This is a genomic window from Algoriphagus sp. Y33, assembly GCF_014838715.1.
Taxonomy (GTDB): Bacteria; Bacteroidota; Bacteroidia; order Cytophagales; family Cyclobacteriaceae; genus Algoriphagus.
Genome location: NZ_CP061947.1, coordinates 3,170,711 through 3,228,381, shown reverse-complemented (window position 1 = coordinate 3,228,381; position 57,671 = coordinate 3,170,711). Strand labels below are relative to the sequence as shown.

Here is a 57,671-nt window from a genome sequence, read left to right as displayed (position 1 = left end):
TAGCGTCAGCGGGCAATGATCACCGACTTGGAGCAAATGAAGCGCCTCCGGCAATTATCTCCGTATTCTTGGGAGCTACGCTTACTGAGGTTTTGAATGAGCTTGAGAAAAACGGCAACATCAAAATCGAAAAGGGTGATAACATGTACATGAAATTGGGTATCTCTAAGATTCCTGAGATCATCCTTGACAATACAGATAGAAACAGAACTTCTCCTTTTGCTTTCACAGGTAATAAATTTGAATTCCGTGCAGTAGGTTCTCAGGCTAATGTGGCCGGTCCGATGACTGTATTGAACGTGATTGTTGCGGATGTATTGGCTGATATGGCCAAAGACATCGAGAAAGAAATGACTGCCGGCAAAGAGAAGAAAATTGCGATTGTTAATGTATTGAGAAAATACATCAAGGATAGCAAGAAAGTAAGATTTGAAGGCGATGGCTACTCAGAAGAGTGGGCGAAAGAAGCTGAAAAAAGAGGCTTGTCCAACTTGAAATCAACGCCTGGTGCATTGGATGTATATGCAGCCAAAGCTACCAAAGAGCTTTTCGAAAGACATAATGTAATGAACGGTATTGAAGTTCACGCCCGTCATGAAATCATGCTTGAGAATTTTATAAAGAAGATTCAGATCGAAGGACGGGTAATGGGTGATTTGGCATTGAATCATATTATTCCAACAGCCATTCTTTACCAGAACAAGATCATTCAGAATGCCAATGGCTTGAAAGGACTTGGGTTGGACCATACAGCGGCTGTAGAGACAATCAAAGAAGTTTCCAAACATATCGAATCGCTGAAGGCTAACATCACTGCAATGGTAGAGGCACGCAAGAAGCTCAACAAAGAAACAGATATCGTAAAAATGGCTAAAGGATATCAGACTGATGTCAAGGAAGCTTATTTTGATAAAATCCGTTATGCTGTAGATAAATTGGAGCTTTTGGTGGACGATGAGTCATGGCCACTGGTGAAATACAGAGAAATGCTTTTTCTTAGATAAGTTTTTCTATATGTGATAGTGAAAGCCGTTCCGAAAGGGGCGGCTTTTTTTAATTATTTATATTTAGTTTATGTCCATTCTTGTCATTTAGCTAGTAAGGCTTGGCCATAGATTATTTTGTTTATAGTCTGATTAGGCGCACGGCTAATTTTATTTAATATACCCGGCCTTCGATAGGGTAGAGGCTTGTAGTTATGGTTTTTAATAAAGTATAATTATTCTTTTAAAAGATTATAAAAAAAGGGTTAGAAAGAAGGTGGTTATAAAAATTTTATTTTGCTTTTACATTACCTAAATCTCATAAGGGATATCGACGAATACTTTAGATTGAGTCCGTCTCTCCATTACTTAACGAAAAAAATATGTTAAGATCATGAATTTTTAAAAAAAAATGCTTTAATAAGTTTTGATAGAAATATGTTTTTATTAGATTTAATGGAATGTTAAATGCCTTGTACTGTGATATTTGAAAATATTGCTTAAGTGCTTGCATTAATAAGTCTATTATAAAACCTTAATTCAAACAAGTATGAAACAACCTTTACCTATGATTCCGCAAGAGGGTCGGAGGATGACGCTTAGCGTGAAGTTTATATTATTGCAAACTTTAAATCACCTGCTATGAAAAAAATTTTATCAATTGCTTTCGCTTTGGTCATGGTGCTGGGACTTTCGGTCTCGACACAGGCTCAGCAGCGAATATTGAAAGGAGTGGTAACCGCTGCGTCAGATGGCCTCCCCTTGCCTGGTGTAACCATTGTGGACAAAAGTACAAAGGCGGGAACGACTACTAATGTGGATGGAGAATACGCTATTTCCGTAAATGAAAACACGGTCTTGGTATTTTCGTTTATTGGATTTGCTAATCAGGAGTTCACTGTAGGGAACCAGACTGAATTGCTTGTTTCTTTGGAGGATGAAGCATCAGATCTTAGTGAAGTGGTCGTGACCGCATTCGGTATGGAGAGAGACAAGAAAGCATTGGGTTATTCCGTAACACAATTAGGAGGAGATCGATTTACTGAAGCCCGTACCGCAAATGTGGGAAATGCACTTTCCGGGAAAGTAGCAGGAGTCAATGTAACACCTCCCTCAACAGGCGCCGCAGGGTCTAGCCGGGTAGTAATCCGGGGAGGGTCTTCTTTGACAGGAAATGACCAGCCCCTTTACGTGGTGAACGGGATACCTATTGAATCAGGGAATCTTGGAAATGCAGGGATGTGGGGTGGAAATGATTCTGGGGATGGTCTATCTTCAATCAGTCCGGATGATATTGAGAGTATGTCTGTATTGAAGGGAAATGCAGCAGCAGCTCTTTATGGAGCCAGAGCTGCCAATGGTGTTATCTTAATTACTACCAAAAGCGGGACAGCCCGAAAAGGAATTGGGGTATCATATAGCTCCAATATAATGTTTGATAATGTTTGGGACCAGACAGATTTTCAAAGACTATATGGTGCGGGAAGAGATGGACGTGTTTCAAGCTCCAGTGAAGAGGCCTTAGAAGATGCAACCAATGGTTGGGGTGCTAGATACGATGGTTCATCTGTCATCCAATTTGACGGAGTATCCCGACCCTATTCCTTTACGGGCGAGGGCTTGGCTGATTTCTACAAAACTGCCTATACTTTTAACAATTCTATTGCTTTTGATGGAGGCAATGAAATGGGGAATTATCGCTTCTCATTTTCAGATTTGGATAATAAGGATATTATGCCAAATGCAGGTTTCAAACGTAGGGTGGCTAACGCCAATATCAATGGAAAACTTGGTAAATTCACGCTGGCCGTTACTGGGCAGTTTTCAAATCAAAAAGCGAAAAACCGACCAAGACTATCGGATGCCCCCGGCAATGCAAATTACTCAATGCTGACCAAGCCAGGCCATATTCCATTGGAGTTGATGAGAGGAACTACAGACAAACTTGGGGCAAAAGAGGATGGAACAGAACTAAGGTATCAACAAAGCAATTTTGTTACTAACCCTTATTGGGCTGCTTATCAATTTTTCAGGGAAGATGAGACAAACCGGATCTTGGGAAATGTTTCTCTGAAGTATGATATAACTGATTGGTTGTATGTGCAGGGTAGATTAGGGCTTGATTTTCAATCTCGGGTAGATCACTCTTCTGAACCATATGGAACCGCTTATAAACCTTTGGGGGATTATTATGTAACGGAGCGGACAATCAGGGAAGATAATGCTGATTTGTTTATTGGATTCAATAAAACGTTTGGTGATTTCGATTTTGATGTTTTTGTAGGGGGCAATCGAATGAGAAGAACGTCCGAAAGCTTACGTGGAGGAGGAAATGATTTAGTTATCCCCTTCTTTAGCAGTGTAAGAAATGTAAGAGCTCCATCTATTACCTATGACTTTTCTGAGTATGGGATCAATTCGTATTTTGGAGCTGCAAATATTGGTTACAAAAACGTCCTCTTCTTCAATGCTACTGCCCGTCAGGATCAATTCTCGACCTTGGCTGGTGCAAATAGTAAGTTATTCTATCCTTCATTTAGTTTGAGTGGAGTTCTAAGTGATATGTTTACCTTTCCTGAAGTGATCACCTTCGCTAAAGTCAGAGGTTCTTGGGGACAAGCAGGGGGAGGTGCTCCAAATCCTTATGCTTTAAATCTTACTTACGGCTTAGTGGGAGCAGGCCACTTGGGTGGTAATTTAGGACAGATTCAAAACGAATCAATCCCTAATTCAAACCTTGGTCCATATACTTCTACAGAATATGAAATTGGAGCAGATTTAAGATTTTTTGATAATCGTGTAGGGCTTGATGTTGCTTATTATAATAGAACGACCAAGGATGATATCCTAGCTACGGGGATTTCTGGCACCTCTGGATTTAATACTACTACAATCAACATCGGTGAGCTTAGAAATAAGGGCTTTGAGTTTTTGTTGAATATAACTCCAATCGCAAGAGATTTTAAATGGGATATATCATTCAATTTTGCAAATAACGTATCTGAGGTTTTAAGTTTAGGGACCAATTCAGAAGGAGAGTCCATAGAGTTTATCAACTTGGGCAACAGCCGACTTCAGCGTGAAAGTATAAGACATATTGTAGGAGAGCCCTTAGGTATGATTGCGGGCTTTAAGCAGCTTGAGATCGATGGCCAAAAAGTGTATGATGATAATGGATATCCTGTAGCTACTGATGGTTATGAAACTATTGCCCAAGGGCGACATCCGATTTCTGCGGGATTTAGCAATACCTTTAGCTATAAAGGATTTCGTATGTATTTCTTAATTGATGTACGAAGCGGAGGATATATGATGTCCGGTACGAATAGTTCAGCTTATTCAAGGGGCTTACATGAAAATACATTGGTAGGAAGAGACGGGGGATTAACGATAAGTGGTGTAAATCTGGCGGGAGAACCAATGGAATGGACTATACCGGCGAATCCAACTAATTCGGAAGAATACTTATTGGATCAATACTACCAGAGATATGCACAAATAACGGAAAATGTAGTATATGATGCTTCATTTGCCAAGTTAAGAGAGTTCACTTTCGGATATACTTTTCCGGCTAAAGTGATCGGCAAAACTCCCCTGCAGTCTTTAACCCTTTCCTTTGTAGGAAGAAACCTAGCTTTGCTATGGTCCAATGTGCCTAATGTTGACCCTGAATCTGCTTATGCAAATGATGGGAATTCTCAAGGGTTGGAATACTTTGGTCTTCCTACCAATAGAAGCTTTGGGTTTAACCTTTCAGCAAATTTCTAATCCATTCACGGACTAAAATTATTGAATAATGAAAATTAAAAATACACTAGGAACAGTCCTACTGGCAAGTGCTATGCTGTTTTCTACAGCCTGTAGCGAGGATGCATTGTTGGATTTGAACATAGATCAAAATTCAGCTACAGATATTGACATGGCCTACCTATTTTCTCTGGGAACATTGAGGATCGGGGCTGAATTTGAAAACACACGTGTTTCCATGCTTTATGCTGCTACTATGATCCAACAGATTGGATCAACTTCATCATATTTCAGTGGTGACAAGTATTTCTACAGTGCTGCGTATAGCGGCTCTTACATGGAAAGTCATTATACCGGAATCATGAGACTGTTTCAGCAGGTAATCGCTGAAACTGCCGATGACCCTGCTATGGCTAACCTGAATGCCGCTACCACAGTATTGAAAGTCTTTGATCTACACAGAATGACGGATATCTATGGAGACGTTCCTTATTTTCAGGCTGGTAAAGGGTTACAGGGGGAGGAAAACTGGTTCCCCGCTTATGACAATCAGAAGGACATCTATAGTGCAATGGTAGAAGAGCTTCGTGCCGCTAGGGATAAGTTCACAGAATCTGCCCTTCCGCTTGGTGCACAGGATTTTGTTTACTTCGGGGATCTGGGCAAATGGCGGAAATTTTCCAACTCATTATTAATGCGTATCGCAATGCGGATGAGCAATGTTGATCCCACCTTTGCTGAAGAAGTATTTCTGGAAGCAAATTCAAGTGGTGCTTTTACTTCGAATGACGATATAGCATTTATTCATTACGAAACAGGGCCTCAAGGTATAAATAGAAATGGATTGAATGATGGCTATTGGAATAGCAATAAGTATGGTAGGGATTGTAAAGTATCAGCTACGTTTATGGACTGGATGGTCGAAAATAATGATCCCCGGTTAATGATAATAAGCGGTGGTACGGGTGATCCAGATGATCCTACTACATGGAATACGGATCCGGCTGTTCAAAAAGGGTTACCAAATGGCTATAATTCTACCACTATCAGAACTGTACTGTCTCCTGCAGATACTGCGGATTTTAGTGCAAGAGGGAATAGGATTTTTTCCATGCAAAATCTCAGGTATTTTGATTGGGAAGATCCCTACTACTTACAATCATACGCTGAAGTAGAATTAATGAAAGCAGAGGCTGCGCTAAAAGGCTGGATATCCAGCAGTGCAAATGAGCACTTCTCGAATGGTGTAACGGCAGCTATCAATGCTTGGGTGGAATTTGATCCGTCTTTTTCCAGAACTCCTGAAATGATTTCGGCTTATATTGCAGGTCGTGGATTTGCATCAGCTTCCACTGAAGACAAGTTGAAACTAATAGGGGAAGAATACTGGGCGGCCACTTATTTAAATCATATTGAATCTTGGTCCAACTGGAGAAGAACAGGGTATCCTGAATTGACCCCTACTCAAGATCCGAATGCCTTTGAGGGTAATTTTATTCCGAGAAGACTGAGGTATTGGGAAAACGAGATAGGATCCAATTATGAGAATTATTCAGCAGCTAGGGCACGTATGGGGGGTGATCTATTTGCCACCAAGGTATGGTGGGATGGGGGAAATTAATTTCTGCAACTTGGTCTACCAATCATTACATACAGAGGTTTTGATCAGATTCAAAGCCTCTGTTTTTTTATTCTGACTAAGCTAAGCACACTCAGTTGCTTGCAAAACATCTCGAAAGGGACATTGCGTACTATACTCTTGACAAATCCAATCAATACTTTTCTTAAAAAAGGTTTGGAAAAAGAGACTATTACGGATATTTTTTCCTGACCCACATTTTCCAAATTTATAGGAGATTTAGCGTTAATAACGCAAAATGAACCCTGTTTGTTTTTACTTAATAAAAAAAATATATTAAGATCATAAGTTTTTAAAAAAAAATACTTAAACATGTTTTGATAGAAATATGTTTTTTCTAGCTTTAGGGTATGATAAGCATCTTGTACAGTGATGTTTGAAAATGTTACTTACGGGGTGTTTGCTATCAAGGATTTTATTCTGAACCCTAATTCCACACTAGTATGAATCAACCATTACCCAAGATTCCACATAAGAATCTGAGGAAGGCGCCTTGCGTTAAGTTATTATTAGTATTACAAATCTCAAATCACCTACTATGAAAAGAGTTTTATCAATTGCTTTCGTTATGGTCATGGTGTTGGGGCTATCAGTCTCGATACAGGCACAGCAGCGAATATTGAAAGGAGTGGTGACCGCTGCACCGGATGGCTTACCAATGCCGGGAGTCACAATCCTTGATAAGAGTACAAAGGCTGGTACTACCACCAATATAGATGGTGAGTACTCGATCTCTGTAGGCACCAATTCTATATTGGTTTTTTCGTTTATCGGCTATGCTTCACAAGAAATCCCTGTAGGCAATCAGTCTGAACTAAACGTGTTGTTGAGTGAAGATGCCAGTGAATTATCCGAGGTGGTTGTGACCGCATTGGGTATTAGTAAAGAGAAGGAGACATTGGGTTATTCTGTTACCCAAGTAGGAAGTGAGTCCCTTACTACTGCTCGTGAAACCAACGTTGCGAACTCCTTGGCTGGACGTGTTGCGGGACTGGTAGTGAAAGGCACCAACAGTGGCCCTGGAGGAACCTCTAAGATTACCTTGAGGGGTCTTCCAAGCATCAGTGGAACGGGATCTCCTTTGTATGTGATTAATGGCATTCCTATGGATAACAGCCAAAGAGGTGCTGCCGGTGAATGGGGCGGTGGTGATAGTGGCGACGGTATTGGTAACCTGAGTCCTGATGATATTGAGACCATGACGGTTTTGAAAGGACAGGCTGCTTCTGCTTTGTACGGTTCACGTGCTTCAAATGGTGTGATTCTGATCACAACTAAAAAAGGGGCTAAAGGCGGGGACTGGTCATTAAACTATACGATGAATTACATGGCTGAAAATGCTGTGGATTTTACTGATTTTCAAAATGTGTATGGTCAGGGTGTTGGTGGAGTGAGACCAACGACTGCTACGGATGCCCAATCTACCGGTAGGCTATCCTGGGGATCCAGAATGGATGGAACTCCAGTTATCGGATTTGACGGGAACCAATATCCTTACTCTCCTTCAAGCGACAGGTACATTGATTTTTACAGAACTGGATCTAATTTCACCAATACAGTTTCTGTATCAAAAGGATTGGGTGAGGATGGTTCATTCAGGATGTCTGTTTCCAATCTTGATGCTAAATCAATTGTACCTAACAGTGGGGTAGACCGTCTAACTATCAATTTGAATGTTGAACAAAATATCACGGATAAATTAAACGTGACTGCGATGGTCAATTATATAGACCAAAAAACAAACAATATTCCACGTCTAAGTGATGGACCGCAAAATCCAAATAATTTCTTGCTTCTTGCTCCAAATATCAGTCAGAGTATTTTCGCGCCTGGGTTTAATTCAGAGACTGGTGCAGAGACAGTATTTAGTGATGATATCTACGTGACCAACCCTTACTTTGTAGTGAATCAAGGCATAAATGATGTGGGTAGAAAACGAACCATATCAGCTATCTCCACGAAGTATAGCTTCACCAAGGATATTTTTGCTATGGTAAGGTTGGGGAATGATGCCTCTAGCGATGATTTCTACAGTGTTGAGCCCTATGGTTTGGCTTATACAGCGGATTTGACAGGTAATCTAAGTGGCCGGGGCCAATCTCAAAGATCCGAAATGAACATTGATGCGATTTTGGGAGGTGCCTTTGATTTGACTGATAAGCTAAACTTGGATGTTTTGGCTGGTGCGAATATGAGAAACAATAAGTTTGAATCAGTTGGTGTAGGAGGAAGCCGTTTCGTATTACCGTACTTGTATTCTCCATTCAATGTAGAAACATTCTCAAGATCGTACGAATTCAATGAGCGTGAAGTTCAGTCAGCGTATTATTCTGTTGGGATTGGATACGATAATATTCTGACCTTAACTACGACAGGTAGATATGATGTCTATAGTACATTGCCGACTGACAACAACAGCATTTTCTCACCTTCTGTAGCTGCTGCATTTGTGTTCGATCAGTTGATTGACATCCCTGCCCTGGACTTTGGAAAGCTGAGAGCATCTTATGCAGTAACTAGCGGCGAGCCCTTTAATGCGTATCAAAGTACTTTTTATTACAATTCCGCAAATTCATATAATGGAATTCCTGCAGGTTCTTCCCCTACATCTTTGCCTAATTTGAACCTGAAACCGTTTACTACAAGTGAGGTTGAATTTGGACTAGATCTAAGTTTCTTTAATAACAGATTAGGGTTTGATATTGCCTATTACGAAAAAGAAACGCACAATGAAATCATGAATGCCAATTACAGCATTACATCCGGTTTTAACAGTGCTGTTGTTGCGACAGGTTCTACCAGCAATAAGGGATTGGAAGTTTTAGTAACCGGTACGCCGGTACAAACGACCAACTTTACTTGGAAATCGTCCTTTAACTTGTCTAAAGTGAAAAATGAAGTACTTAGTACTGATAACAACAATAACCCGGTAAATCTTGGGCAGAACAGAGCAACGTTGGGAAATGCTGTGACAGCCTACGTGGTAGGCGAAGCCGGTCCTCAGATCAGAGCATACGATTATGCATATAATGCAGACGGCTCTATCCAAGTGGATGAAGCAGGTTTACCTGTTAGGGGAGAATTGATTAATATGGGGACTGTTTTGCCTACATTATATGGTGGTTGGAATAACGAATTCAATTACAAGGGAGTTACATTCTCTTTCTTGATTGATTATAACTACGGTAACAAAGTCTTATCTGCCACTGAGTTCTATTCGACATTCAGAGGGCTTAATCAAATAACTCTTGAAGGCAGGGAAGAGGGCGTAACTAACGGTGGTGTAACTGCTCCGGCTCAGGAATACTATCAGGCTTTAGCCCAAAATATCACCAGAACAAGTGTCGTTGACGGCGATTTTATCAAATTGCGGCAATTGACTTTAGGATATTCCTTCCCTGCAAAATGGTTTGGAAACATGCCTATTCTAAAAGGCCTTGATGTCTCTTTGGTAGGTAGAAATCTTGCAATTCTAATGCGTAAAGCTAAGAACATTGATCCAGAAGCAAGTTTTGGTTCTAATATCAATTACACAGGAATCGAAGGTGGTAACTTGCCTAGCACTAGATCTTTTGGGTTTAACCTTAACTTCAAATTGAACTAATATGAAAAAATATATAAGCATATTTCTTACAGGCGTTATGCTGGCGGTGTCCGGCTGTGATGGGGATTTTGCAGACATCAATACCGATCCAAACCGAGCTGACGGTGAGGTGTTTGACCCAAATTTGATCCTTCCTACAGTTTCTTATAACTACGGAAACATGATGACCGGCTATACTGGAGCAATTTTGTTTCAAAGTATGTGGGTACAGCTGATGGCTTCTACTTCTACCGGAGGAGCTAACTATTATTCCAATGCAGATAAATATGTAGCATCTGGGAGTACAAACAGTTATATACAAAGCGTCTGGAATGATGGCTATTCTGCGGCCTCCCGAGTATATCAAATGCAGGCACTGGCAGAATCAAAAGGGTTAACCAATTTAGTGGCAGTAGGAGAAATCTGGAAAGTACTTACTCTTTCATTTGTATCTGATATTTATGGGGATATCCCGTATTCTGAAGCATTACAGGCTGAAGCGGGAATTACCCAACCAAAATATGATTCTCAGTCAGAAGCATATTTGGCTATGCTTTCAGATCTTGAAGGCGCACTTTCTTCCATCAATGATTCCGGGGATGAAATTAAAAACGATGTGCTTTATGGAGGAGATTTGACAAAATGGAGAAAACTGGGATATTCTATTATGTTGCGTATGGCAATGAGATTGGTGGAGGTAGATCCGTCTACGGCTCAGTCTTATGTACAAAAAGCGATTGCAGGCGGTGTCTTCTCTTCCGTAGATGATGAGGCTGCATTGATCTCTGACGATGCTAACGGATATTCCAATTCCAGTGCTAATGCGTTAAACGTCACAGATGATGTTTATGAAGTACGTTGGTCTAAAAAACTTGTAGATTTTCTTAAATCCAACAGTGATCCTAGACTATCCATAATCGCCGAAGTACCGGCTGCGGGTTTGGTTGCCAACAGAAGTACAGCAGCAGGGAACAATGATCCTAGTATTCAAATAGGATTACCCAACGGATACGATTTGAGCGGTAGAAGTACAGATGTCAGCAATGAACCTAATTACCCTGGGCCAACTGGAACTGGGAGTGATGTTGCACCAATTGGAAAGTATTCCAGACCCACTGCAATCTACAGAGATAGGGATGCACCTGTATTTATTTTGACGTATGCGGAGATTCAATTTTTGTTGGCCGATGCTGCTGCAAGAGGATATACAGTGCCGGGTACTGCTTCTGAATATTATGCTGCCGGATTAGAAGGCGCATTGGCGACTATTGGCAAATTCGGAGGGGCAACTGTTCCGGCTTCCACGGCTTCTGCTTTTGTTGCGGACAATCCTTTGGATATCAGTAGTTCTGAAGCTTCACTGAAAATGATCAATGAGCAAATTTGGGCAACCACCGGAATCTTGGCAAACTTCGTAGAATCTTGGAACAACTGGAAGAGATCAGGCTATCCTGAGTTGACTCCTGTGAATTATTCAGGCAATTTCTCATCGGGACAAATTCCAAGAAGACAACTTTACCCTGCATCGGAAAGCACTACTAATCCCCAAGGATTGGCTAATGCAATTTCGAACATGGGAGGCGATACTTGGATTAACAATGTATGGTGGGACGCTGGAAATTAATCCCTGAGTTTAGTAAGGTGTAATTTTCTGATAGAGGCTTTGATTCAATTCAAAGCCTCTATTTTTTTATTTCCATTTTTCAAATGTTTAACCCGCATCATGCATTAGCATTTCTATTGCGCCCAATAATTGCTTCAAAATCAGTCACTGTGTTGCAGTTTTCGACTTCACCATAGCGGTGCTATGCCTCAGTCTCCAAACAGCCTGATTTTATTGTAATTAATGGCCTCTTAACGAAACCTAATGCAAAATCCGGGTTTAACTCCTTGATTCGAATTGTTAAGCATTCGGTAAATCCGGACTTTCAACAATTTTTGCTATCGATTAGTACTGACTCTGGGATAGAGGAAGTTTTCCAGAGTCACCGGGATAAAAGCTACATATAATTGATTACCGCCGGTTGAATTCTACCCTAGACTCTAAAAATTGATTTGTAAATTTGGGCCGAATTAATACCCTCTTTGATGAAACCTATTATTGCTATTCTCGCACTTTTACTGTGCGTTCAATTGGGGCTTTTTGCCCAAAAAATCACAGCCATAGAATCACGGGAATTAGTGGACTATGCCCTACCATTGGTGGGAACAGACTCCAGACCGGAATTTTCCAACGGAAATACCTATCCTGCCATAGCCTTGCCATGGGGGATGAATTTCTGGTCCCCACAAACCGGAAAGATGGGAGATGGCTGGATGTACAGTTATGGAGCTGAAAAAATCCGCGGATTCAAACAAACACATCAGCCTTCACCATGGATGAATGATTATGGCCAGTTTTCTATTATGCCGATGACAGGTGCACCGGTTTTTGATCAGGATGAAAGAGCATCTTGGTTTTCCCACAAAGCGGAAACTGCTGAACCAAATTACTATCAGGTTTACCTCGCAGATCATCACATCAATGTGGAACTTACGCCCACGGAGAGAGCCGTACTTTTTAGAATAACATATCCGGCAGACCAAGAGGCTTCATTTGTTTTGGATGCTTTCGATAACGGATCTGAGGTCACCATTGATCCTGAAAACAGAAGAATTACAGGCTACTCTACCAAGAATTCAGGTGGTGTCCCTGATAATTTCAAGAATTACTTTGTTTTGGAGTTTGATGAGGATTTCACTTTAGCACAAACTATAGCAGACACGCAGACAAGTGGAGAACTGACGGTAAATGCAAATCACGTAGGGGTATTGATTGGTTTTGGAAAGAAATCAGCCGCTTTTCAAGTAAAGGTGAAAGTAGCTTCTTCTTTTATAAGCCCTAAGCAGGCACTTCTGAATTTGAAGGAATTGGGTTCCGGGGATTTTGAATCTCTCCGTAGTGAAGGTAGAGATGCCTGGAATGAGCAGTTGGGTAAGATAGAAGTTGGAGGAGGTTCGGTCGCCCAGCTCGAAATGTTCTATACCAGTTTGTACCGTTCCCTACTGTTTCCAAGGAAATTCTATGAGATCAATGCAGACGGGGAAGTGGTGCATTACAGTCCATATAATGGAAAAGTGGAAAGCGGATACATGTATACGGATACAGGGTTTTGGGATACTTTTAGAGCCTTATTTCCTTTGTTAACTCTGGTTTACCCGGATGTAAACGCAGAAATTCAGGCAGGCTTGGCAAATACCTATAAAGAAGGGGGCTGGCTTCCGGAGTGGGGCAGTCCCGGACTAAGAAACGTGATGGTTGGGAACAATTCTGCTTCCGTGGTTGCTGATGCCTATTTGAAAATAGGAGAGGATTTTGAATACGATATAGAGATACTGTATGAAGCACTGATCCATGGGGCAAACAATGCAGGACCTTTGACAGCTGTAGGAAGGGCAGGAGTAGAATATTACAAAAGATTGGGCTACGTACCTTACGATGTGAAGATCAACGAAAATGCTGCCCGCACGCTGGAATATTCTTACGATGATTTTACCATTTATCAGTTGGCCAAAAAACTGAATAAGCCTCAGTCAGAACTTGACTTGTATAAGTCAAGAGCCATGAATTACAAAAAGCTGTTTGATAAAGAGTCCGGCTGGATGCGTGGCAAAAATGAGGATGGGTCATTCCAATCTCCTTTTGATCCGCTCAAATGGGGAGATGCTTTTACCGAGGGAAATTCCATGCATTATACTTGGTCGGTATTTCAGGATATACAGGGCTTGATTGATCTGATGGGAGGAGAAAAGGCTTTTGTAGATAAACTGGATGGGGTCTTTACAAGTGCGCCTACTTTTGAAGAAAGCTACTATGGCTTTGTGATCCATGAAATCAGAGAAATGCAAGTGGCTCAGATGGGCCAGTATGCTCATGGAAATCAACCTATCCAACACATGATTTACTTGTACAATCATGCACTTCAGCCTTGGAAAGCACAATACTGGGTGAGGGAGACGATGGACAGAATGTACCGTCCTACACCTGATGGATATTGTGGAGATGAAGACAATGGACAAACTTCTGCATGGTATGTCTTCTCGGCTTTGGGTTTTTATCCGGTCACTCCTGCTGCGGATGAGTATGTTTTGGGAGCCCCTTTGTTTAAGGAAGCTAAAATCCATCTCGCAAACGGGAATGCAATTGAAATCTCCGCTCCCAATAATTCGCCGGATCACAGCTATATTAAGTCCATGACCTGGGATGGCAAACCGTACGACAAAAACTACCTGAATTATTTAGAGCTAAAAAAGGGAGCAAAGCTAAGTTTTGAAATGGATGCTGAGCCAAACAGGTCAAGAGGAGTGTCAGAAAGTGCTAAACCATTTTCTTTGAGCTTAGAAGATTGACTATGGAACTCATTGGAGTAGATATTGGAGGTTCGCATATCTCAGCGGCAAAAGTGACGTTGAGGGGGCGGGTAGCATCTTTTAATTGCTTTGAGGAAGCTGATGTAGATACATTCGGAGACCAAGAAAGCATCATTTCGGCTTGGGCGGAGGTCATAAGAAAAGCTGCGGGAGAATCTGTAAACTATAAAGTAGGAATTGCCATGCCGGGTCCCTACGATTATGAAAATGGAATTTCTCTGATTAAGGATCAGGGGAAAATGGCTTCCCTGTATCAGCTATCTGTTAAGGATTTATTGGCAGAAAGCCTAGGCTTGCCGTCGTCTCACTTGGCATTCACCAACGATGCGGAAGCTTTTTTGGTTGGAGAAAGCTATGCCGGAGCAGGCAAGGAATTTCAAAACTCAGTAGGGATCACTTTAGGCACAGGACTTGGGTCTGCCATTAAAGTCCATGAGGTGGTCAAAGACGCGAAGCTCTGGACAGCACCATTTCGAGACGGAATTGCTGAGGATTATCTGGGAACTGTCTGGTTTAAAAAATATGCACTGGAACAATTTGGAGTTGAGATTTCGGGAGCGAAGGATTTACTTTCTTCTGATTTTGATTCGGAAGTTGCCATCAAAGTATTTGAGACATTCGGAAGAGCTCTTGGTGAATTTTTGTTTCCATATTTAATCCGACTGCATTCTGAAGGAGTTGTCCTGGGAGGTAAAATCAGTTTGGCAGGAGCCCATTATCTACCTACGACCAGAGCCTATTTGGAAACTATGGGCTACCCTGTTCCCATTAATATTTCTGCCTTGGGAGAACGTGCAGCATTGATTGGAGCTTGTTTGCCTTTTGTGGAAAGTGATTTATGAAGATGTCTAAATTAAAAACAACCGCTGTAGCCATACTTCTTTGCGCTTTGTCATCCTCCATTTATGCTCAGGAGAAATATGACCTGATCATAATTGGTGGCGGAGCAAGTGGGACCGCCGCGGGAATTACAGCCGGTAGATTAGGGACCAAGACATTGATTATTGAGCCTACAACTTGGTTGGGAGGGATGCTGACTTCTGCGGGTGTATCAGCCATAGATGGGAACCATAAGCTTCCCTCAGGAATTTGGGGAGAATTCAAATCAAAATTGGAAGAGTATTATGGAGGATCTGAGAATCTGGCTACCGGCTGGGTGAGTAACACGCTTTTCGAGCCCAAAGTAGGGAATCAAATTCTTCAGGAAATGGCTAAGCCAGTAGATAAGTTGACGGTTTCCTTTGAAAGCGATTGGATAACAGCGGATTATGGTGAGGAAGGTTGGTTGGTCTCGTATACCAAATATGGTCAAGTCAATGAAGTGACTGCGCCTATAGTGATAGATGCTACCGAACTTGGAGATGTAGCTGCTGCCCGTCAGCTATCCTATAGATTGGGAATGGATGCCAGGAATGAAATCGGAGAGGAATTTGCGCCGGAGGAAAGCAATGATATCATCCAAGATCTGACTTATGTGGTGACACTTCAGGATTATGGAGTGGGTGCGGATAAAACTATTCCCAAGCCTTCCAATTATGATCCGGAAGAATTCGCCTGTGCCTGCGCGCATGCTGATCCCATATCTGATAATGCTCCTACTTTGGACTGTGAGAAGATGCTTGACTATGGCAAGCTTCCAAATGGTAAATATATGATCAATTGGCCGAATTGCGGAAATGATTATTATCTAAACATAGTAGAGATGAATCCTGAGGAAAGGATAGAAGCTTTGGAAGCAGCAAAGCAAGCAAGCCTGAGGTTTACCTATTACATCCAACATGAGCTAGGCTATCAGCATTTGGGGATAGCAGAAAATGAGTATCCTACAGCAGACGGATTGCCTATGATTCCTTACCATCGTGAATCTAGGAGATATGTCGGTCTGGCAGATTTCACATTGCCTTATTTACAAACACCTTATAATGCTCCCAGTCCACTTTACAAAACGGGAATTGCAGTAGGAGATTATACAATTGATCATCATCATAAAAAAAACTTAGAAGCTCCGGCAATAGACTTTATCAAGATTCGTGTCCCTTCTTATAATTTGCCATTGGGAGCCCTGATTGCGAAGGATCATCCAGGTTTGATCCTCGCAGAGAAAAGTATTTCTGTATCTAATATTGTGAATGGTGCCACCAGACTTCAACCCGTAGTATTGGGAATTGGGCAGGCTGCGGGAGTATTGGCTGCAGTAGCCGTCAGAGAAAAGAAGGACTTGGAAGATATTTCCATTCGTGAAGTGCAACAGCTTTTGTTGGATCAGAGAGCTTATATCATGCCTTTTGTGGATATGAATCCGGATGACAAGCATTTTGCTGCAATGCAAAGAATCGGAGCTACAGGGATCTTCAAAGGTGAGGGAGTGCCGTATCTTTGGGCAAATCAAACATGGTTTTATCCGGATAGATTAGTAACTGAATACGAATTGATGGACGGATTGAAGTCAATATATCCAAGTTTAACCGATTTTTGGGGAGCTTCCGGTGCGTATTTGACTGGAGGTAGATTTCAGAATTTTATAGAAATTATTCGGCCAAATGCTCCTTTAGCGGTTATAGCTCAAGCGTGGGAACGGAGAGGGGTGTCAGGTGAATTTACAAGTGAAACCAAACTGAATAGAGAGCAAGTTTCAGTTTTGTTGGATGAATTATTGAGCCCTTTTACTATTGAAGTGGATTGGCAGGGAAGAGTTGAATAAAATCGATTGATTTTATTCAACTCTTCCAGCTTTTCTTAATCCTGTTCCTTCAGATTTGGTCAAGGCGTCTCCCATATCTGCTCTGGCCTCATCTGCAAATTGATTCAATTTGGCCAAAATTTCCGGATGGCTAGTAGATACGTCAGTCGTTTCATTGGGATCATTTTTGAGGTCAAAAAGTGCTGTGTTTTCCAGCTTCAGCATGTGGTATTTTACGGGAATCCCGTCATTTCTCCTAGTTGTTCCCTCTGGGATACTCCGGTAGGAATGTGGTAGTACAAGCTTCCATTGTCCATAGATTACAGCTTGTAGTTCATTTGTGTTATAGTAGGCGAAGTAGGGTTTTGATTCCATTTCATTACCTTCCAGAATAGATAGAATACTCCTGCCGTCGATTGGTAACTCAGGGAGTTTAGCTCCGGTAATCTCAGCTAACGTAGGAAGAATATCGATAGTCATAGCTGCTTGTTCTTCTACTTTTCCTGCCGGGAAATGATTGGGCCAAACAAAGATGCCCGGTTCGCGGATTCCACCATCCCAGGATGTCCCTTTTCCTTCTCTCAGGCCGCCTGTTAAGCCGGCGTGTCCTCCGTAAGAAAGCCAAGGGCCATTGTCAGAGGTGAAGATTATAATGGTGTTATCTGCCAGCCCCAGTTGTTCTAGTTTCCTTCTTATTTGACCAACTGACCAGTCAATTTCCATCATCACATCACCGTAAAGCCCCTGCTTGGATTTCCCTTTGAATTTATCAGAAACAAAAAGTGGGACATGGGGCATACTATGCGCCAAGTACAAGAAGAAAGGGGTATCCTTACTTTCCTCTATGAACTTGATTGCCTCTTCCGTATAGTGAGTAGTAAGCAAACTTTGATCGTCAAGTGTGTCGATCACAGCAGTGTCTCTGTATAAGGGAAGCGGAGGGTAATAGCCTTTGGCTTCAGGGTGATGTGGCCACATGTCGTTTGAGTATGGAAGTCCATAATACGAATCAAACCCCTGTTCTGTAGGGAGGAAAGGTGCTTGATGTCCTAAATGCCATTTCCCAACCATCCCTGTAGCATAGCCATTTGTCTTGAGCATCCCGGCAATGGTCATTTCGTCAGGGTTCAAACCATGCGTTGCGGTATGGTCTAGAGCTCCGAAAATCTCCAACCTATTTGAGTATGTTCCTGTCAGAAGTGCTGCTCTAGATGCGGAGCAAACGGCGTGTGGCACATAAAATTGGGTAAACCGAACACCATCCGCAGCCATTTGGTCGAGATTTGGTGTTTCCCATGCTGTAGCTCCATACACTCCTAAGTCACCATACGCCATGTCATCGGCAAAAATCAAAACGATATTAGGTTTTGATGAAGTCCCATTGCTTACTTTTTCTTCGGATTTTTCCTCACAAGAAGTGAAATACAGTAGCGAAATAAGGTAAAGTAAGTGGGGGAAACGCATAAGTTGAGAGGTTTTTAGTACTTGTTTTTACTGACTTTTGACCACACCAGATCTCCGATTTTTTCTCCTTGTTTAATGCCTTCTTCTATTGCATCCCTAAAATGAATTCCCCCATAAAGACGGGAGATCGCAGCTTCCTCGGAGGCGAGCAAAAAGGATTTAAAAGGTCTTTCCGGTAGTCCAAAGTAAATTTCCGAATTGTCTACGTAATCAAAATTATCGCCGAAGTAGCCTGTCAATACTACTGCCGAAGCCCTGCTGATCACCGAGTGGCCAGAAGTGTACTCGGGAAATGGAGGTGTTTGTAAAAGAGGTTTCCAGCGTTGGTCTATCTTCTGATTAATCACAGTCTCAGGCCTGATTCTATCGGTTTCATATTTTGTTTTCCAGCAGGAGATAAAAGCATCGTGAAGTGTGAGGCCTACAAGTGCGTGAACATACGCTGTTTCAGCAAATGACAGCCCTGCCTTTTGAGCTGCAATTCCGGTGATTCCGATCCAATGTCCACCGGGCGATATTTTTTTTACTCCAATTGCCATATGCCCCGAAAATTCAACTTTGAAAGGATTGCAATCCCAGAAATTGGCAATCAATTTTCTTTCCTGATTCAACTCTTTGGTAGTAGTGTAAACCTCCATCAATTGTCCGTGAAATGAACTGCCTTCACTCATATCAAAAGGAGCCATCGGAGCAGGTTTGTATTCTTCCAGATTTTGGATAAAAAAGGGTTTGATGGTTTTCCATTCAGGTTCTACCGCAGCAATATAAGCCGGGGGGGTGGGGTACCAAAATCCCTCGCCTTTTTGAGGGGTATACCTTGTAAGTGTGGATAGCTGAAGATATCCGTCTTTTTTTGCCACTCCCATTATCTTTTCAGCCACTTCACTAGCCAAATCCAAATGTGCCTGAAGTGTTTTTTTGGTAACTATTTTATCCCTTAGTCCTCTCCTTATCCAGTCTTGTTGTTTTTCTTTCAGCAAATACCCGGAAGGCATTATTTCCTGTCCTACTTTCAAAAAAGCCATAACGGCAGCGAATTCCGGGGAGGATACCTGTCCGGAAGTAGTAATTCCCCAATCGTACGAACCCAAGTAAGAATGCTCCAACAAGTCGTCATTTTCAAACCGGGCACCTTGATTTTTGGAAACTAAATAAGCAGCAAGGCTAGTGTAAGCATAAATCCGTGCAGCTACCGGAGGGGGGGCCACATCGGTGACCATGACTTCCGTAATATGGAATAACTCTTCAGCATATAGTTTAGACCAATTGACTTCTTTGGAACCGGCTTTTGAAGGTGAACCCATCAGAAGAATTGCAAAGGTCAAACTTAGAAATAGAAATCTGTTCATTTGATAGTGTATCGCTGAATTTGCTGATTATGAATACCGAAAAGCAGGCTTGATTCATCTGATGACTGAAGCTGCAAAATTGACTTAATGTCCCCTTTGATCCCTATCCCAGACTCTGAAGGAGAAAGTGGGTGAAAGTTTCCCTTGCCATCACCGAGCATTACCAATCCAAGTCCGGCATCAATTACCCCGATTCTGATCCTTGTGAAGGTTTGATTTCCGCCGAGAATTAGATCCATATTACCATCCTGATTCACATCCATTGTCTGAATAGCATATACCGGAAAAGCCTGGGCTTCGCGTGGAAGCGGGATTGCCTTAAAGCCTGATCCTGTATTTTCAAGGTACATGCTTTCCAGACTGTTTGCTACCAAAACCTGTGCTTCTTCGAGCTGTTGCGCCGTGAATAAATCCTCCATTGTTGCATTGGAATAAGAAGCGTAATCCGTGAATTTACTTCGCATACTCGCCATCTGATCCAATAGCTCATCTCTACTTGCATAAGGAAACGCCTGATCTCCCACATAGCATTCATAGATGGGGTCAATCGATCCGTTTTTATCAAAGTCAGCGGCGTAGAGTTTGATGAGTTTATTTTCATTTGCTTCAAACTGTGTGTTCAGCCCATAGTTTCCTATGATCAAATCGAGATCCCCATCTCCATCCATGTCAGCCGAATGTATACTTCCCCACCATCCCGAGCGTGTTTTGTCAAGATAGGCTGAAGTTTGATCCTCAAATGATTTTCCGCCTTGATTTAACAAGAAGGTTATTGGCATGAATTCACCCACAATAACCAGATCATCGAGTCCATCCGCATTTAGATCCATTTTTTCTACTCCGGTCACAAGCCCGAGATTCCCTGATTTGGGAAGATAGGCAGGGGATTGGTCAGAGAAATTACCTGCACCGTCATTGATCAGTAGTTTGCTTTGCGGGATGACTGGATACTTGCCAGGAATAAGTCGTGCACCTATGAAGAGATCCAATGCTCCGTCTCCATTGGCATCTATGGCGACCGCATCACCTGTACTTACGGAATGGTCAGGGAAATTCACTGCCCTGGTAAGTTGGCCGGAGCCATCATTTAGGTACAACCGATCATGAATGCTCTCGTCTGAACTCAAATAGTCATGATAGCCACCGCTACCCACAAATAAATCCGGTACGTTATCTCCATTGAAATCTTCAAAAATAGCTACTGCGTCAGTAAAATCGGGAGAGGAGCGGAAACCTTGATAAGGTATCCATTCCTCATTTTTTAGGGTGAAAATTTTTGCCGGTTGTCCCTTAGTTCCACCGATAAAAATCTCGGGATTCCCATCTCCATTAAGATCTCCTTGGGCCAGAATAGGGCTGATATAACTGGGCATGTTGATCATCAACGGCTGACGCTTAAAATCATTAAAGCCCGTCGGCTTCGATACGAAGTTTGGTGCATTTACAGAGCGTACGAAGATAGGGCTGGGCCCAGAAGACTTTTCTGATGGGCTCGTGTTTTCCTTTTTGATTTTCAGAAGTTGTTTTCCTTTTATATTTTCCAAAAGCTGAAAACTTCCGTCCGGCCAGCTAATTTTAACTGAGAGGACTTCAGTGCGGTCACCTAATCCGAAATGTAGTCTTGTACTCACTGAAGATAGAAAGCCACGTACGGCTTGGACTTCTGCAAATTGCCTTGTCTGTCCATCGTAGATTTCCACTTTGGCTCCAATCGCAAATTTGTTCTGATCGTCTTGATAGAGTTGAATTTGAAGGTAATTGGCTGGATTTATCTTGTTTTCATAAATTCCCGCCAGATCGTTTAGGTTGTTTATGACCAAATCCAGATCCCCGTCATTGTCCAAATCAGCATAAGCTACTCCATTTGAAAAGTTCTTTTCAGTAAATCCCCATTCCAAGGAGCGATCCGAGAATTTTAGATTTCCGTTGTTTTCAAAAATATAATTATGAATTGGTGTTGAGCTCATACCGGTGACCAGATGCAATGTGTCGGCTTTTTCTGCTGCTATCGCCTGTTTGAAATAGTAATCCCCCTTGTACTTCAAAAAATCCCGATTGGTGTAATCCCGGAAATAGCCATTGGTGACAAACAAGTCTTTTTGCCCATCATTGTTTGCATCAAAAAATAGGGCGGACCAACTCCAGTCTGTATTTGAAATCCCGGCCATTTGCGCCACTTCAGAAAAGAATCCCTCACCCAAATTCACCTGAAGCATATTTCTCATGTTTTGATGGTAGAATCCCTCTTGGATCATTAGTGCATATTGCTCATAGTTTTCAGGCCCATAGAGCAACTTTTGTCTTGTATTGTCTTCAGGAAGCATGTCGAGGGTGTAGATGTCGGGCTTGCCGTCATTGTTGATGTCAGCGATATCCGCCCCCATCGAAAAGTGGGATATGTGCTGAAAATATTCGGTTAGTTGGTCAGTGAATGTGCCATCCCCATTGTTGATATACAGGTAATCGGGCTCAATGTAGTCATTGGTGATTAGCAAGTCAGGCCAGCCATCTTGGTTCACATCAGAGGAAATTACAGAAAGGCCAAAGCCCAGTGCAGAACCTTTGATTCCGGCTTGTTCCGATACGTCTACGAATTTCCCTCCGTCATTTCTGAAGAGCTTGTCTCCTGCCGAGGGGTGTCTGATAGATTTCACCTCAGAAAATTCCATTTCATGGATGGACTGAATGTGGTGGTTCAGCAGATACATATCGAGGTCACCATCTCTGTCAAAATCAAAAAATAATGCCTGGGTACTATTTCCTGCATCATCCAGACCGTATGCTTCTGCTTCATTCTGAAACTTGAATCCCCCTCTGTTAATCCAAAGTTCATTTCGGCGGCTGTTAACATCTCCTTTTCCTGAGTAGTTTACATAGATGTCAAGGAGTCCATCTCCATTCACATCTGCCATGGCCACTCCCGTAGCCCAGGAATCTTTACCTGAAATGCCGGAAAATTTGGTTTTGTCTTCAAATTTGAAATTTCCAAGGTTTTTATAAACCCTGTTGGGTACCATATTGCCGGTGAAAAAAATATCTTCCAGCCCGTCGTTGTCTAAGTCTCCGACTGCTACTCCACCACCATTATAGAAGTATTCATACCGGAGTATATTGTTGTATGTATCCTCTTTGAGCTGATTTTTGAAAGTAACTCCGGATTTTTTACCGGATATTCTTTCAAAAACCATATTGGAAGATTGAGCTAGAAGTGTGTTTCCAACGTGAAGGATAAGAATATGTCCTAAAATCAGTGCAAGTACTGCTTTGGGTAAGTTGAGGAAACGCATGAGTTTATTTGGAGCTGAGGTTTAGTTCAGCCTATTGATTATATCTTCGAAGAGTTGTTCGTTCACTACAGCAACACCTCCCAATAGCCCAACATCCTCACCGAGTTGGTAAAGTGCGAGTTGGGACTTTTCCCGGGATTTTGCCATACTGTAAATATTAAGAGCTTGTTGAATTGGCGTGATTAAATATTGATTTGCCTCAGCAACTGAGCCACCGATGATTATCAGCTCGGGATTCAGTACCTGGATTAGCATAGAGATGCCTCTTCCTAGATCCAAACCTGCTTCCGAAAGTATGGTGATTGCCCGTTGATCACCGGACAAGGCCGCCTCGACGACTAGATTGGGCACTATGCCACCTTCCTGATTTCGAGCCATTCGAGCCAATATGCTGTCCTTATCGAGTTTGATGGCTGCTTCGGCCATCTTGACGATTGCCGTCCCTGATGCTACAGCTTCCAAGCATCCTTTTTTGCCGCAGGTGCAGGTTACATCTCTGGATTCAAAGATAGGCGAATGGCTGAACTCTCCTGCAAAACCGGATGCTCCTTGGTACAATTTGCCGTCTATGATGATACCCAGTCCAATCCCCCAGCCGATAAACAGACCAAGTACATTTTTATAGTTATGAGCAGTAGCGAACTTGAATTCAGCCAAAGTCATTGCGCGAGCATCATTTTCGAGGAAAATTTTCTTCGAAAATCTCGTTTCCAAGTTTTCGAGAAGGGTTTTGTCTCCAAATCTCAAATAGGTGTAGTTCACACCTCCAATAGAATCCGTAAGCCCAGGCATGGAAAACCCAATCGCAATTACTTTATGGGCAGGGATTTTTGTTTTGATTAGATATGATTCTATCAGCTGACAGATATTATCGAAAGTTTCTTTTTCGTTGTCTAAGCTGATTCTGTGACTTTCTTTCTCTGTGACAACAGTATGATTGCATGAATACAGCGCAAGATTCATGTTGTACTTCGAAAGATCGACGGAAAGTACATAGAAAGCGTCAGGAGCTAATCTATACAGATCGGGCTTTCTCCCTCCCTGCGACTCTGCACGCCCTTGCTTGATTACTTCCCCGCTTGAAATCAAGTCGCTAAGAAGTGAATTGACTGTAGGTAGAGAAATTCCGACTTCAGCGCAAATTTCGCTGGCAGTATTGGCTTTTTTTATATAAAGGTTCTTAATAATCTTAATTTTGTTGAGGTAGCTTTTAATTTCTACCACTCCATCCATTTTATCGATTACTTCTTGGGGGTTTATTAAGTTCATAGGTCTAAGTTATTCCTGAATTACGGCAATTTTTGATTTTCAAAAAAATACTTTTTTAAAAAAATAAGATAACAAGAGTTGATATGTTATAATATCGCTGAATTCTTGGGTAGCAACCTCTTGTTTTCTTCAAAAGATTCCAAATGTAGGAATATGTACGGAAAATTTATTTTTCAAATGAATTAGCTATTTTTGGGTAATAGATTTTTAATAAAAAAAGTTATGAATTTGATCGGAATAAATGCTGGCCTTGGCAAAGAAGAGGTGTTTCAGAAAGTAGAGGATTTCTTGACTCAAAAAGGATTTAGAATCTCAAAAGTTGACCAAACTAGACCATGGGGTGGTTTTTTCGTGCTTGACGAGAGTCAGATTCGTGAGTTCAGGTCGATGTTTTTCGAAGATGTTGATCTATCCGAAGAGCAATTGGAACAAAAGTTAAGTCCTAAGTTTTTACTTGTGGCTCCGGGAGCCCGCCTTTCTTGGCAATATCACTTTCGAAGAGCCGAGCTTTGGAAACTTATCAATGGGGAATCCGGAATAGTACGTAGCGACACAGATGAATTGGGCATTTTAGAAAAAATGGAACTTAACAAAACTGTGTCTTTGAAGCAGGGTGAAAGACATAGGTTAGTTGGCTTGGATTCTTGGGGTATTGTGGCTGAAATTTGGATGCATGTAGATCCGGAAAATCCATCCAATGAAGAGGATATCGTGAGATTAGAGGACGATTATTCCAGAAAATAAAAAAAGGCTCGGGTTTTATCCCGAGCCAAAAAACTTAAAATTTGTCGTCCGTAGCTCAATCACCCTTAAATAAACGTTTTAGTCAAAAAAATCCTACGAGACTAGCTGAAAGAGTGATTGAATTTAATTGTAATTATTTGATATTCAAAATTATGTATTTGTGATCTATTTTGATTGATTTGAGAGAATTTCACAGAGATTCTAACTTTTTGGCAAGCTCTTCTGCCTCGGCTGCAAGACGGTCGGCTACTTTTCTGTTTGTCTGCGAGGCTTTATACACTTCTGCCAATTTTTTGGAATAGGCTTCCTGTAACTTTTCCTTCTCTGTTTTTTTATTGAACAATCCGAACATGTGTTTTTTTTAAATAAACCACAAATTGACAAAATTGTTATACACTAGTTGAATTGGATAAGATTGGAAAGGGATTCTTCTTGAACCTCATCGTTTTTATAATTAATTAAATCCTCCAATCGTCCTGCAGGATTGTAATATCTCCAAGGTCCTTCCTTTCTTCCTTCTTTCATTTGTCCCTCAGATGCCTTTCTGCCATTTTCATGGAAGAAAAGCCAGGTTCCTTCTGCCTTCCCATTCGTGTAATTTCCTTCTGATTCCTTCCTGCCGTTTACATAGTAGGTGATTCTAGTTCCGTTTCCATCTTTCAATGTTCCTTTGTCTAGATTTCCACTCCCGTCATAGGATTTGTAATCACTTACATTCATCAGGCGTCCATTGTCCCAAAACTCTTCCTGAGTAAGCTGTTTGTTGTCATAGAAAAGACCCCAAATCCCGTTCTCAAAACCGATAGAATAGCTGCCGACAGATTTTAGCTGCCCACCATCGTAATAGTATACCCATTGGCCATTTTCAAGGCCAAGCGTGTACTCTCCCTCAGCTATTAAAATTCCGATTTTGTTGAAATATTTCCAGAGACCGGTTTTTAGGTCGTTTCTATATTCTCCTAGAGAATAGAGTTCCCCATCAGGAAAGAAGCTTTTCCAAACCCCTGTTTTCATACCGTTGCTGTATTTGCCGGACACGGATACCTGTCCGGAACTGTGGTACTCTACATATTCTCCTACCGGAACACCCAGCTCGTAGGTTTTGCGCTTTGCTATTGCCTTGTTTGGGAAGTATTCTTCCCAAGTCCCCACTGCTATTCCATTTTCATATTTTTCTATTCTTGCCAGCCGTTGATTTTCGTAGTAATACTTCCACGTGCCAATTCGATTTCCGTTTTCATCATAAAACTCTTCTGATTCCTTGGTTTTGGTTCCTGTGAAATATCGTATCCATTCACCTATTTTTTTACCTTTTTTATAGTTCCCTTCCTCTACTACAAGATTTGGATAGGTAAGCCTTTTGAATGCACCATCCAATTGCCCCTCTTTGTATACTCCTTCAGTAATGAGTGTTCCCTCCGGATCATATTCCAGAAAAGGACCTTCTCTTAGTCCATTGACATAAAACTCCCTCACAGCAACCTCTCCAAACTCATAATATTGAACCCACTGACCAGTCTTTTTACTGTTTTCATATTGACCTTCTACAGAGACTTGACGGGGATTAACATAGTCTGGAATACCTGTTGTTCCGAAGTATTCTATATACTTCCCTACAATCACAGAATCCTGAAAAATCATTTCTTTCTTCAACGCCCCATCAGCATCATACAACTTGGATGGCCCAAAAAGGACCCCGTCTTTATATTCTGCTACTAATTTTCTTTTACCGTCTGGGTAAAAATTACTCCAAGTGCCTTCTCTAAGCCCATTTTTGAATGTGCCTTCAGTAAGTAAGGTATTTGTCTTAGGATTATAGTATTTCCAGAGTCCTTCCCGAAGGGAATTGGTAATAATGCCGGTAGCCATCAGGGTTGAGTCTGAATTGTATTGCCGGACCATAGAACTTTCTTGAGCAGACACTGAAGTGCTGAGAAGAATAAGTGCGATAAGGATGTATTTCATATGTTTATAATTTCTTTTTTAAGGCCACTCCGATCGGTCGGGGCAAGCTATGGAATCTCGCATGGCTGATAATTATCTCAGTGAGTGTGCCGTCTTCGAGAAGCTCGATTTCATAAAGTTTTTATTTTGAGCAGACTCAGGAAATTTCCCGAATCTTTCAAAAGGATAATCTGAATAGTGTACGAATGAACTCGATTCCTGTTTAAAAATAAGTTAATTCCGGCTTTATACCATTTATTCAGAAAGTAAGGATATCAATTTTTTTAGTTCATCCAAAATCTTAGCCTTTATCATGATTACATCTCCAGAAATACGAATGGGTTTATGCCACTGGCAGAACGTTGATTTTTCGAACCAGTCGGAGGGAGGAAAGTTTGTCGAATTGCTGTTGAGGAGTATTTCATGATACTCCCAGGGAGTATGGGATTGGTCAAAAGCCCAACTGTGGCCACATAACTGCTGAAAGGGAGCCTTGGGGTGATTCTTGCCTAATAAAACAAACATGAAAAGGCCATGTCCAAACCAGTTTAATAAGCGAATGTTCAGTCCGGTTGATAGATCAAAATCCCTGATCAAATCCAAAACTTGGTAAGGATATCCCGATAGATCATTCCCTTTAGACAGTTTTATTCCTCGATTCGCAGGGTGGATTTTTATCAGATTAGCGGAATCTATGGAATTACCTACCTCCGCCAGAATATCCCAAAATTTGGCTTTGAGCATATTTTGACGGGGAATGATCTCTGTGTCAAGCCAAAGCTCAAGATCCAAGACGTTATTGTTTTCTGTCATCTACCATTGAAGTAAAGCGGAAGCCCATGAAAACCCTGAACCAAATGCAGCTAGGCAAATCAAATCGCCATCCTTGATTTTTCCCTGTTCCCAAGCTTCACTCAATGCAATCGGAATAGTAGCAGCTGTGGTATTCCCTTTGGTCATGATGTTGTTAAATATCTTTTCGTCAGCTAAATCCAATTGCTTCTGTATATACTGGCTAATGCGAAGATTCGCTTGATGTGGAACAAGTAAATCTATGGTGGATTGATCGAGGTTATTTGCATCAAGAGCTTCTTTGATCACTTCCATAAATCGGACTACTGCATGCTTAAAAACTGCATTTCCATTCATTTTCAAGAAAAAACTCCCTGATTCTATCAATTCCGGGGAAACACGTACTTCTCTGCTACTACCGGGATCCCTACAAAATAATTCTTCTGCATGCTCACCTTGAGAATGAAGGTGGGTAGACAGAATTCCTGGTTGATCTGATTCCACTGCTCCCAGAACAGCAGCTCCTGCACCATCCGCGAAAATCACAGAACTGGAGCGGCCTTCATCGCTCTTGTCCAAAGCAGATGATTGAATCTCTGCCCCGACTACGAGTATTTTTTTGTACATCCCCGTTTTGATAAATTGGTCTGCGATCGAGAGTGCATAGATAAATCCGGAGCACGCGTTTCGAATATCAAGCGCACCTATAGTTCCCATGTCTAATTCCCGTTGAAGCAAAACCCCGTTTCCGGGTAAGAAATAGTCAGGAGTGATAGTAGCGAATACAATGAAATCTATTTCAGAAGCTTTCACACCAGCTCGATCCAAAGCCATTTCAGTCGCTTTTTTAGACATGCTGGTTACCGTGTCAACTCCAGGGGTAAACCAGTGTCTGGATTCTATCCCGGTTCTTTCCACGATCCACTCATTATTGGTGTTCATTATCTGAGCGAGCTCATGGTTGGATACGATACGCTCCGGTACGTAATGACCCACTCCCAGAATTCTGGATTTTTTCATCTGTTTATAATTGTTTTCTATTGGTCACCCCGATTAGTAGGAGGAGGCCGTGGAATCCCGCATAGTTGATAATCATCCCACTGTGTCTGTGTGACGAATACGTCATGCTCGATTTTGTATCAATTAGGATAATCATAAAATTGACCACCAATATCGCCAGATCAATTTACTCTAGCAAAAAGTAACATGATTAGCGGATAAACTAGCCGAATAGCGTGTAGTTTCCATGCTGATCTACAGGAGAGGTTTTACGGATTAGGGAAGGGCTGTCATTTTCCACAGAATTCACCAATGGAGACACCGTATAGGCCAGCATAGAATCAGCAGGGTAGGGGTTGAGCAAATTCAAAAGATCATCTTCTTCTGCGTATTTATCCAGCCATTTTTTTTCTGCACTCTGATCCAGAATTACCGGCATTCTATCATTGATTTCAGAAACGACAGCATTCGGGGTAGTCGTAATTATTAAAAAGGTGTGCTGAGTATCTCCATTCACAGCTTCATATTCTTCCCAGATTCCTGCAAAGGAAAACAGTTCATCATCACGGAGCGTAAACCTGTAGGGTACTGATGTTTTTTTTCCAAGTCGTTTCCATTCATAGAAGCCATCTGCCGGGATGATACAGCGTCTTTGTCTGAAAGCTGTTTTTAGTGATATCTTTTCATTGACAATCTCTGCTTTTGCATTGATGAGTTTTTGAGCCACAGGTCTGTTTTTTCCAAATTCAGGAGTGATTCCCCAATAGAAATACGAAAAGCCCTTTGGGCTCTGCGAAGTGACCACAGGTACAAGCTGCGTAGGAGCGATATTGTATCTGGGTTTGAGTTCGGACAGCATTTCTGCCTGAAATCTCTGTTCAAGTTCTTCTTTACTTTTGCTAAGGGAATATCGTCCACACATATTATTTATCACTGTAATTGGCAGGAAGTTAGATAACAGTACTTATAAATTCAACTGCTCTTTGCTCAGAATAATAGGTTTTTTCGTGAGTTGCAGGACTGAATCCCACATGTCCTCCGTGGTTCGGGAATTCAAAATAGACCATATCCAAGGATTTAGCCAGAGTTTTGGGGAAGCACTTATCGCTTAGAAATGGGTCGTTTAGGGCGTTTAGAACCAAACTAGGCACTTTTACCTGATCTAAAAAATACAAGGAGGAGTTTACCTCGTAGTATTCTTCAGCATCCGCAAAGCCATGAAGAGGCCCTGTAAATAAATCATCGAAATCGGCCAAAGTTTTAATGTTTTTCATCATTTCCAGTGGAATCTGCCCGGGATGGACTGCCGATTTATCCAATACTTTCTTTTTTAGACTTCGCAAAAAGCGCTGGGAATACAACGTGTTTGAAGTTTCAGAGATTTTTTTGGAGGAACTGGCCAAGTGCAAGGGTACCGATATTGCAACTCCCTTATGAATTTTGGGAAGACTGTTGCCTTTTTCACCTAAGTACTTTAAAGTTAGATTCCCGCCCAGACTAAAGCCCACAAGATTGATTTCCTCATAGGAACCGTAGGAATGTTTCACTACCAGATCCAAGTCGTATGTAGCTCCTGAATGATAGAAAATCACCTGCTTATTCATCTCATTACTGCAGCTTCGAAAATTCCAAGTGAGCACATCGTAGCCTTCTTTCAGAAATTTGTTTACCATTCCAAGCATATAAGCACGGGTACTGCTTCCCTCAAGTCCATGGCTGATAATGACTAATTTCGATTTGTTTTGGCGATACCAGTCCAGATCAAGGAAGTCTCCATCGCTTGTTGAAATTCTCTCTTTTACGGGATTTGGTGCTACAACTTTTCTGAAAAGAGACGGGTAAATTGTCTCTAAGTGTCCGTTAAACAGCCACTTGGGTCTGGTGTAGGTGATGTTTTCTACTAAGGGCATACCAGAGAGAAATGGGTGGAAGACTGAAATGCTTGGGGAAATTACTAGTTTTAAATTTGAATAAAGCCATTATAAAAACTATTTTTGGACACTTTAAAAACGAAATAGCGCGGAATAACCTATGGCCGAAATAATAAGAATGCCTAAAATGAGCGACACCATGGAAGAAGGTGTGATTGCTGCATGGTTGAAGAAAGTTGGAGATTCAGTAAAACCGGGAGATATTCTGGCTGAAGTCGAGACTGATAAAGCAACTATGGAGCTTGAATCCTACGACGAAGGTGTGCTTTTATATATTGGAGTTAAAGAAAAAGATGCTGTGCCTGTGAATGGCGTGATAGCTGTGATCGGTGAGAAAGGTGAGGATTACCAGCACCTACTTGACGGCGGCGATGCTCCTTCAGAAGATAAGAAAAAAGAAGAGGAGCCTAAGGCTGAGGAGAAAAAAGCTGAACCTGCCAAATCTGAAGCTCCTGCAGAGAAGATTGATGTATCAAACATCAATGCCACCGTGATTACCATGCCTAAGATGTCTGACACCATGCAAGAGGGAACGATTGCTTCATGGCTGAAGAAAGTAGGTGATGATGTAAAATCCGGTGAGATCATCGCTGAGGTGGAAACTGACAAAGCTACTATGGAGCTTGAGTCCTATGATGACGGTACCTTGCTTTACATTGGAGTAGAAGCGGGTGACAGTGTGCCTGTAGATGGGGTGATCGCAGTGATTGGTGAAAAGGGTGCGGATTTTGAGACTCTTTTGAAAGCTCAAAAATCAGAATCTTCTGGAGCCCCTGCGGAAGAAAAAGTAGCGCCTGCCAAAGAAGAAGCTCCAAAGACCGAAGCTAAATCTACAGGAAGTAGTGCGCCGTCAGCCACTGCTGAGGGGGATCGATTGAAAGCATCTCCTTTGGCCAAGAAGATGGCTGAAGATAAAGGAATAGATATCCGTACACTGAATGGTTCGGGTGAAGGCGGAAGAGTGGTGAAGAGGGATGTGGAAAACTTTGTTCCTGCTGCAGCTCCACAGGGTGGTGATGCCGTAGGTACTGCTGCTCCTGCTGTAGGGGTAGAAAGCTTCAAAGAAGAGAAGGTTTCCCAGATGAGGAAAGTGATAGCAAAAAGACTTGCAGAAAGTAAGTTTGGAGCACCACACTTCTATCTGACCATGGAAATTAACATGGACAAGGCTATAGAAGCTAGAAAAAGCATGAATGAAATCGCTCCGGTGAAGATTTCCTTTAATGATATGGTAATCAAGGCAGCAGCAGCAGCTCTACGCCAGCATCCTAAAGTAAACTCTAGCTGGTTAGGTGATAAAATCAGATACAATGACCACATCCACATAGGTATGGCAGTAGCAGTGGAAGAGGGATTGTTGGTTCCTGTCATCCGATTTGCTGACAGTCTTTCACTTTCCCAAATTTCTACCCAGGCGAAAAGTTTGGGAGGAAAGGCGAAAAATAAAGAATTGCAACCTAAGGATTGGGAAGGAAATACCTTCACAATCTCTAACTTGGGAATGTTCGGAATCGACGAATTCACCGCCATCATCAATCCGCCGGATGCATGTATCCTTGCTGTTGGCGGGATCAAAGAAACTGTAATCGTAAAGGATGGAGAGATGAAGATTGGCAACTTGATGAAGGTGACTTTGTCTTGCGATCATAGAGTCGTGGATGGATCAGTGGGATCTGCATTCTTGATTACACTGAAAAGTTTACTCGAAGATCCGGTCAGAATACTGGTTTAAGAAAACAATAAACTGCCAAAAAGTCCTGATTTCAGGACTTTTTGCTTTTTGTACGTTTATTGGTAAGTATGCATCACACAATAACCAATCACATGACAAAAATTAAATCAACAACCGTAGTTGCGATCCGCCAGAATGGAGAGGTAGTGATAGGCGCAGATGGGCAGGCGACTTTGGGAAATACAGTAGCTAAAAGTAGTGTAAAGAAATTGAGGGTATTGCAAGGTGGCAAGATCGTTACAGGATTTGCAGGTTCTACCGCTGATGCATTTACGCTCTTAGAAAAATTCGAAGAGAAGCTCGGAGCTTTTGGTAATAATATGAAGCGTTCCGCCGTGGAGCTTGCGAAGGAGTGGAGAACAGATCGTATGCTTTCTAAGTTGGAAGCTATGATGATTGTTGCTGACAAGGACGATATTTTGATTATTTCAGGAAATGGAGATGTGATCGAACCGGATATGGAGATAGCCACTATCGGATCGGGAAGTATGTATGCCCAGTCAGCAGCAAGAGCCATGAAGCAGTTTGCTCCTCACATGAGTGCTGAAGAAATGGTAAGAGAAAGCCTGAACATAGCAGCCGACATCTGTATTTACACCAATCATAACTTGGTGATTGAGAAAGTAAAGGACTAACTAAGGATTCTGAATTTTTAAACCGAAGCTAGCTACTTCGGTTTTTTTAACCATAAAGGCCAAAGCGTATTACGCAAAGGGCGCAATTTATAATTTCGGATGTATTGCCAAGTTATGCGTCAGCTTTGCCGGAATCAGGATTTCAAGATAAGAGCCTTCGTTTTTCCTAAACTGTAAGTAGTGATATTTAACCATTTCGAATAATCATTAAGTTTTTATGTTTATCCGCTTGTCTGCCAGTAAAGAGACAAAAGCAATATAGGATTTGGCAATTCCGATAGCCATCGGGACTACTTAGGCCTGGCCGCCGTGGCGGGTCACCTGTCTTTCCCGCCTGCCGTCGGGCAGGAGTCTTCCGGCAAGCAAACCGAAGAAAATCATGCTACTGGCATCATTGCGGATAATTATAAGTTTTTTATGTTTTTCTAAACCTGTTGCGCCCATTGACAGTTAAGTCTTTGAATACAAAAAGACACTATGGAAACTACCACTGTTAAGAAAACGACCAAAAAAGATTATAGAAAACTGATTCTGGAAGGGTTTAAAAATTATGTGCTCGAGCATGGTGATTTGCCAAAATCTGTGTTCAAGTTTGCAAAGGACTTGAAAATGAAAGAGGAGGAGTTCTATGCTTATTTTACCTCTTTCGAGTCGATCAAATCCACCATTCTTGTTGATATTTTTGAGGAAACACTTGCTGAGATCGATAAACAGGGAGTGTTTGAAGGGTATTCGGCAAGAGAAAAATTTCTAAGCTTTCTATTCACATGGATTGAGGTTCTGAAAAAAAACAGATCCTATTTGCTCAGTCTCTATATGAGTAAAGTAAAATCCTTTGCCACCTTACCGAAGGAATCTGCTGAGTTCAAGGAAAAGTTTAAAGCTTTTGCCAATGAAATAATTTTGGAGGGCAAGGAGACGCAAGAAATTGCTACCCGACCGGTGATTTCTGATCGATACGATGAAGCACTATGGATTCAGGTAGGATTTGTGTTTAGATACTGGTTAGACGACACATCTCCAAGATTTGAGAAGACTGATGCAGCGATAGAGAAATCCGTGAATTTGGGCTTTGATCTGATGGGCAAAAGTGCACTGGATTCATTTTTGGATTTTGCGAAGTTCATGTACCAGTCTAAATAACTTATGACAGACAACTTAAACGAGCAACAGGCAATCCCTGTCTCAAAAGTACAGCGTGCTGCCAAATTCATCTCCACTGGAGCAAAAGTCGGAGGGAACTATGTGAAGCATTATGCCAAAAAAATGGTGAATCCCTCGATGGATAGGGAAGAGCTCCACCAAAATAATGCTTCGGATATTTACAATTCCCTGAGTCAGCTCAAAGGTTCTGCACTGAAAGTGGCTCAGATGATGTCTATGGACAAAAATCTGATGCCCCGAGCCTATCAGGATAAGTTTACGATGGCACAGTATTCCGCCCCACCCTTATCTTACCCGCTGGTGGTAAAAACATTCCAGAAGTACTTTGGGAAAATTCCTGATCAGATCTTCGATACCTTCACTAGATCGGCAGTGAATGCGGCTTCGATTGGTCAGGTGCATCAGGCTACATTGGGTAATAAAAAGTTAGCAGTCAAAATCCAATATCCCGGCATTGCCGATTCGGTCAGTTCGGATTTGAAGCTTGTTCGTCCATTTGCGTTACGCTTGCTCAATATGAATGAGAAGGAGTTGGACCATTACATGGAGGAAGTGGAGGAGAAGCTGTTGGAAGAAACGGATTATGTACTGGAGGTGAAGAGATCCAGAGAGATTTCCGGCGAGTGTAGTCATATTCCCAATTTGAAATTTCCAACGTACTACGATGAATTGAGTGCAGAACGGATCATCACGATGGACTGGATCGATGGTGCACATATGAAGGAATGGCTGGAGACCAATCCAAGTCAGCAATCCAGAAATCAGATTGGACAGGCTCTTTGGGACTTTTACCATCATCAGGTTCATAATCTCAAGCAGGTTCATGCCGATCCGCATCCGGGGAATTTCATAATTCAGAAAAACGATCAATTGGGAATAATTGACTTTGGTTGTGTGAAAGTAATTCCTGAGGACTTCTACCAGGGTTATTTTGCCTTGATCAAAAAGGATCTGCTGATCAATAGCAATGATCTGGATCAGGTGTTTTTTGACTTGGAATTTATTTCGGATAGAGATTCTCAGGAGGAACAACAGTATTTCAAATCTGTATTTAAGGAAATGATTTCCCTGCTGGGCAAGCCTTTTCATGCAGACAAGTTTGACTTTTCTGATGACGGGTTCTTTGAGAAGATTTTCGAATTGGGGGACAGGGTTTCGAATGACAAGCTGTTCAAAAAATCCAATCAGGCGCGGGGCTCTAGGCATGGGTTGTATGTGAACAGAACTTATTTTGGATTGTATAATCTACTGAATCAACTTCAGGCCGAAGTGGTGACTACCAAGCCGGAGTGGTTGGGTTAAAAAAGGACTAACGAAGGTTTTTGATGCTGTTGGGGTTTTGAAGGATACTTTTATTTAATATTAAATATGATTATCCGCAATGATGCCAGCAGCCTCATTTTTTTTGGTGTAACGGCAGGAAGACCGATGAGAGAAGACCGAAGTGGCCTCGGCGCTAGTGTTTTCCAAATCCTATAATGCTTTAGTCTCTTTACTGGCAGAAAAGCGGATATACATAATATTAAAATAAGAGTTTCTTAGGTGTGTCGTTTCAAATGTTTTTTTTAATTTGTTGAAAGCCTGTTAAATCGACTATTTCTTTAATAAAACTAGAGAGGATTTTTTCCTTTGGTGGTATAGCGATATATCCGTCCAAAATTGATTTGAAGATGTACTTATCAGGTTTTGTTTCAGAAAGAAGCTGTTTTTTTAAGGCCAGAGTGGAAAACCAAATTTTAATATACTATGAAGATTACAACTTGTTTATTGTTTATGATGATTTTTCTTTGGGAAAGCGTGAGCGGTCAGGCTATAGAAGAATTGCAGAATAGAAACGTGGAGCTTATTGATGAAGTGGAAAACAAAACCGCGAAACTTTTAGAATTTGAGGGTATTGTAGAAAAGCAGAAGAATGAAATTACGGGTCTTAATTCTCAAATCATAGATCTCGATAAAAAGGTGGAGGAGCTTGAGAAAGAGATAATTTACTTGAAAGAGACATTGAGGTTAATGAATTCAAAGCTAACAGCAAAGGAAGAAGATTTTGAGTTTAAGCTAACATCTGTGAATGGGAATGAAGCATCAGGTAAAATTACTATTGAGGGCATTGTGTCAAATACCGGATTAGACCGTAAGCTTCAGTTGGCTTCTGCAGAAATTGTTGATCCAAGGGGAAACGTCTATAAAGCCAAGAACATGAATTTTTCCAATTATGGGATTATGATTGCTAACTTACCCAATGATGTTCCTGTAAAGTTTACAATTGAATTTGAAGGAATTCCTAGGGATCCGGGGATGTCGGTTATAAAAGCTTTTATCCCTTACATCTACAGGCCTTCCCCGGGAAGAGGGACAGCACCATTACATTTTAGAAATCTTGAAATTCAATGGGATTAAATAATACAATGTAGGCGATAGTGACTCAATAAGCCTAAACTACTCAGAAGTTAAAAAGGGAAGCTGTCTTGCCTCCCTTTTTTATCCGAATTAATTCTCTGAATAAGTAACCCGATAGATCACACCGGCCATATCGTCTGAGATCAACAGGCTCCCGTCTTTCATCTCCTGCACATCTACCGGACGTCCCCAAGCTTCTTGGGCTTCCTCATCCAACCATCCCGAAACGAACTCCATCTCGTCAGATGCACTAGAACTTTCCACCTTGAGTGAGCTGAGGACATAGCCGGACTTTTTACTTCTGTTCCAGGATCCGTGTTTGGCTACGACTATTCGGTTTTTATATTCGGAGGGGAACATGTCGCCTTTATAGAATCTCATTCCCAACGGGGCTACATGTGCCCCTAATTTTGCAGAAGGTGCTAAGTAATCACTTGCCGGTCCGCCTTTACCTCCAAATTCAGGATCTTTTACCGTTCCTTCATGCCAGTATGGATAACCGAAATGTTGACCTGCTTCTGCAATATGATTCAGTTCACAGTTGGGGACATCGTCACCCATCATATCACGTCCATTATCGGTAAACCACATGTCACCCGTCTTGGGATCCCAGTCGAAACCCACTGAATTTCTTACGCCATGCACGTAGACTTCCGGAGTTGGGGTTGGCGAATCCACATCCAGTCTAGTGATGGAGGCAAAGATTTCCTTCTCCGGCTCGCAAATATTGCAAGGTGCCCCTACAGGCACATACAGTTTTCCGTCCGGGCCAAAAGCTATGAATTTCCAACCGTGATGCGTTTCTGTAGGATAGTCGTCATACACTACTTCATAAGTAGGATTGCCCAGGTTGTTCTTGATGTCTTTGAATCGAATGATCCGGTTTACTTCGGCCACGTAGAGATCCCCGTCCTTATAGGCTACTCCATTTGGCATGTTTAGACCTTCGGCTAATGTAAATTTGGTATCAGCTTTCCCGTCACCATCTTCATCAATTACTGCATAGACCTTGTCTTCTTGGCGATTTCCCACGAATACAATTCCATCTTCTGATATTGCCAGCTGTCTCGCATTTGGAATAGCGGCAGCCCATACTTCAATTTTGAAATTTTGGGGAAGCTTAATTTTATCAAGTTTTACATCAGCTTTGGCATCACTGATCGCTTCCTTATTAACACTGTCAGGAGTCTTAAAAGTTTGATTTTCAGATTTTTGATTTTGCTTGCAGCCGAAGGTGAATAGCGACATTCCTATTCCCAGAGTGAGTGTGGTTTTGGAGAAATAGTTCATGATTGGGAGTTTCTTTGATAGTTAAAGATAACAAACATTCAGAATGTTTGGGATTGAAAGGGGATGAGTGGGGGAATGGTTGTTTTACCCGAAAGCCTTCAATTAGTTCCTGCTGACATGGCTGCAGGAGGTAGGTCGACTCAGAAAAGAAACCCATACTTAAACGCTAGATTTATAAAGTTGGCTTTTCTTTTACTTACCAGTACCTTTGCAGCTTCAAAAACTAGGAGAATTATCCGGTTTTTTTGTCAAAAATGGGGCATGGGGATAGGTGGATAAACTATTTTATATGACTTCATTTAAACTTTAGTCTGTAATATACTGAATATTAATCAGTTGAAAATAAAATTATGCTTTCGATTAGCAATCTCTCTTACTTCATCGGCGGACGTCCACTTTATGAAAACGCCAATTTACATATTAAACCTAAAGACAAGATTGGTCTAGTAGGTCAGAACGGCACTGGAAAATCAACCCTGTTGAAAATAATCAATGGGGATTATCAGCCAAGCTCCGGAGAGGTGCAGAAGGCAAAAGATTGTACCATAGGATTTTTGAATCAGGACTTGCTGTCCTATCAATCAGACGATAGTATCTTGAATGTGGCACTGGCTGCTTTCAAGGAAACATTGGCACTCCAGGATGAAATCGATGCAATCCTGAAAAAGATGGAAATGGATTATTCCGACGAGATTATCAATAGATTGGCATTTCTTCAGGAAAGATTTGAGGCAAACGAAGGCTATACGATCAAAGCCAAGGCTGAGGAAGTATTGGAAGGAATAGGTTTTAAATCTGCAGATCTGGAAAAGCCGCTGCGAACTTTTTCCGGAGGATGGAGAATGCGTGTGATGCTGGCGAAACTTTTGCTGGAAAAGCCATCTTTGCTTATGCTTGATGAGCCTACCAACCATCTGGATCTTCCATCCATCGAATGGGTGGAAAACTACATGAAAAACTATGAGGGTGCGGTAATCGTAGTCTCCCACGATCAGACTTTTTTGGATAACTGCATCAGTAGCACTGTGGAAGTTGCAAGCAATACCCTGACACTGTATTCCGGCAATTATTCTTTCTACAAGGAAGAAAAAAAGGAACGGATGGAAATCCAGCAGAATGCCTATGAGAATCAGCAGCAGATGATCAAGCAGACGGAGAAGTTTATCGAGCGGTTCCGGGCAAAAGCGACCAAGTCCAATCAGGTTCAGTCTAGAATCAAAGCACTGGATAGACTGGATCGGGTACATGAAGTGGTGAATGATGAGGTATCGGTGAATTTCAAATTTAAATTTTCCAAGCAATCCGGTCGTGATGTGGTTATCCTGGACAATATCTCCAAAGCATACGGTGATAATGTGATTCTTAAAAATACTACCGCCCGAATCGAGCGTGGGGATAAAATAGCACTTATAGGAGCGAATGGAAAGGGAAAATCAACCTTGCTTAGAATCATCGATGGTTCTGAAAAAGATATAAAAGGAAGAACAGAGGGCTATAATGTCATCAAATCATTCTTTGCACAGCATCAACTTGAGGCCTTGACACTGGATAATGAGATCATCCAGGAAATGGCTCAAGCGGGCAGTGCAAAATCTGAAATGGAGCTTCGTGGAGTTTTGGGGTGTTTCTTATTTACCAACGAGGAAGTATTCAAAAAAATCAAAGTGTTATCGGGCGGTGAAAAATCCCGGGTTGCCTTGGCAAAAACATTGATATCAGAATCTAATTTTCTGTTGCTTGATGAACCTACCAACCACTTGGATTTTCAGTCTGTGAATATCCTGATTCAAGCACTTCAGCAGTACGAAGGAACATTCGTGACTGTTTCCCATGACAGACATTTCATCAGAGGTGTGGCTAATAAGATTTGGTACATAGAGAACTATGAGATCAAAGAATATTTGGGGACTTATGCCGAATACGAAGCTTGGCGTGAAAAGCAAGTTCCGGCACCTGCGCAGGCGGTTCAAAAGCCGGAAAAAAAGGAACAGACGAAGCCCAAGGTGCATGTAAATAATCCTGAGGTACAGCAAGCCAAAAAAGATCTTCGTAAGCTTGAGGAGGAATTGGCGCAGGTGGAAAAGGAAGTTGAGAAATTAGAAGATAAAAAATTGGGGCTGGAGCGTAAAATGGCAGATCCCGAACTCTATTCCAGAGAGGAAGAAGCCCAGGAAATTCAGGAGACTTATCAAGGAATTCAGGCTAAACTTCAAGCTTCTAATGAGCAATGGGAGACTTTGGTAGATAGAATTTCCACATTGCAGGAAGTCCTTTCCTAGAGAATTTTAGATTTGGTCTTCATTTTGCCTATTTTTCAGGATGAAGACCAAATCCCTTTTTTTAAGTTTTTTGCTGTGCGGTTCAGCTGCTTTGCAGCTTGTTGCGCAGCAATTGGAAGACAAGATATACAAAGATCACGTCCAGTCTGTTAGATTATTCCCTGAAGGAACCACTTTTGATGCCTCTATTGATGCACCGGTAGTTCCGCTTCGGTCAGGTAATCCGCTCATGCTCTTATTTGATGATCTTGCTTTTGATCCCGAATTATACACTGCCAAATTGATTCATTGTGATGCAGACTGGAAGAAATCGCAATTGAAAGACAATGATTTTTTGCCAACCTTCAATGAGTTTAATGTTCAGCAGTACGAGTATTCGGTCAATACGCGTATTCCTTACATCCATTACCGATTCGAACTTCCTGATGTCACTAAGTCAGGAAATTATATCGTGAAAGTATATCGGCAGCGCGATGAATCAGATGTGATTTTGACCAAGAGATTTATGGTTTATGAGGAGATTTTCAAAGTAGGGGCGGAAATAGTTCCTCCATCCCAAACGGCTGACCGCAGGAATTCTCAGCAGATTAATCTCAATGTGAATTATTCTGCCGGAGAAGTGATTAATCCCCAAGAGCAGCTCAAAATACTTGTTCGTCAAAATCAACGCTGGGATAATGCGAAGTTTTTGGCTAAGCCTACATTTATGAATGAGAGTTCGAAGATACTACGATACGAATCCTTTGATGGGGGAAATACATTCGATGCAGGCAATGAATTCCGTTTTTTTGATTTAAGATTTATCCGTGCCAATGGTGTCAATATAGCCAATATGCGAGTGGAACCGGATGTGGTATTTGCTGATGGTACCATAGACAAACCCAGACCGGAGACGGCATATTCTCAGTATCTGGACTTAAATGGGCAATATCTGGTAGAAACTAAAGATAGACCGGGTGGAGATCCGGAAGTAGAGAGTGAATATATACTGATGACTTTCAGATTGGCGATAGAGCAAAGTCCGGAACCTGTCTACCTGATAGGGGCATTGACAAATTGGGGAAAAGCTGAAGAAGCAATGATGGAGTGGGATCCAAAATTGGGTGTTTATACCACATCGCTTCTGGTAAAGCAAGGCTGGTATGACTATCAATACGCCTACTTAGTTGACGGGGAATTCGTCTCGCAGTCTTTTGAAGGAAGCTACTTCGAAACGGAGAATGAATATGAAGTGCTGGTTTATTTCAGAGATTTGGGTTCCAGGTATGACCAGCTTGTAGGATACATCTACTTACACCCTAATCGTCGAAGACTATAATTGAAAATCCCTTCCGATTATTCGGAAGGGATTTTTTTAGTTGAATGTTCTGCTGATTCTCCGATAACCGGATTTGATTTGTACTTTCAACTGCGCTTGTTCAATCCAAATTCATAAATAAATTCATGAATCGTCTTCTGAAGAGATTGGAGGTTCGTTGTCTCCCTCATCTTTCGGAGCTACGTTTTCGCGAATACGCTCTGTTGGCTTGTAGGGGACAAATCCTTCTCTTTTGAATTTATAGGTAGTTGTTCTTGGTCCAGGAGGATGGTTAGCCAAATCCAACATGCCAAAACCTTTATGGGTGAATGCACCCAGTCCGCATTTGAATACGAAATCCTGAACCTCCGGAGCAGCGTATAGTGTGATTGGAAGTGTATAACCTCTTACTTCGTATTTCACATCCATGTCATACACGGCATAGATTCTGGCAAATTTCTTCTGTGCTTCTTTTAGTTTATTTACATAAACCATATCAGGAACCACCTGAAATTTGTAGAAAGTCTCCATCTGTTCGGCTGTGTACCAGCCAGATCGTTCCATCCTAGTAAGCGTGGATTCATAAAGCAAGTCGGAAAACTCATCGCTATCCGGGCTTATAAATCGCTTACCCGCTTCCTCATTGAACGCAGGAGTGATCAATACCAGAGGAGAAATACAAACAAATTTGTTTGAGGTCTCCAAAACCGGTTCCACTTCTATTTCAGTGTATTCCGGAACCATGATTAGGTTGCCCAGCTCGATTTTTGGGGTGGCAAAAACCTGCTCTAGCAAGTAATCCATGAAGTCTTCGCTTTGGGAAGACAATACTAGGGTAACCAAACTTGAATAGTAATGCAATCCACTTCTACTCACTTTAGTCTGGCCTTTCAGACCGGAAAAGTTGAAGTAGTTATAGTTGTAAAACTCTTCTCTGCCACCTTTCACAATTAACCCTTTAAGGAATTGCGCCAGTATATACTGATGGTGGAAAGGTAAATAGGAACCCTTGTTTTTTAGGGAAAATATTAGTCTAACTCTCACGGTAGATTAAAAATAAAATGAGACAATAAATAAGATAAAATTGTAACGTTTGGGGTGAACAAGCAATTGCAAAATTATCATTTTTTTTGAGAAATTGTTACACATTGAATCTAAAATGCATAATATCACCATCTTGGACTACATATTCTTTTCCTTCGATGGCGATTTTTCCGTTTTCCCGGCACGCTGCTTCAGTCTTTAGTTTCTGATAATCAGCAAGTTTTATAACTTCAGCTTTGATAAAACCCCTTTCGAAATCGGTGTGAATTACACCGGCTGCCTGAGGGGCTTTCCAGCCTTTTTTGATAGTCCAAGCTCTAACTTCCTGTACACCTGCTGTAAAATAGGTAATCAAGTCTAACAATGCATACGCACCGCTGATCAATTTGTTCAGTCCGCTTTCTTCGAGTCCATATTCTCCAAGAAACATTTCCTTTTCTTCGGGATCATCGAATTCAGCTATCTGGGCTTCTATAGCTGCGCAAAGAATAATTACTTCAGCGTTTTCATGCTTCACTTCTTCCTTTAGCTTATCTACATATTTATTGCCTTCCTGCAGGCTTCCTTCATCCACATTGGCTACATAGATCACAGGTTTGATGGTCAAAAGATGCAGGTCCCGAACAGCTTCTAAATCTTCCTTTTCCACATCTACCGATCTGGCATTCTTTCCATCTGTCAATGCTTGTTTGAAGAGCAAAAGTGTTTCCAGTTCTTTTCTTGCTTTGGCATCGCCAGACTTCGCAATCTTTTCGGATTTTTGGATTTTCTTTTCCACCGACTCCAAATCTTTGAGTTGAAGTTCTGTGTCAATTACTTCCTTGTCGAAAATCGGATCCACACCGCCTGCAACGTGGACAATGTTTTCATCGTCAAAACATCTGATCACATGGATGATAGCATCCACCTCACGGATATTTGCAAGGAACTTATTGCCCAATCCTTCGCCTTTGCTGGCACCTTTCACCAGTCCTGCGATATCAACGAACTCGATCACGGTGGGAAGGACCCGATGAGGATTGACAAGCTCTTCAAGGATCTGAAGTCTCCTGTCCGGTACCGTAACCACGCCTACATTAGGCTCGATAGTGCAAAAAGGAAAATTGGCTGCTTCAGCTTTCGCACTGGATAGGGCGTTAAACAGAGTGGATTTCCCTACGTTTGGAAGTCCTACAATGCCACATTGTAATGCCATTAATTCGTTATTTTATTTTAAATATTTTATAAGATTTATACCCCGTATAGAATTCCAAAATGAAAACTCTAAAGATGGTGTAAACCGGTATGGCAAATATCATCCCGACTACGCCGGCAATTTTTGCCCCGGCAAAGATAACAACAAATATTTCAAGGGGATGCGCTTTTACAGATTTAGAAAAAATCAAAGGCTGCAGAAATAGGTTGTCTGTCATCTGGACTAGTCCAAAAATCGACAGGATCTTTATGATTAAGTAGTTTAATTCAGTGTTTGACTCAAAAGTGCCCGAAGAAATACCGACTATAATTCCGAAAGTAGCTCCTAACAGCGGGCCTGCATAGGGGATTAGATTTGCTACTGCGGCAAAAAGCGCTATTGTTAATGCGTATTCAACTCCCATGACAGTCAGCCCAAAACTAGCCAGCGAAAAAATTGCAAGCATTTGCAGCATAAGTCCCGAAAGGTAGTTTGACAGTAACTTTTCCACTTTGGTAAAAGTCGCAACTGAAAGCTCAAAATAGGGGTTGGGGATCAAATTGAGCAAATTTCTCCGCAGCAGACCATTCTCCAAAAGGAGAAAAAAGGTAATAAAAGCAATTGCCATTGTCCCGATAAATAGACTGCTCGTAGTAGTGATCACTCCACCGATAAAGGTGGTGAAATCGAATTCTTTGATCATATTGATCATGCTGCCTTTCAGGCGACCAAATAAATAACCCTGTTGAGTTTCCAATAATTCGTGACGGAGGAGAAAACCTTCGATTCTAGTGACGGGGATTTGGATTTGCTCATAAATACCATTAAGATCCAATTCACTTAGGATTATGATTTGATTATTGATCAGCGGGAAAAAAAGGAAGCTGAGCAATACCAGTAGCAAAACTATCGCCGAATAGGATAAGGCTATGGCTGCCCACCTGGGAATATGCTGTCCCAATAAGTGGAAGTCGTTTAGCTGATTGGTTAGCGGGCGCAGAAGCGCTGCTAGAATTAATGAAACAATCAGGTACAGAGTGATATTGGAAAAATACCAGCCGAACAGCAGAAAAACTGCAAGGAATAAAATGAGATAAATGAAAAAGCGCTGCATATCCTAAATGAGAAGAGGAGGCAAAACTGCCTCCTCTAATATACTATTTCTCCGATTTGAAACTAAAGTTCAAGAAAATCTAACTGTACTATTCCCACTTCAATTCATCATTATAATCTGACTCAGCTTCCTCTTTTTCGTATTGATCGAAATCTACGTCAGGCAGAAGCTCGTTTTTAACGTGATCTACCGACTCATTCAGTGCTTCTACAAATTTGAAGAAATCTTCCTTGTAAAGGAAAATTTTATGCTTTTCGTAAGTGAAGTTTTCGCCGTTTACTTTTCTCTTGCTTTCCGTAATCGTCAGGTAGTAATCGTTTGAGCGAGTTGATTTGACATCAAAAAAATAAGTTCTCTTACCTGCTTTTACTTTTTTAGAGAAAATCTCATCTCTATCATAGCCTCTTTGATCTTCCACAATTCCTTATGTTTTATGAATAACGTTGGTTAAAATACGACCGAATATAAAACAATTCGCGTCTAGAATTCAAATATCAGTGTTAATATTTTAGCAAAGTATCATTTTGGAAGTTGGATTAGGGCCGGCAAAAGCTCATTCTCCGTGCATCATTGCTTTTTTTGCCAACAGCTCTTCTTCGGTTTCTCGATGATCAGGATCATCCACACAGCAATCCACCGGGCATACTGCGGCACACTGTGGTTCCTCATGGAAGCCATTACATTCTGTACACTTATCAGTCACGATATAGTAAAACTCGTCCGATACAGGCTCTTGCTTCTCATTTCCATCTATTACAGTACCGTCTTCTAAAGTAACTTCATCCAAACTAGTACCGCCACTCCAAGTCCATTCTACACCGCCTTCATAGATTGCAGTGTTTGGGCATTCTGGTTCGCATGCACCGCAGTTGATGCATTCGTCGGTAATCATTATAGCCATAACTTCGATTGTTTAAAGCCCAAAAGTAATAACCTTAAAACTGTGAGGCAATAAAAAAGTTGTCATACTAACTAATTTAATTCGATTCTAAGTTCGCTTCTTTTCAAAAAAGCTAAATTTGCCTCATCAATTATAAAGTATGAAACCAGCAGAACGTATATCCGCATTTGTCAATCTCGGGAAAGTTATCAAAGAACTGATGAGCCCGGATGAAAAAGATGAATTGATTTGGAGAGCAGAAAACAACAATAACTGGTTTACCAAAGATGCTGTAGATGCTGCTTTGGAGGGGATTATCTATATGTTGTCTGAAGGGAAATTGAATTCTTGGCTCTCGAACTATGAATTGGAAGAAATAGAAAATCCAAAGTCCGTTGGCTTGATGATGGCTGGAAATATCCCTGCTGTTGGCTTTCATGACTTGATGTGTGTGATACTTTCAGGCCATCAAGCAGTTATCAAACTGAGTTCTTCTGATACGATCTTGATGAAATGGATCATTAAAAAATTGATTGAAGTTGATCCAAAAATAGAGAGACAAATCAAGATTGAAGAAATGCTTAAGGGAATGGATGCCTATATTGCCACGGGAAGTGATAATTCTTCCAGATATTTCAATTATTATTTTGGGAAATATCCCCATGTGATCAGACAGAACAGAACGTCAATAGCCGTGCTTTCAGGCAATGAGACCACGGGGGATTACATTAGGTTAGGCAAGGATATTTTTCAATATTATGGTTTAGGATGCAGGAATGTCTCTAAAATTTATTTGAGGTCGGAGGAACAACTTCAGGATTTGCTCGGTGCGCTGGAAGTGTATTCGCCAATAGCATCACATCACAAATATCATAATAACTATGATTATAATAAATCCATCTATCTGGTGAATTTAGAAAAGCACTTGGACAATGGTTTTTTGCTGGTGAAAGAGAGTGGGGATATGGTCTCTCCGATCTCGGTTCTCTATTATGAAATTTATGAGGACGAGGATCAATTGTTAGCAAAACTGAATCCGCTAAAATCTAAAATTCAGTGTATAATAGGAAGCGGAGACGGTAAAATTCCATTTGGATCGGCACAATGTCCTGAGCCATGGGAGTATGCTGATAATGTAGATACTATGGCCTTTCTGCTGGGATTGTCTTAAAATACGCTTTCTATAGCACAAGCAGGCAATTTCATATGGAATGTGGTGCCTATTCCTTCTTCAGAGTAAACCTCTATTTGCCCGTTGTTTTTCCGCATATATTCTTTGACCAATATTAGTCCAAGTCCTGTTCCTGATTCGTTGTTTTGGCCTGTAGTGGTGAATGAAATTCCCTCACGGATTTTTGACAGATTTTCAGAAGAGATTCCTTTCCCACTATCTTCAATACAGATCTTCACAAAGTTCTGCTCATCGTAAGTTGAAATCCTGATTTTGCCTCCATAATCAGAAAATTTGATTGCATTGTTGATTAAGTTTCTTATTACCAGTTCGATCATGTTTTTGTCAGCTTTCGCAGTGAATTTGGCTTGGGCATCTATAGAAATGCTGATTTTCTTCTCAGCGGCTATTCTTTCCAGAATTCCTTTTTGTTGGATTAGTATTTTGTGGACATCAAATTCCTGATACTTCACTATTTCCCCACCTCTGAGTTGAGAGCTGGACCAAGCTAGAAGATTCTCAAGCAGGAGTGCGACCTGTTCCATGTTTTTGGATACCTCGGGTAGCATATCCATAAATTCTTTTGCTGAAACTTCCCCTGAATTAGTCAAATGTATCAGCTCTTTGATACCGAAAATCGGACCTTTGAGGTCATGGGAAATAATGCTGAAATATTTGTCTTTTAGATCGTTTAGCTGTTGGAGTTCAATGGCTTGGGACTTAAGGGTCTCATTGATGGATTTTTGTTCAGTGACATCTTCAAAGAGTAGGACTAGCCCGTTGTTTATAGCTCTTTTGTCCAAGAGCGGAATCGCCTCAATGAGGTAAGTTTTTACCTGTTTTCCTGATTTGATTTTGCTTTCGATACTAGTTGCTTTTCCGGTTGCGATTAACTTCAGGATGTCATGATTGTTTTTGAAAATGACTTCGGCCTTGCTGGCGACTTTTATTTTGGCGGGGCTAGTGCAGTAGGCTAAAAAGGCTGGATTGAAGTCTACTATTTTAGTGGCAGAATCCAAGACCAGGACCCCTTTGGTAATAGCTTCCATTACCTTGGTGCGGGCAATGGGCTTGAGGCTAAACAATTGATATTTTAGAATGGCAAAGCCCAAAATCAGGTAGGTAAACAAAAAGGCAAAAGGAGTCAAATCAATGACTTCGAATGGCCTGAAAATGTGGGTTTGGTATAAAAGATTGATGACTAAAGGGAATATGCCCCCCAAGAGTAATAATCTGGTTTGGGTTTTGAACAATTGATCGGAGAACCGGAATCTTTTCCAAATGATAAAGCTTCCCAGTGAGAAGGCGAAGTATATGTAGATCAAATTGACATAGTACCATGGACCAATTTCAATTTTAGCGGTTGGAAATGGACTTGAATTTAGGAGCTCAAAAGAATTGTAATGAAGGTGATGGTAGTCATTCGTGATCACCAATAAATAAGTCAGAACGGGAATGAAAAGTATCAGCCCGGTAAGTAGGCCAAATTTACGTGATTTATAGCTCGTGTACTTTAAACTGAAAATAAGATAAAAGGCACCGATTGGTGCGATGCCCAAATATTCCAGTTTGACAAAGAAAAACATTGCCTCTCTGGTAGAGACACTGAGTTCCAATCCATAGAAAAACCCCCAAACTGTGGCACAAAGCATGGTGAGAGCTACCCATCTGGTAGAGTCTTCCACCCTAAAAACAATGTAAAGTGAAAGCCCCCCCATAAGAAGCCCTGAGAGTAAAAGTACTATTGAAAATGGATTTAAAATGAACTCCATTTAGACTGGGTGAGTTGAGTGATCTGTGATTTTATTTTTTGTTAATCCGCAGTATTTCTGAAAGAAAGAGACAAAGGCAACAGAGCATTCGGTGAATTCCAGTGACAGGGCCGGCATCTGTCTTCGCTTTGTAAAAGCAAGGGAAATAGGGCTACAGGCACCACTGTTGGAAATCATATTGACTATATCAGCCTGTAATAGTAGCTGATATCCAAGGCAAAGAAAAATAAATATTTGACACGTAATCCAAAAATATAGTTTTGATTTTTAACGATTCTGAATAAATGGATGCCTTGGTCAACGGGACAAATAACCGGATAAAGCTAAAATGGTTTTAAATAAGGAGAAAGAGGGTGTTACACCAAGAGGATGGTTACCTATTATTGGGCTAACTTCCTATATTTGCGGTCGATAAAAATCGAAACTTTTACCAAACAAAAAATCCCTATACAATGGCTTTTGATATTGAAATGATCAAAAAAGTGTATGCCAGATACCCAGAACGTATCGAAGCGGCTCGTAAGGCCGTGGGGCGTCCACTTACTTTGACTGAAAAGATTCTTTATGCACACTTAACTGAAGGCGTGGCTACGCAGGCTTACGACAGAGGTGTTTCTTACGTTGATTTTCAGCCGGACAGGGTTGCAATGCAAGATGCTACTGCACAAATGGCGCTACTTCAATTTATGCAGGCGGGTAAGAGCCAAGTGGCTGTGCCTTCCACAGTTCACTGTGATCACTTGATTCAAGCTGAAGTGGGAGCTGTTCAGGATTTGACCAAAGCAAAAGATAAAAACAAGGAAGTTTATGACTTCTTAGCTTCTGTTTCCAATAAATATGGTCTAGGCTTTTGGAAGCCTGGAGCAGGTATTATTCATCAGGTAGTATTGGAAAACTATGCATTCCCGGGTGGAATGATGATCGGGACTGATTCCCACACACCAAATGCGGGCGGACTTGGAATGGTAGCGATCGGAGTAGGCGGAGCTGATGCATGTGATGTAATGGCAGGACTTCCTTGGGAGCTGAAATTCCCTAAATTGATAGGAGTGAAGCTTACAGGAAAGCTTTCCGGCTGGACTTCTGCAAAAGATGTAATTCTGAAAGTGGCAGGTATTCTTACCGTAAAAGGCGGTACCGGCGCTATAGTGGAATATTTTGGTGAAGGAGCTAGGTCTCTTTCAGCTACAGGAAAAGGCACCATATGTAACATGGGGGCTGAAATCGGGGCTACTACTTCGATTTTCGGTTATGATGAGAAGTCTGCTGCTTACTTAAAATCCACCGAAAGAGCTGATGTAGCCGATTTGGCGAATGGAATCGCTGAGCACCTTACGGGTGATGAGGAGGTTTATGCCAATCCTGCTACTTACTTTGATGAGGTAATTGAGATCAATCTTTCTGAATTGGAACCACATGTAAATGGTCCATTCACTCCTGATTTGGCTTGGCCTATTTCTAAATTTGCTGCGGCGGTGAAAGAAAACGGTTGGCCTGCAAAACTGGAAGTCGGTTTGATCGGATCTTGTACCAATTCTTCATACGAGGATATTTCCAGAGCTGCTTCCCTTGCCCAGCAGGCTGTTGATAAAAAACTGATTGCCAAATCTGAATATACGATTACCCCGGGCTCGGAGCAGGTTAGATTTACCGTTGATCGGGATGGTTTCTTGGACACTTTCGGGCAAATGGGTGGTGTGGTTCTCGCCAATGCTTGTGGGCCTTGTATCGGTCAGTGGGCTCGTCATGGAGCAGAAAAGCAGGAGAAGAACTCTATTATAACTTCTTTCAACAGGAATTTTGCCAAGCGTGCCGATGGTAATCCCAACACACACTCTTTCGTTGCATCTCCTGAGATCGTGACGGCATTGGCTATTGCCGGTGATTTGACCTTCAATCCATTGACTGATAGTCTGGTAAACGAAGAAGGAGAATCCGTGAAGTTGGATGAACCTAGCGGGCTTGAATTGCCTACCAAAGGTTTTGCAGTAGAAGATGCAGGATATCAAAAACCGGCTGAAGATGGCTCACAAGTATCTGTAGCAGTTAGCCCTACTTCTGACCGTTTACAACTACTGGATTCATTTCAGCCTTGGGAAGGTACAGATCTGAAAGGTCTTAAACTTCTGATCAAAGCAAAAGGTAAGTGTACTACGGATCACATCTCTATGGCTGGTCCATGGTTGAGATTTAGAGGACATCTGGACAATATTTCCAATAACATGCTTATCGGTGCCGTCAATGCATATACAGATGCTACCAACTCTGTGAAGAACCAATTGACGGGAGCATATGGCGAAGTTCCTGCTACTCAGCGTGATTATAAAGCCAATGGAATAGGTTCTATCGTAGTAGGTGATGAGAACTACGGTGAAGGATCTTCCAGAGAGCATGCGGCGATGGAACCCCGCTTCCTTGGCGTACGCGCTATCTTAGTGAAATCTTTTGCGAGAATTCACGAGACAAATTTGAAAAAACAAGGCATGCTGGGATTGACTTTTGCCAATCCTGCCGACTATGATTTGGTACAGGAAGACGATTCCATCGATATTGTGGGGTTGACCGCGTTTGCTCCAGGCAAACAATTACAAGTGGTGTTGAATCACGCAGATGGATCTTCCGATACTATCCAAGTGAATCATACATACAATGAAGGACAGATTGAATGGTTTAAAGCTGGATCAGCTCTTAACCTGATCAAAGCTAAAGCCTAATACCACTAATCCAATTTTAAGCCGTAGCGATTTTCGTTACGGCTTTTTTCATATTCAAAATTTTATGGGAAAGCAGCCTCAACTCCCTTTATGTTTTTGCTTTTGGATTATACTCATCGTTTTGGGTACTCAGGATTTGTTTGCACAAAATGAATCAGATGAGCGTGCACTTATCAATGTGAGAAATGGGATAAGTATCTCCAAAGACTCTCTTTTTCTTCTGAATCTGAGATTTAGAATGCAAAACCGCTTTGGTTTTAATACGGTAAGCAGGGAGGGTTTTAGGGTTGACCAAGTGGACTTTAGAGTTAGAAGGCTTCGATTGCGGCTTGACGGATATGTGTTGAGTCCTAAAATCCAGTATTATATACAATTGGGGTTTTCTAAATCAGATTTGGATCTGGAATCAGGAGGTTACGCCCAGCCTATCCGGGATGCAATAGTGTATTACTTTCTAAATCCCAATTTATATGTGGGTTTTGGGCAATCCAAGCTTCCTGGGAACAGGGAGCGTGTAATAAGTTCAGGCAATCTTCAGTTTGCAGACCGTTCCATAGCAAATGGTTTCTTTACGTTGGATCGTGATTTTGGCTTTTTTGGATATTACACATATCAGACCAAGGGGAGATCTCAAATTCAACTTAAAGGTGCTATCAATACAGGGGAAGGACGAAACCCTTCTGTCGGGGATAATGGATTAAGTTATACAGGAAGGATTGAGTATCTTCCATTTGGCAATTTTAAAAACAATGGGGATTACTCAGAAGGTGATTTGGAGTTTGAAGAGAATCCAAAACTTACCCTTGGTGTTTCCTATAATTTGAACAAAAATGCCCACCGGACAAGAGGTCAGCTCGGGTCCCGGCTTTATGAGGGTAGGGATTTGAATGTTCTTATTGCCGACGCCATGTTCAAATATGCCGGTTGGGGAGCTATGGCAGAGTTCTTTAAGAGAGGTGCAGATGATCCCATTACTAAGAATTCAGAAGGGGATTCTCAAGTAGTATTTGTCGGAATCGGTACAAATATGCATCTCAGTAAAATGGTTTCCCGGAAGTCTGAGTTGGCTTTACGATATGCATCTGTACGCCCTGATAAGGAGATCAGGGAATATGAGAATAAACTAGAGGAAGCGGCCTTAGGTTATTCCAAATACTTAAACGGACACAGGATAAAGCTTCAGGGTAATCTGGGATATGCTTGGAATAATGGGCAGACACAGGTAGTAAACTTGAGGAATTATTGGTTTGCCACATTTCAGGTGGAATTCGGTATTTGATTTTATCCATATAAGGACAAATAAGTTGGCGTATCCCACTTGGACAGGTATAAAACAAATTTTTTCCAAAAGGATGTTATCACTATCTGGCTGTATTAAGTGAGGGCTCTTTCGACTCATTTATTAAAGCTTTTGTACCTAGTCATACTATAGCTAATCAGTTGATAGAGGCTCGGAAAATCCAATTCATAAAATCCATAGGGTGTATTTCAGAAAGCCCTTTTTAAGCTCAATTGGTACTAAGGTTTTTGCAGAAGTTGCGGTTTATAAATATTTTTTTGGCAATGGAACCTCCTAAAAAGGGTATAAAATCCTATTCAAAATTATTTTTCACATTTTTTAATTTTATTTATAAACCAAATTACTTGATATGAAATGCATTTTGATGTAGGTTTATGGCGTGATAGTAAGAAGTTTGGATTTGGGACTATCATAATCCGGGCTCAATCACGGCAACCACCAATTGAATGCAAGAGAGGGGAATCAATGATACGTTTAAAAAACTTATTCACGAGTCATCAGAGATGGTGTTTCTTGCGGATGATACTTTCCCCTATTCCATTTTTTATTCCAATAGATCTTTTGAAGAGCAGATTGGAGCAAATTTAACGGATAGAAGTCTAGTAGGTCTAGGTCTTAATATCAGTGTTTTTGGCTTAGCAGAGGAGATAGAATTAAGTTATTGTGGGGATGATTATGAATTTCAAGCAGAATTTCCTCAGGATAGTTCTTCAAACTATTTTTTATTCTATAAAGGCAAAAAGCGTATAACTCACAATTTGCCTACAAGAGAGAAGTTTCAGCAGCTTTTGATAGAATCGCCTGATGCCCAACTAGTGTTAAACCCTGAGGGGGATATTTTCCTTTCAAATGTAGAAGCCCTTAAACTCTTTGGATACGATAGGGAATCTTCAATCGGTCATATGATCGAATTGGAAGGTTTATTTAATGGTTCTCAGCAATGGAAACAATGGATCGGAGCGGCGGTTTCGGACCTGGCTATTCACCGTTTTTCATCCATACTTTCCAAATCATTTGGAAATCCACTGGATTTAGAAATCGCTTCCAAGCAACTTGTGGTTGACGGAGTGCAATACGTGATGCTTTCATTTCAGGATGTTTCTGAGAAAGTTGCTTTGAAGAAGAATCTGGAGGATAACAGTAATTTCCTGATGAACCTTACGACGCAAATTCCCGGTGCGCTATATCAATTGGTACTGGACGGAGAGGGGAAAATGAGTTTTTCATTTCTCTCTAAAGGCATTGCCGGGGTATTGGGATTAAAGCCTGAAGAGATTGAAAACATCACGGACATCTCAGGGGTGATTTCCCAAGTTCACCCGAAGGATTTACCCCAGCTGATCATGAGTTCGGTCACTTCGGCACGGAGACTAGAGCCTTGGCAATGTCAATTCCGGGTAAAATCCGAATCAACCGATGATGAATATCGCTGGATTTTAGGAACAGCCAGACCACAAGCCATCGAAAATGGAGATATGGTGTGGTATGGATACCTGACTGATATTACCGGACAGAAGGAATTTGAAGCTACGCTGGATGATTCCAGAAAAGCGGCCGAGAAGTCCAGTCAAATAAAGTCTGATTTCCTTTCTATGATCAGTCATGAGCTTCGAACTCCGTTGAATGCAATTTCAGCTTCTACCTATTCCTTGCTTCATGGAGACCCACTAGACCATCAAAAAGCGGAGCTGGATACCATTAATTTTGCTGTGGATAATTTGATTATCATGATCAATGATTTGCTGGATTTTCAGAAAATCGAGGCAGGGAAATTGACTATTGAGAAAGCACCCTTTCATCTAAGTTATTTTATAAAACAGATCATTAAAGGGTTGTCATTTCATGCCAAGGACAGTAAAAACAAATTGGAGGTAATGCTTTCTGACGGATTGGATATCATGGTTCTCGGTGACAAAACACGGCTTTCGCAAGTCTTGAATAACTTGATTACCAATGCGCTTAAATTCACCAATGCAGGGGAGGTTAAGCTTTCGGTGAATCTACTTGAAAAGCGAAACGGGAGGGTGAGAATATACTTCGAAGTATGCGACAATGGAATAGGTATAGCACCTGAATATCAAGAGAAAATTTTTAATGATTTTGACCAGGTAAGGCCAGCCTTCAGTACAAAATACGGTGGAACCGGTCTTGGCCTCTCTATCACACGTAAGCTTTTGAATTTGATGGGAGGGGAAATTGCACTTCAGTCTGCGTTGAATAAAGGGAGCAGGTTCTTTTTCGAACTGGAGTTTGACATTGTTGAAATGAAGTTGGAAAAACAGGTGAATAATAACGGCGATTCTGGCCAAAGCTCATCGATCCACCTACTCATGGCTGAAGATAATGATGTAAATGCTTTGGTTTTGGGTAAGATCATCAATAAATGGGGATTTACTTATGAACGGGTTTTGAATGGGCGTGAAGCTGTGAATGCTGTGAGCCACAGGGATTTTGACTGTATTCTGATGGACATTCAAATGCCTGAAATGGACGGTTTTGATGCGACCGTGGCAATCAAGAAAATCTCTGAGGCTCCTGTAATTGCACTTACTGCTTCCGCAAAACCGGAAATCATAGATCGGCTAGAGGAATGTGACTTTGACGGCTTTGTGGCTAAACCCATCGATGCTTCCGAATTACAAACTATTATCAAAGAAGTGGTCTTTGAGAAAAATCAGAGCGTATAAGCTTTTTCCAAGTATTCTTCTACTAAGTCCATGTCCGGAAAATCCTGATTCAACTCCACCAAATACTGAAGCGCAGAAATTTTATCCCCCTTCATCACATAGTAAATACCTTTGTTTCTTAGCGCAAAAGGATTTTTTGAATCCATCTTGATACTTTGATTGATTAGATCCAATGCTTCTTCTTGCCTATCAAGAAAGAGTAGATACAAACCTTTGTTGTTGTAGAAATAGGCCTGACTTTTATCCAGAGAAATTGCTTTCTCTACAGCATCTAGTGCTCCTGTATAATTTTGCTCATCGAAATAGATCATTGATTTCAAATTATGAAGATTTGGCTCCAGTGGATTGATGTCCATAGCTTCATTTAACACCTGTTGCGCAGCAGCGAAATCTTTCTGATAATATAGGATTGTTGCTTGGTTCACTAGCAGATCAGAATTCTTCGGATTGAGTTCGGATGCTTTGGTGAATGCATTAAGCGCTTCGGGAAAATTCTTTAATTTCTCTTCCACCAACCCCTTGAGAAAATAGCTTTTCCAGTTTTTGTCATCAAGCAGTAAGAGTTTCTTTCCGTCTTCTCTGGCATTATAAAACTCACCGTTGTCGAGGTAGCCCAATCCTCTTTGGAAGATAGCATCGTAGTAATCCGGTTTATACCTGATGGCAAGACTGAGGTCCTGGATAGTTTCCGTAAGTTGATTTAGCTGCAAGTGGGCCAGGGCCTTGTTGTAGTAAGCATCAGCGTACGTTGAATCCATTTCTAGGGCTTCACGATAAAAGCCCATTGCACTTTTGGGGTCATTCTCCTCCATCTTTTCATTCCCTTTCAGAAGAAATCTCCCTTTTTTGTTCTCCTCAGAGTCACATGAAAATGCAAGTCCTGTGAGTATCAGTACCAAAAGGGTATTAATTGTTGTCTTTTTCATTAACTTCTTCAGCTTCTTCTTGCACTTGTTGTTTTTTTTCTTCCTTTTCTTCACCGAGCAATAATGCGAAAGGTCTGGTAGCATCACTCAGATCAAATATTTCTCGCAGAATTGCCATCATTGGAATAATTAGAATCATACCTGCCACTCCCCAGATTGTGCCTCCGACGATTAAGCCAAGAAATGTTATAAATGCATTAAGGTTGACATTCCCTCCCACGATTTTCGGAGTCAGGAAATTTCCCTCCACCATCTGTATGATTTGATAGCAGACAAGAACTCCTATCGGATAAAACAAACTATCCTTGGTAAGAAATGAATATCCCATTGGCAGCATCGCACCGAAAAATGGGCCTATATAGGGGATGATATTTAAAATCGCTCCAAGTGTACCGAAGAAGACTGCATGTTTAATTCCAAGTAATGAAAAAGCGGTGATGTTAAGGACTGCCAGGATTCCCATTACCTTGACTACGCCTATGATGTAATTCAGAATCACCTTCCTGAGGCTTACAATGCGTATTTTTACAAGTTCAGGGTCTTTGTCTTTGTATATTTCGATTACCACTTGGGTTAGGTGATTTCTATACAAAAGAAAGAAAAACATAAAAACAGGAATTAGGACAAGTCCTGTAAGCGAACCCACTGTCTTCATTGCGAAGTCACCTATACTCGAACTGTTCTCAGTCAACAGGTTCTTCAAATAATCGGTATTTGCTTTTTCAGCTAGTGCTGTATCGTAGGAAAATGTCTCCATTGCCCATTTATCCAGATCCTTTGCATAATCGGTAAGTCTTCCCGAAACGTCGTCAAAGTCTTTTGTGAAATTAGCGACATTCCCTACAATAAACGTCAAAAGCCCTCCTACAAGAGCTACCATTAGTAGTAGAGAAATGACGCACGAGAGTATTCTAGGGACTTTTTTAGATTCCAGCCAAATGGAAAGCGGTGTGAAGAGTATTGCGAAAAAACCGCCCATAAACAAAGGGACTAGCAGACTTTTACCTACTATCAGGAAAAAAACCAACACAATAATGAATATCATTACCGTGAGAGCCCTCAGGTAGGAGGGAAGTTTAAAGGCAGGGTTTTCCATGCAATAGTGGTTATGTGATCAACCTATTTTATAAATTACTTCAGGGTAAAGAAAGCAAATTATTCTGAGATCAATCCAGCACGTCTCAATAAAGCATCTTGCTTCGGCTCCCTGCCCCGAAATCTTTTATACAGAACGGAAGGATGCTCACTTCCACCTGCTGAAAGTATGTTCTTGA

41 protein-coding genes (2 of these 41 running past the window's edge) are annotated in these 57,671 nt (G+C 41.4%); 20 read left to right on the top strand and 21 right to left on the bottom strand.

What is annotated here, in order from left to right:
* The 8 genes from ID165_RS12965 to ID165_RS12930 form a co-directional block, all read left to right on the top strand.
* Positions 1–1,004, top strand: partial view of a glutamine synthetase III gene (locus ID165_RS12965; protein ID WP_192085262.1) — the end only. It extends 1,159 nt beyond the left edge of the window; the window shows 1,004 of its 2,163 coding nt (coding positions 1,160–2,163); its start codon lies off the left edge, out of view; its stop codon occupies positions 1,002–1,004.
* A 621-nt stretch (positions 1,005–1,625) separates the two neighbouring features.
* Positions 1,626–4,751: a SusC/RagA family TonB-linked outer membrane protein gene (locus ID165_RS12960; RefSeq protein WP_192085261.1), complete on the top strand. Its 3,126-nt coding sequence runs from the start codon at positions 1,626–1,628 to the stop codon at positions 4,749–4,751.
* Positions 4,752–4,779: 28 nt separating this feature from the next.
* A complete protein-coding gene (locus ID165_RS12955) occupies positions 4,780–6,351 on the top strand; it encodes a SusD/RagB family nutrient-binding outer membrane lipoprotein (protein WP_192085260.1) in 1,572 nt (523 codons plus the stop codon).
* Positions 6,352–6,907: 556 nt separating this feature from the next.
* Positions 6,908–9,973: a SusC/RagA family TonB-linked outer membrane protein gene (locus ID165_RS12950; protein WP_192085259.1), complete on the top strand. Its 3,066-nt coding sequence runs from the start codon at positions 6,908–6,910 to the stop codon at positions 9,971–9,973.
* Position 9,974: 1 nt separating this feature from the next.
* On the top strand, positions 9,975–11,576 hold the full coding sequence (locus ID165_RS12945; protein WP_192085257.1) for a SusD/RagB family nutrient-binding outer membrane lipoprotein: 1,602 nt from the start codon (positions 9,975–9,977) through the stop codon (positions 11,574–11,576).
* Positions 11,577–12,040: 464 nt separating this feature from the next.
* Positions 12,041–14,341 carry a GH92 family glycosyl hydrolase gene (locus ID165_RS12940; protein WP_192085255.1) on the top strand — a complete coding sequence of 767 codons (2,301 nt, stop codon included), beginning with the start codon at positions 12,041–12,043 and terminating at the stop codon, positions 14,339–14,341.
* 2 nt (positions 14,342–14,343) lie between these two features.
* A complete protein-coding gene (locus tag ID165_RS12935; RefSeq protein ID WP_192085253.1) occupies positions 14,344–15,204 on the top strand; it encodes an ROK family protein in 861 nt (286 codons plus the stop codon).
* Positions 15,205–15,206: 2 nt separating this feature from the next.
* A complete protein-coding gene (locus ID165_RS12930; protein ID WP_192085250.1) occupies positions 15,207–17,063 on the top strand; it encodes an FAD-dependent oxidoreductase in 1,857 nt (618 codons plus the stop codon).
* A gap of 12 nt (positions 17,064–17,075) precedes the next feature.
* On the opposite strand, the gene ID165_RS12925 is transcribed toward ID165_RS12930, so the two are convergent.
* The 4 genes from ID165_RS12925 to ID165_RS12910 are packed head-to-tail and all read right to left on the bottom strand — an operon-like array spanning position 17,076 to position 24,411.
* Complete coding sequence (locus ID165_RS12925; RefSeq protein WP_192085248.1) at positions 17,076–18,506, bottom strand: sulfatase; 1,431 nt, start codon at positions 18,504–18,506, stop codon at positions 17,076–17,078.
* 14 nt (positions 18,507–18,520) lie between these two features.
* Positions 18,521–19,855, bottom strand: coding sequence for a vanadium-dependent haloperoxidase (locus ID165_RS12920; protein ID WP_192085246.1), 1,335 nt, complete (start codon positions 19,853–19,855; stop codon positions 18,521–18,523).
* Entirely contained in the window at positions 19,852–23,142 is a 3,291-nt protein-coding gene (locus tag ID165_RS12915; RefSeq protein ID WP_192085244.1) for a VCBS repeat-containing protein, read from the bottom strand. Before ID165_RS12915 ends, ID165_RS12920 begins: the two co-directional genes overlap by 4 nt.
* Positions 23,143–23,163: 21 nt before the next feature.
* Complete coding sequence (locus tag ID165_RS12910; protein ID WP_192085242.1) at positions 23,164–24,411, bottom strand: ROK family protein; 1,248 nt, start codon at positions 24,409–24,411, stop codon at positions 23,164–23,166.
* 222 nt (positions 24,412–24,633) lie between these two features.
* Here ID165_RS12910 and ID165_RS12905 point away from each other — a divergent pair, with 222 nt between their 5' ends.
* Positions 24,634–25,155, top strand: coding sequence for a phosphoheptose isomerase (locus ID165_RS12905; RefSeq protein WP_192085240.1), 522 nt, complete (start codon positions 24,634–24,636; stop codon positions 25,153–25,155).
* A gap of 190 nt (positions 25,156–25,345) precedes the next feature.
* Here the strand turns inward: ID165_RS12905 and ID165_RS12900 are convergent, their stop codons facing one another.
* From ID165_RS12900 to ID165_RS12875, 6 genes are all read right to left on the bottom strand, one after another.
* Positions 25,346–25,507 carry a Lacal_2735 family protein gene (locus ID165_RS12900; RefSeq protein ID WP_192085238.1) on the bottom strand — a complete coding sequence of 54 codons (162 nt, stop codon included), beginning with the start codon at positions 25,505–25,507 and terminating at the stop codon, positions 25,346–25,348.
* A gap of 44 nt (positions 25,508–25,551) precedes the next feature.
* Complete coding sequence (locus ID165_RS12895) at positions 25,552–27,120, bottom strand: toxin-antitoxin system YwqK family antitoxin (protein ID WP_192085236.1); 1,569 nt, start codon at positions 27,118–27,120, stop codon at positions 25,552–25,554.
* 234 nt (positions 27,121–27,354) lie between these two features.
* The gene (locus ID165_RS12890) at positions 27,355–27,912 is read right to left on the bottom strand and encodes a hypothetical protein (RefSeq protein WP_192085234.1); all 558 of its coding nucleotides are present in this window, start codon (positions 27,910–27,912) and stop codon (positions 27,355–27,357) included.
* Complete coding sequence (locus ID165_RS12885; RefSeq protein ID WP_192085232.1) at positions 27,913–28,911, bottom strand: 3-oxoacyl-ACP synthase III family protein; 999 nt, start codon at positions 28,909–28,911, stop codon at positions 27,913–27,915.
* A gap of 202 nt (positions 28,912–29,113) precedes the next feature.
* Positions 29,114–29,812: an SOS response-associated peptidase gene (locus ID165_RS12880; RefSeq protein WP_192351516.1), complete on the bottom strand. Its 699-nt coding sequence runs from the start codon at positions 29,810–29,812 to the stop codon at positions 29,114–29,116.
* A gap of 28 nt (positions 29,813–29,840) precedes the next feature.
* Complete coding sequence (locus tag ID165_RS12875; protein WP_192085230.1) at positions 29,841–30,800, bottom strand: YheT family hydrolase; 960 nt, start codon at positions 30,798–30,800, stop codon at positions 29,841–29,843.
* 121 nt (positions 30,801–30,921) lie between these two features.
* Here ID165_RS12875 and ID165_RS12870 point away from each other — a divergent pair, with 121 nt between their 5' ends.
* Entirely contained in the window at positions 30,922–32,553 is a 1,632-nt protein-coding gene (locus tag ID165_RS12870) for a pyruvate dehydrogenase complex dihydrolipoamide acetyltransferase (protein ID WP_192085228.1), read from the top strand.
* A 92-nt stretch (positions 32,554–32,645) separates the two neighbouring features.
* The gene (gene hslV / locus ID165_RS12865) at positions 32,646–33,188 is read left to right on the top strand and encodes an ATP-dependent protease subunit HslV (RefSeq protein ID WP_192085226.1); all 543 of its coding nucleotides are present in this window, start codon (positions 32,646–32,648) and stop codon (positions 33,186–33,188) included.
* A 294-nt stretch (positions 33,189–33,482) separates the two neighbouring features.
* Here hslV and ID165_RS12860 read toward each other — a convergent pair whose 3' ends face one another.
* Positions 33,483–33,632 (bottom strand): hypothetical protein, encoded by a 150-nt coding sequence (locus ID165_RS12860; RefSeq protein ID WP_192085225.1) that lies wholly within the window; start codon positions 33,630–33,632, stop codon positions 33,483–33,485.
* A 33-nt stretch (positions 33,633–33,665) separates the two neighbouring features.
* Between ID165_RS12860 and ID165_RS12855 the strand changes: the two genes are divergently transcribed.
* The 3 genes from ID165_RS12855 to ID165_RS12845 all read left to right on the top strand — a co-directional run bounded on the left by ID165_RS12855 (position 33,666) and on the right by ID165_RS12845 (position 36,749).
* Positions 33,666–34,331 carry a TetR family transcriptional regulator C-terminal domain-containing protein gene (locus ID165_RS12855; protein ID WP_192085223.1) on the top strand — a complete coding sequence of 222 codons (666 nt, stop codon included), beginning with the start codon at positions 33,666–33,668 and terminating at the stop codon, positions 34,329–34,331.
* Between the two features lie 3 nt (positions 34,332–34,334).
* On the top strand, positions 34,335–35,654 hold the full coding sequence (locus ID165_RS12850) for an AarF/ABC1/UbiB kinase family protein (protein ID WP_192085221.1): 1,320 nt from the start codon (positions 34,335–34,337) through the stop codon (positions 35,652–35,654).
* Between the two features lie 519 nt (positions 35,655–36,173).
* Entirely contained in the window at positions 36,174–36,749 is a 576-nt protein-coding gene (locus ID165_RS12845) for a hypothetical protein (protein WP_225586715.1), read from the top strand.
* Between the two features lie 90 nt (positions 36,750–36,839).
* Here the strand turns inward: ID165_RS12845 and ID165_RS12840 are convergent, their stop codons facing one another.
* Complete coding sequence (locus ID165_RS12840; protein ID WP_225586714.1) at positions 36,840–38,039, bottom strand: sorbosone dehydrogenase family protein; 1,200 nt, start codon at positions 38,037–38,039, stop codon at positions 36,840–36,842.
* 350 nt (positions 38,040–38,389) lie between these two features.
* Between ID165_RS12840 and ID165_RS12835 the strand changes: the two genes are divergently transcribed.
* On the top strand, positions 38,390–40,318 hold the full coding sequence (locus tag ID165_RS12835; protein ID WP_192351182.1) for an ABC-F family ATP-binding cassette domain-containing protein: 1,929 nt from the start codon (positions 38,390–38,392) through the stop codon (positions 40,316–40,318).
* Between the two features lie 40 nt (positions 40,319–40,358).
* On the top strand, positions 40,359–41,636 hold the full coding sequence (locus tag ID165_RS12830) for a type IX secretion system plug protein domain-containing protein (protein WP_192351180.1): 1,278 nt from the start codon (positions 40,359–40,361) through the stop codon (positions 41,634–41,636).
* Between the two features lie 123 nt (positions 41,637–41,759).
* Here ID165_RS12830 and cas6 read toward each other — a convergent pair whose 3' ends face one another.
* From cas6 to ID165_RS12805, 5 genes are all read right to left on the bottom strand, one after another.
* Positions 41,760–42,659 (bottom strand): CRISPR-associated endoribonuclease Cas6, encoded by a 900-nt coding sequence (gene cas6 / locus ID165_RS12825; protein WP_192351178.1) that lies wholly within the window; start codon positions 42,657–42,659, stop codon positions 41,760–41,762.
* Positions 42,660–42,756: 97 nt separating this feature from the next.
* Positions 42,757–43,854: a redox-regulated ATPase YchF gene (gene ychF / locus ID165_RS12820; RefSeq protein WP_192351176.1), complete on the bottom strand. Its 1,098-nt coding sequence runs from the start codon at positions 43,852–43,854 to the stop codon at positions 42,757–42,759.
* Between the two features lie 7 nt (positions 43,855–43,861).
* A complete protein-coding gene (locus ID165_RS12815; protein WP_192351173.1) occupies positions 43,862–44,947 on the bottom strand; it encodes an AI-2E family transporter in 1,086 nt (361 codons plus the stop codon).
* 88 nt (positions 44,948–45,035) lie between these two features.
* The gene (locus ID165_RS12810) at positions 45,036–45,365 is read right to left on the bottom strand and encodes a DUF3276 family protein (RefSeq protein WP_192351171.1); all 330 of its coding nucleotides are present in this window, start codon (positions 45,363–45,365) and stop codon (positions 45,036–45,038) included.
* Positions 45,366–45,500: 135 nt separating this feature from the next.
* Positions 45,501–45,848, bottom strand: coding sequence for a 4Fe-4S dicluster domain-containing protein (locus ID165_RS12805; RefSeq protein WP_192351169.1), 348 nt, complete (start codon positions 45,846–45,848; stop codon positions 45,501–45,503).
* A 139-nt stretch (positions 45,849–45,987) separates the two neighbouring features.
* Here ID165_RS12805 and ID165_RS12800 point away from each other — a divergent pair, with 139 nt between their 5' ends.
* Positions 45,988–46,998 (top strand): acyl-CoA reductase, encoded by a 1,011-nt coding sequence (locus tag ID165_RS12800; RefSeq protein WP_192351167.1) that lies wholly within the window; start codon positions 45,988–45,990, stop codon positions 46,996–46,998.
* Here ID165_RS12800 and ID165_RS12795 read toward each other — a convergent pair.
* Positions 46,995–48,770, bottom strand: coding sequence for a histidine kinase N-terminal 7TM domain-containing protein (locus tag ID165_RS12795; protein WP_192351165.1), 1,776 nt, complete (start codon positions 48,768–48,770; stop codon positions 46,995–46,997). The two genes, ID165_RS12800 and ID165_RS12795, sit on opposite strands and share 4 nt — an antisense overlap.
* A 452-nt stretch (positions 48,771–49,222) precedes the next feature.
* Between ID165_RS12795 and ID165_RS12790 the strand changes: the two genes are divergently transcribed.
* The 3 genes from ID165_RS12790 to ID165_RS12780 all read left to right on the top strand — a co-directional run bounded on the left by ID165_RS12790 (position 49,223) and on the right by ID165_RS12780 (position 55,471).
* Positions 49,223–51,484: an aconitate hydratase gene (locus ID165_RS12790; protein WP_192351163.1), complete on the top strand. Its 2,262-nt coding sequence runs from the start codon at positions 49,223–49,225 to the stop codon at positions 51,482–51,484.
* Positions 51,485–51,548: 64 nt separating this feature from the next.
* The gene (locus ID165_RS12785; RefSeq protein WP_192351161.1) at positions 51,549–52,763 is read left to right on the top strand and encodes a porin; all 1,215 of its coding nucleotides are present in this window, start codon (positions 51,549–51,551) and stop codon (positions 52,761–52,763) included.
* Positions 52,764–53,230: 467 nt separating this feature from the next.
* A complete protein-coding gene (locus ID165_RS12780; RefSeq protein ID WP_192351159.1) occupies positions 53,231–55,471 on the top strand; it encodes an ATP-binding protein in 2,241 nt (746 codons plus the stop codon).
* Here the strand turns inward: ID165_RS12780 and ID165_RS12775 are convergent.
* The 3 genes in view from ID165_RS12775 to ID165_RS12765 are tightly spaced (at most 59 nt apart) and all read right to left on the bottom strand, a layout consistent with a single transcriptional unit that may run on beyond the window.
* Positions 55,459–56,397 carry a lipopolysaccharide assembly protein LapB gene (locus ID165_RS12775; protein ID WP_192351157.1) on the bottom strand — a complete coding sequence of 313 codons (939 nt, stop codon included), beginning with the start codon at positions 56,395–56,397 and terminating at the stop codon, positions 55,459–55,461. The two genes, ID165_RS12780 and ID165_RS12775, sit on opposite strands and share 13 nt — an antisense overlap.
* Positions 56,378–57,493 carry an AI-2E family transporter gene (locus tag ID165_RS12770; RefSeq protein ID WP_192351155.1) on the bottom strand — a complete coding sequence of 372 codons (1,116 nt, stop codon included), beginning with the start codon at positions 57,491–57,493 and terminating at the stop codon, positions 56,378–56,380. Before ID165_RS12770 ends, ID165_RS12775 begins: the two co-directional genes overlap by 20 nt.
* A gap of 59 nt (positions 57,494–57,552) precedes the next feature.
* Positions 57,553–57,671, bottom strand: partial view of a M3 family metallopeptidase gene (locus tag ID165_RS12765; protein WP_192351154.1) — the 3' end only. The gene runs 1,918 nt beyond the window's last position; the window shows 119 of its 2,037 coding nt (coding positions 1,919–2,037); the start codon falls outside the window, past its right edge; the stop codon is at positions 57,553–57,555.

What these genes read in the sequence shown, in the direction of transcription:
- ID165_RS12960 (WP_192085261.1), top strand. Translation starts at nt 1,626, where the DNA reads ATGAAAAAAATTTTATCAATTGCTTTCGCTTTGGTCATGGTGCTGGGA.
- ID165_RS12955 (WP_192085260.1), top strand. Translation starts at nt 4,780, where the DNA reads ATGAAAATTAAAAATACACTAGGAACAGTCCTACTGGCAAGTGCTATG.
- ID165_RS12950 (WP_192085259.1), top strand. Translation starts at nt 6,908, where the DNA reads ATGAAAAGAGTTTTATCAATTGCTTTCGTTATGGTCATGGTGTTGGGG.
- ID165_RS12945 (WP_192085257.1), top strand. Translation starts at nt 9,975, where the DNA reads ATGAAAAAATATATAAGCATATTTCTTACAGGCGTTATGCTGGCGGTG.
- ID165_RS12940 (WP_192085255.1), top strand. Translation starts at nt 12,041, where the DNA reads ATGAAACCTATTATTGCTATTCTCGCACTTTTACTGTGCGTTCAATTG.
- ID165_RS12935 (WP_192085253.1), top strand. Translation starts at nt 14,344, where the DNA reads ATGGAACTCATTGGAGTAGATATTGGAGGTTCGCATATCTCAGCGGCA.
- ID165_RS12930 (WP_192085250.1), top strand. Translation starts at nt 15,207, where the DNA reads ATGTCTAAATTAAAAACAACCGCTGTAGCCATACTTCTTTGCGCTTTG.
- ID165_RS12925 (WP_192085248.1), bottom strand. Translation starts at nt 18,506, where the DNA reads ATGCGTTTCCCCCACTTACTTTACCTTATTTCGCTACTGTATTTCACT.
- ID165_RS12920 (WP_192085246.1), bottom strand. Translation starts at nt 19,855, where the DNA reads ATGAACAGATTTCTATTTCTAAGTTTGACCTTTGCAATTCTTCTGATG.
- ID165_RS12915 (WP_192085244.1), bottom strand. Translation starts at nt 23,142, where the DNA reads ATGCGTTTCCTCAACTTACCCAAAGCAGTACTTGCACTGATTTTAGGA.
- ID165_RS12910 (WP_192085242.1), bottom strand. Translation starts at nt 24,411, where the DNA reads ATGAACTTAATAAACCCCCAAGAAGTAATCGATAAAATGGATGGAGTG.
- ID165_RS12905 (WP_192085240.1), top strand. Translation starts at nt 24,634, where the DNA reads ATGAATTTGATCGGAATAAATGCTGGCCTTGGCAAAGAAGAGGTGTTT.
- ID165_RS12900 (WP_192085238.1), bottom strand. Translation starts at nt 25,507, where the DNA reads ATGTTCGGATTGTTCAATAAAAAAACAGAGAAGGAAAAGTTACAGGAA.
- ID165_RS12895 (WP_192085236.1), bottom strand. Translation starts at nt 27,120, where the DNA reads ATGAAATACATCCTTATCGCACTTATTCTTCTCAGCACTTCAGTGTCT.
- ID165_RS12890 (WP_192085234.1), bottom strand. Translation starts at nt 27,912, where the DNA reads ATGACAGAAAACAATAACGTCTTGGATCTTGAGCTTTGGCTTGACACA.
- ID165_RS12885 (WP_192085232.1), bottom strand. Translation starts at nt 28,911, where the DNA reads ATGAAAAAATCCAGAATTCTGGGAGTGGGTCATTACGTACCGGAGCGT.
- ID165_RS12880 (WP_192351516.1), bottom strand. Translation starts at nt 29,812, where the DNA reads ATGTGTGGACGATATTCCCTTAGCAAAAGTAAAGAAGAACTTGAACAG.
- ID165_RS12875 (WP_192085230.1), bottom strand. Translation starts at nt 30,800, where the DNA reads ATGCCCTTAGTAGAAAACATCACCTACACCAGACCCAAGTGGCTGTTT.
- ID165_RS12870 (WP_192085228.1), top strand. Translation starts at nt 30,922, where the DNA reads ATGGCCGAAATAATAAGAATGCCTAAAATGAGCGACACCATGGAAGAA.
- hslV (WP_192085226.1), top strand. Translation starts at nt 32,646, where the DNA reads ATGACAAAAATTAAATCAACAACCGTAGTTGCGATCCGCCAGAATGGA.
- ID165_RS12860 (WP_192085225.1), bottom strand. Translation starts at nt 33,632, where the DNA reads ATGGGCGCAACAGGTTTAGAAAAACATAAAAAACTTATAATTATCCGC.
- ID165_RS12855 (WP_192085223.1), top strand. Translation starts at nt 33,666, where the DNA reads ATGGAAACTACCACTGTTAAGAAAACGACCAAAAAAGATTATAGAAAA.
- ID165_RS12850 (WP_192085221.1), top strand. Translation starts at nt 34,335, where the DNA reads ATGACAGACAACTTAAACGAGCAACAGGCAATCCCTGTCTCAAAAGTA.
- ID165_RS12840 (WP_225586714.1), bottom strand. Translation starts at nt 38,039, where the DNA reads ATGAACTATTTCTCCAAAACCACACTCACTCTGGGAATAGGAATGTCG.
- ID165_RS12835 (WP_192351182.1), top strand. Translation starts at nt 38,390, where the DNA reads ATGCTTTCGATTAGCAATCTCTCTTACTTCATCGGCGGACGTCCACTT.
- ID165_RS12830 (WP_192351180.1), top strand. Translation starts at nt 40,359, where the DNA reads ATGAAGACCAAATCCCTTTTTTTAAGTTTTTTGCTGTGCGGTTCAGCT.
- ychF (WP_192351176.1), bottom strand. Translation starts at nt 43,854, where the DNA reads ATGGCATTACAATGTGGCATTGTAGGACTTCCAAACGTAGGGAAATCC.
- ID165_RS12815 (WP_192351173.1), bottom strand. Translation starts at nt 44,947, where the DNA reads ATGCAGCGCTTTTTCATTTATCTCATTTTATTCCTTGCAGTTTTTCTG.
- ID165_RS12805 (WP_192351169.1), bottom strand. Translation starts at nt 45,848, where the DNA reads ATGGCTATAATGATTACCGACGAATGCATCAACTGCGGTGCATGCGAA.
- ID165_RS12800 (WP_192351167.1), top strand. Translation starts at nt 45,988, where the DNA reads ATGAAACCAGCAGAACGTATATCCGCATTTGTCAATCTCGGGAAAGTT.
- ID165_RS12795 (WP_192351165.1), bottom strand. Translation starts at nt 48,770, where the DNA reads ATGGAGTTCATTTTAAATCCATTTTCAATAGTACTTTTACTCTCAGGG.
- ID165_RS12790 (WP_192351163.1), top strand. Translation starts at nt 49,223, where the DNA reads ATGGCTTTTGATATTGAAATGATCAAAAAAGTGTATGCCAGATACCCA.
- ID165_RS12785 (WP_192351161.1), top strand. Translation starts at nt 51,549, where the DNA reads ATGGGAAAGCAGCCTCAACTCCCTTTATGTTTTTGCTTTTGGATTATA.
- ID165_RS12780 (WP_192351159.1), top strand. Translation starts at nt 53,231, where the DNA reads ATGCAAGAGAGGGGAATCAATGATACGTTTAAAAAACTTATTCACGAG.
- ID165_RS12775 (WP_192351157.1), bottom strand. Translation starts at nt 56,397, where the DNA reads ATGAAAAAGACAACAATTAATACCCTTTTGGTACTGATACTCACAGGA.
- ID165_RS12770 (WP_192351155.1), bottom strand. Translation starts at nt 57,493, where the DNA reads ATGGAAAACCCTGCCTTTAAACTTCCCTCCTACCTGAGGGCTCTCACG.